The organism is Collinsella sp. CLA-AA-H302, from assembly GCF_040093305.1.
GTDB lineage: Bacteria > Actinomycetota > Coriobacteriia > Coriobacteriales > Coriobacteriaceae > Collinsella.
The window spans coordinates 115,343-164,528 of record NZ_JBBNJW010000007.1 but is presented as its reverse complement, the minus strand read 5'-3'; the positions used below and the strand labels follow the sequence as shown (position 1 = coordinate 164,528).

General features: G+C 61.2%; 41 protein-coding genes, 6 tRNA genes and 1 pseudogene (1 of these 48 only partly in view). 5 read left to right on the top strand and 43 right to left on the bottom strand.

Going from position 1 to position 49,186, the window contains the following annotated elements; translation table 11 throughout:
• Positions 1-616 (top strand): annotated as a pseudogene (locus AAAV21_RS07015) (D-alanyl-D-alanine carboxypeptidase); the annotation flags it as partial.
• A gap of 127 nt (positions 617-743) precedes the next feature.
• Here AAAV21_RS07015 and AAAV21_RS07010 read toward each other — a convergent pair.
• The 7 genes from AAAV21_RS07010 to serS all read right to left on the bottom strand — a co-directional run bounded on the left by AAAV21_RS07010 (position 744) and on the right by serS (position 6,601).
• A tRNA-Ser gene (locus AAAV21_RS07010) sits at positions 744-834 on the bottom strand.
• Positions 835-928: 94 nt separating this feature from the next.
• The gene (locus AAAV21_RS07005) at positions 929-3,370 is read right to left on the bottom strand and encodes a hypothetical protein (protein ID WP_349108373.1); all 2,442 of its coding nucleotides are present in this window, start codon (positions 3,368-3,370) and stop codon (positions 929-931) included.
• Positions 3,371-3,914: 544 nt separating this feature from the next.
• Positions 3,915-3,991, bottom strand: a tRNA-Arg gene (locus tag AAAV21_RS07000).
• Between the two features lie 189 nt (positions 3,992-4,180).
• A tRNA-Arg gene (locus AAAV21_RS06995) sits at positions 4,181-4,257 on the bottom strand.
• 356 nt (positions 4,258-4,613) lie between these two features.
• Positions 4,614-4,690: transfer RNA gene (locus AAAV21_RS06990), tRNA-Arg, on the bottom strand.
• 77 nt (positions 4,691-4,767) lie between these two features.
• Positions 4,768-5,145 carry a hypothetical protein gene (locus tag AAAV21_RS06985; RefSeq protein ID WP_117778819.1) on the bottom strand — a complete coding sequence of 126 codons (378 nt, stop codon included), beginning with the start codon at positions 5,143-5,145 and terminating at the stop codon, positions 4,768-4,770.
• Between the two features lie 172 nt (positions 5,146-5,317).
• Positions 5,318-6,601 (bottom strand): serine--tRNA ligase, encoded by a 1,284-nt coding sequence (serS, locus tag AAAV21_RS06980; protein WP_349108371.1) that lies wholly within the window; start codon positions 6,599-6,601, stop codon positions 5,318-5,320.
• Positions 6,602-6,712: 111 nt separating this feature from the next.
• On the opposite strand from serS, the gene AAAV21_RS06975 reads away from it, so the two are divergent.
• Positions 6,713-6,886 (top strand): DUF6724 family protein, encoded by a 174-nt coding sequence (locus tag AAAV21_RS06975; RefSeq protein WP_172674585.1) that lies wholly within the window; start codon positions 6,713-6,715, stop codon positions 6,884-6,886.
• 157 nt (positions 6,887-7,043) lie between these two features.
• Here the strand turns inward: AAAV21_RS06975 and proC are convergent, their stop codons facing one another.
• The 26 genes from proC to AAAV21_RS06845 form a co-directional block, all read right to left on the bottom strand.
• A complete protein-coding gene (gene proC / locus AAAV21_RS06970; RefSeq protein WP_349108368.1) occupies positions 7,044-7,814 on the bottom strand; it encodes a pyrroline-5-carboxylate reductase in 771 nt (256 codons plus the stop codon).
• A 73-nt stretch (positions 7,815-7,887) separates the two neighbouring features.
• Entirely contained in the window at positions 7,888-8,358 is a 471-nt protein-coding gene (rlmH, locus tag AAAV21_RS06965; RefSeq protein WP_118384985.1) for a 23S rRNA (pseudouridine(1915)-N(3))-methyltransferase RlmH, read from the bottom strand.
• Between the two features lie 6 nt (positions 8,359-8,364).
• On the bottom strand, positions 8,365-9,303 hold the full coding sequence (locus tag AAAV21_RS06960) for an SPFH domain-containing protein (protein WP_118384984.1): 939 nt from the start codon (positions 9,301-9,303) through the stop codon (positions 8,365-8,367).
• Between the two features lie 288 nt (positions 9,304-9,591).
• Positions 9,592-9,678: transfer RNA gene (locus AAAV21_RS06955), tRNA-Leu, on the bottom strand.
• A 43-nt stretch (positions 9,679-9,721) separates the two neighbouring features.
• Positions 9,722-10,639, bottom strand: a complete 918-nt coding sequence (locus AAAV21_RS06950) for a TatD family hydrolase (protein WP_349108365.1) — start codon at positions 10,637-10,639, stop codon at positions 9,722-9,724.
• Positions 10,629-11,489: a 16S rRNA (adenine(1518)-N(6)/adenine(1519)-N(6))-dimethyltransferase RsmA gene (gene rsmA / locus AAAV21_RS06945; RefSeq protein WP_117583810.1), complete on the bottom strand. Its 861-nt coding sequence runs from the start codon at positions 11,487-11,489 to the stop codon at positions 10,629-10,631. Before rsmA ends, AAAV21_RS06950 begins: the two co-directional genes overlap by 11 nt.
• A gap of 107 nt (positions 11,490-11,596) precedes the next feature.
• Positions 11,597-13,198 (bottom strand): methionine--tRNA ligase, encoded by a 1,602-nt coding sequence (metG, locus tag AAAV21_RS06940; protein ID WP_117790198.1) that lies wholly within the window; start codon positions 13,196-13,198, stop codon positions 11,597-11,599.
• Positions 13,199-13,267: 69 nt separating this feature from the next.
• Positions 13,268-14,146, bottom strand: a complete 879-nt coding sequence (gene rsmI, locus AAAV21_RS06935; protein ID WP_349108363.1) for a 16S rRNA (cytidine(1402)-2'-O)-methyltransferase — start codon at positions 14,144-14,146, stop codon at positions 13,268-13,270.
• Between the two features lie 6 nt (positions 14,147-14,152).
• Positions 14,153-15,214, bottom strand: coding sequence for a cellulase family glycosylhydrolase (locus AAAV21_RS06930; protein ID WP_055309641.1), 1,062 nt, complete (start codon positions 15,212-15,214; stop codon positions 14,153-14,155).
• A gap of 482 nt (positions 15,215-15,696) precedes the next feature.
• Positions 15,697-15,769, bottom strand: a tRNA-Phe gene (locus tag AAAV21_RS06925).
• A 123-nt stretch (positions 15,770-15,892) separates the two neighbouring features.
• Positions 15,893-16,177 carry a hypothetical protein gene (locus AAAV21_RS06920; protein ID WP_349102573.1) on the bottom strand — a complete coding sequence of 95 codons (285 nt, stop codon included), beginning with the start codon at positions 16,175-16,177 and terminating at the stop codon, positions 15,893-15,895.
• Positions 16,152-16,442, bottom strand: coding sequence for a hypothetical protein (locus tag AAAV21_RS06915; protein WP_117773219.1), 291 nt, complete (start codon positions 16,440-16,442; stop codon positions 16,152-16,154). The genes AAAV21_RS06920 and AAAV21_RS06915 overlap by 26 nt, the downstream gene beginning before the upstream one ends.
• Positions 16,443-16,500: 58 nt before the next feature.
• Complete coding sequence (locus AAAV21_RS06910) at positions 16,501-16,860, bottom strand: DUF192 domain-containing protein (RefSeq protein ID WP_231500755.1); 360 nt, start codon at positions 16,858-16,860, stop codon at positions 16,501-16,503.
• The gene (locus AAAV21_RS06905; RefSeq protein WP_117773223.1) at positions 16,857-17,333 is read right to left on the bottom strand and encodes a hypothetical protein; all 477 of its coding nucleotides are present in this window, start codon (positions 17,331-17,333) and stop codon (positions 16,857-16,859) included. The genes AAAV21_RS06910 and AAAV21_RS06905 overlap by 4 nt, the downstream gene beginning before the upstream one ends.
• The gene (locus AAAV21_RS06900) at positions 17,333-19,393 is read right to left on the bottom strand and encodes a hypothetical protein (RefSeq protein WP_349102574.1); all 2,061 of its coding nucleotides are present in this window, start codon (positions 19,391-19,393) and stop codon (positions 17,333-17,335) included. The genes AAAV21_RS06905 and AAAV21_RS06900 overlap by 1 nt, the downstream gene beginning before the upstream one ends.
• Before the next feature lie 64 nt (positions 19,394-19,457).
• Entirely contained in the window at positions 19,458-19,994 is a 537-nt protein-coding gene (locus AAAV21_RS06895) for a TadE family protein (protein WP_117839813.1), read from the bottom strand.
• Entirely contained in the window at positions 19,930-20,148 is a 219-nt protein-coding gene (locus tag AAAV21_RS06890; RefSeq protein ID WP_117563704.1) for a hypothetical protein, read from the bottom strand. Before AAAV21_RS06890 ends, AAAV21_RS06895 begins: the two co-directional genes overlap by 65 nt.
• Before the next feature lies 1 nt (position 20,149).
• Positions 20,150-20,713: a hypothetical protein gene (locus tag AAAV21_RS06885; protein WP_349108360.1), complete on the bottom strand. Its 564-nt coding sequence runs from the start codon at positions 20,711-20,713 to the stop codon at positions 20,150-20,152.
• Positions 20,677-20,910, bottom strand: a complete 234-nt coding sequence (locus AAAV21_RS06880) for a hypothetical protein (RefSeq protein WP_117583818.1) — start codon at positions 20,908-20,910, stop codon at positions 20,677-20,679. The genes AAAV21_RS06885 and AAAV21_RS06880 overlap by 37 nt, the downstream gene beginning before the upstream one ends.
• 10 nt (positions 20,911-20,920) lie before the next feature.
• Positions 20,921-21,562 carry a type II secretion system F family protein gene (locus AAAV21_RS06875; protein ID WP_117759583.1) on the bottom strand — a complete coding sequence of 214 codons (642 nt, stop codon included), beginning with the start codon at positions 21,560-21,562 and terminating at the stop codon, positions 20,921-20,923.
• The gene (locus AAAV21_RS06870; RefSeq protein WP_117563706.1) at positions 21,559-22,485 is read right to left on the bottom strand and encodes a type II secretion system F family protein; all 927 of its coding nucleotides are present in this window, start codon (positions 22,483-22,485) and stop codon (positions 21,559-21,561) included. Before AAAV21_RS06870 ends, AAAV21_RS06875 begins: the two co-directional genes overlap by 4 nt.
• Positions 22,458-23,786 carry a CpaF family protein gene (locus AAAV21_RS06865; RefSeq protein WP_117839815.1) on the bottom strand — a complete coding sequence of 443 codons (1,329 nt, stop codon included), beginning with the start codon at positions 23,784-23,786 and terminating at the stop codon, positions 22,458-22,460. The genes AAAV21_RS06870 and AAAV21_RS06865 overlap by 28 nt, the downstream gene beginning before the upstream one ends.
• Positions 23,783-25,432 carry a P-loop NTPase gene (locus tag AAAV21_RS06860; protein ID WP_117839816.1) on the bottom strand — a complete coding sequence of 550 codons (1,650 nt, stop codon included), beginning with the start codon at positions 25,430-25,432 and terminating at the stop codon, positions 23,783-23,785. The genes AAAV21_RS06865 and AAAV21_RS06860 overlap by 4 nt, the downstream gene beginning before the upstream one ends.
• A complete protein-coding gene (gene cpaB, locus AAAV21_RS06855; RefSeq protein WP_231500753.1) occupies positions 25,432-26,091 on the bottom strand; it encodes a Flp pilus assembly protein CpaB in 660 nt (219 codons plus the stop codon). Before cpaB ends, AAAV21_RS06860 begins: the two co-directional genes overlap by 1 nt.
• Before the next feature lie 252 nt (positions 26,092-26,343).
• Positions 26,344-27,423: a ribosome small subunit-dependent GTPase A gene (gene rsgA, locus AAAV21_RS06850; RefSeq protein ID WP_117817014.1), complete on the bottom strand. Its 1,080-nt coding sequence runs from the start codon at positions 27,421-27,423 to the stop codon at positions 26,344-26,346.
• A 347-nt stretch (positions 27,424-27,770) separates the two neighbouring features.
• Entirely contained in the window at positions 27,771-30,452 is a 2,682-nt protein-coding gene (locus tag AAAV21_RS06845; protein ID WP_349108359.1) for a cation-translocating P-type ATPase, read from the bottom strand.
• A 441-nt stretch (positions 30,453-30,893) separates the two neighbouring features.
• On the opposite strand from AAAV21_RS06845, the gene pyk reads away from it, so the two are divergent.
• Positions 30,894-32,354, top strand: coding sequence for a pyruvate kinase (gene pyk, locus AAAV21_RS06840; RefSeq protein WP_349108356.1), 1,461 nt, complete (start codon positions 30,894-30,896; stop codon positions 32,352-32,354).
• A gap of 424 nt (positions 32,355-32,778) precedes the next feature.
• Positions 32,779-33,852: a hypothetical protein gene (locus AAAV21_RS06835; protein ID WP_349108355.1), complete on the top strand. Its 1,074-nt coding sequence runs from the start codon at positions 32,779-32,781 to the stop codon at positions 33,850-33,852.
• Here AAAV21_RS06835 and AAAV21_RS06830 read toward each other — a convergent pair.
• From AAAV21_RS06830 to pheS, 6 genes are all read right to left on the bottom strand, one after another.
• Positions 33,849-34,697, bottom strand: a complete 849-nt coding sequence (locus AAAV21_RS06830; protein WP_349108353.1) for a hypothetical protein — start codon at positions 34,695-34,697, stop codon at positions 33,849-33,851. The two genes, AAAV21_RS06835 and AAAV21_RS06830, sit on opposite strands and share 4 nt — an antisense overlap.
• A 79-nt stretch (positions 34,698-34,776) precedes the next feature.
• Complete coding sequence (locus tag AAAV21_RS06825) at positions 34,777-35,547, bottom strand: ABC transporter ATP-binding protein (RefSeq protein ID WP_349108350.1); 771 nt, start codon at positions 35,545-35,547, stop codon at positions 34,777-34,779.
• A 44-nt stretch (positions 35,548-35,591) separates the two neighbouring features.
• Positions 35,592-36,428 (bottom strand): energy-coupling factor transporter transmembrane component T, encoded by an 837-nt coding sequence (locus AAAV21_RS06820; RefSeq protein ID WP_349108348.1) that lies wholly within the window; start codon positions 36,426-36,428, stop codon positions 35,592-35,594.
• Positions 36,406-37,491: a cobalt transporter CbiM gene (gene cbiM / locus AAAV21_RS06815; protein WP_349108346.1), complete on the bottom strand. Its 1,086-nt coding sequence runs from the start codon at positions 37,489-37,491 to the stop codon at positions 36,406-36,408. The genes AAAV21_RS06820 and cbiM overlap by 23 nt, the downstream gene beginning before the upstream one ends.
• A gap of 246 nt (positions 37,492-37,737) precedes the next feature.
• Positions 37,738-40,191 (bottom strand): phenylalanine--tRNA ligase subunit beta, encoded by a 2,454-nt coding sequence (pheT, locus tag AAAV21_RS06810; protein ID WP_349108345.1) that lies wholly within the window; start codon positions 40,189-40,191, stop codon positions 37,738-37,740.
• Between the two features lie 170 nt (positions 40,192-40,361).
• On the bottom strand, positions 40,362-41,438 hold the full coding sequence (gene pheS / locus AAAV21_RS06805) for a phenylalanine--tRNA ligase subunit alpha (protein WP_040359117.1): 1,077 nt from the start codon (positions 41,436-41,438) through the stop codon (positions 40,362-40,364).
• Positions 41,439-41,943: 505 nt separating this feature from the next.
• Here pheS and AAAV21_RS06800 point away from each other — a divergent pair.
• On the top strand, positions 41,944-43,518 hold the full coding sequence (locus tag AAAV21_RS06800; RefSeq protein ID WP_349108344.1) for a carboxypeptidase M32: 1,575 nt from the start codon (positions 41,944-41,946) through the stop codon (positions 43,516-43,518).
• A 213-nt stretch (positions 43,519-43,731) separates the two neighbouring features.
• On the opposite strand, the gene glmM is transcribed toward AAAV21_RS06800, so the two are convergent.
• From glmM to AAAV21_RS06780, 4 genes are all read right to left on the bottom strand, one after another.
• Positions 43,732-45,063 carry a phosphoglucosamine mutase gene (gene glmM / locus AAAV21_RS06795; RefSeq protein ID WP_349108342.1) on the bottom strand — a complete coding sequence of 444 codons (1,332 nt, stop codon included), beginning with the start codon at positions 45,061-45,063 and terminating at the stop codon, positions 43,732-43,734.
• Positions 45,064-45,146: 83 nt separating this feature from the next.
• Complete coding sequence (locus tag AAAV21_RS06790) at positions 45,147-47,459, bottom strand: DUF4012 domain-containing protein (RefSeq protein ID WP_349108341.1); 2,313 nt, start codon at positions 47,457-47,459, stop codon at positions 45,147-45,149.
• A gap of 143 nt (positions 47,460-47,602) precedes the next feature.
• Positions 47,603-48,625, bottom strand: a complete 1,023-nt coding sequence (locus AAAV21_RS06785; protein ID WP_349108339.1) for an EamA family transporter — start codon at positions 48,623-48,625, stop codon at positions 47,603-47,605.
• A gap of 125 nt (positions 48,626-48,750) precedes the next feature.
• On the bottom strand, positions 48,751-49,186 hold the 3' portion of the coding sequence (locus AAAV21_RS06780; RefSeq protein ID WP_349108338.1) for a signal peptidase I. It continues 269 nt past the right edge of the window; 436 of the gene's 705 nt are visible here — the last part of the coding sequence; the start codon falls outside the window, past its right edge; the stop codon is at positions 48,751-48,753.

Genomic DNA, 49,186 nt, shown 5'->3' with positions numbered 1-49,186 from the left:
TCTTGTCAATTCTGGTCTAACAGAGCCTAACTATTTGCTGGGCCAAGATGGCAACATCGGTGGCAAGACCGGCACCACCGACGACGCGGGCTATTGCTTTACGAGCGCCTACAACCGCGACGGCGACGAGATCTACACCGTCGTTTTGAACTCCACCACCACCGACCAGCGCTTTACCGATACCGCAACCCTTGCCAATTGGTACTACGGTCACAAGGTGACGGTCGCAATCGCCAACACGCAGGAAAAGACCGCCAACGGCAACCCGCTTATGGCGCGCATTGGCCAAACCGACTGGACGGACAAGACGATCGACGCCACACTCGCCGATCCTACGGCGCAAGCGACCGTGTTTTCCCTTGCCGGCGAGGTGACCGAAAAGGTTAGCTACGACGATCTTTCGGGCACGGTGCATGTGGGCGACAAGGTGGGCAGCGTTACGCTCAAGCAGGACGGCACCAAGATCGCCGTCATGGACCTGGTTGCCGACGAGGAAGGCGCAGGGCCGAATCCCATTGAATGGCTACTCGTAAAGCTCGATCGCTTGGGCCGTCGCATCGACAACCGCCCGCTCACGGCAGAAAGCGAGACCGTCGCCAAGGCGCCCGAGGTGTAGTGCGCAAGAATAATAAGCCCATTAAAAGGAGGCGTCCGAAAGGATGCCTCTTTTTTTGAGGGTTCGAATCCCCACGTTCTCCAAACTAAAAAAGGGCCCCAAATGGGACCCTTCTTTCAAGTCATACTGGCGGAGAGCTGGGGATTCGAACCCCAGATGCCCTTTTGGGGCATACTCGCTTAGCAGGCGAGCACCTTCGGCCTCTCGGTCAGCTCTCCGTAACAGCCGTTCTATAGTAACCAAACAGTCGAAGTTGGGCAAGAGGGAATTTTCTAATTGTCCAGTGGCCTTTCCTCCTTGCAGTTTTCGCTACTACCCCAGCGAGCGATTGAGGGAGCCGAGCTCATCGTTGCCCATGGTGCGCCACATTTGGAAGATGCAGCCACGCGCCAGGAAAAAGAAGCCGTTGTCGACCAGCTGCACGACAGCATCCGCCAGCTGGTTGGTCACAGCGGGCACCGGCGGTAGCTCGAGCCCGGCCTTGCGGATGGTCTCGACCGCTTCCTCGAACGTCGGAGGCTCGCTGACACCCATCTCGTTCATAAGGCCCTGCATTTCTTCCAGCGCGCTGCTGCCCGACTCCTCGCCGCGCGGCACCAGACGGTAACAAGCCAGCGCCATGTCGAGCTGATCGCAATTCCAATAGGCAAACGCCAAGCGATAGAACAGGTAGCCGATTGCAGAACGATCGCTGGCAATACGTAGGCCGTGGCGCGCCACCTCGATAATCTCGTCAAAGCGCTCCAGACGCGCAAGCACGTTGATGAGCGCAAAGTGCGACTGCATGGACGAGCGCGCCAGATCGTAAAGATGGCGCACCTCGGGCAGTGCTCGTTCAAAGTCCTCTTGCTCGGCGTAAAAGCTGCAGATCTCGTGCTGGGCAAAGTACAGCGCATCGGGCGCACGAAGGATTCGCACAGAGCGGTCTTCTTCCAACACCGGTAGCACCATGCGCACCAGCTGGTTATCGCAAAACTGCGTTTGAACCGGACCTGTCGCCAAAAGCTCGGCGACGGCGCACTTGGCCTCCAACTCCTCGACAAGACGGGAAAAGCCTTCAAAAGCACCTGTACGGTCGACTTTTGCCTGCTCGCGCAATTCAACAACACGGGCCACGTATGGGTCGTCGTCCTCTTCCATGACCTCCAGCTCGTCAGCCGTATCGGCAAGCAGCAGATCGCGCAGCGCCGGCGGCAGCATGCGATGGTCATCACGCGGACGAGCATGAACCTCCGCCGGCTCAATCGTCTCCGGAGCGGTTGACTCATACGCCTCAAGCACACGCTTGCACGGCATATCGTCCATGTCCATGCTCTCAAGATCCTTGGCGACAGGCACGCAATCGGCCAGATAGGCCGCGCGCCCAAAGAAATACGTTGCGACAACGCACTCGCCCTGCTCACTGTCGGGAGCAGCAATCTGCACATAGCAGCGCGTGATGCAGGTGCCCGCGGCAAAACACGCTGCCGCAAGCGTGAGCGCCACGCGCGCATCGTGCTCCGCGGCCCAGATCGTGCGCGTGTCCTCGTCCAGCTCGTGCCAGGCGTCATCTTGAGCGTCGTATTCACGTTGCGGCATGGCATCAACGACAGACTGCCCAAACCGAACGAGCATAATCCCCTCGGCAACGTTTGCCCGATAGGTATAGTCGAGCCGCGTGACCACGTTGAGCGCCTCGACAATACGCGCGAAGCGGGTGCGCACGTCCCACTCTCCGCCCGGCTGGCACGAAACCGTTCCCGGCTTTGCCCACGGGTTATCGCTCGAGGCCGTATCGAGCAGTCGGGGAACATCGTTGGTCGTCTTAGCGATATGCCACGAATCAAAGAGCGCGCAGCCCTCAAGGCTCGGCGACGAGGCCGCGGGGACCAATCCAGCCCCGATGTGCTCAAGGATGCCGGAGAGGCGGTTGAGACGGCACTCGATGGCGAGCAGCGTGTCAATCTCGTCCTGGTCCAGCAGACTGCGATCAAAATTGAGATAGAAAAGCTTTGAGCGATCGATGCGAGCCAGGCTCATCTCGGACTTGGCGGCGATGGTGCGCAGGCGGGGCAAGTCAATTTCGCTCATAAGGGCGGCGGCATAGCGCTCGATACCGCTCGGATTCTCGGCATGGTCAACGCGGTAAAGCAGCGTCTCGATAGCATCGGGGAGCGGCGCCGTGTTAAAGCCCAAAAACACCTCGACCGGCTCGGGCAACTTTACGAGCTTGATCTTGTCGACAACGTTTTGCATACCCTCGTCGAGTCCGTCGGCGTCCACCGTGCTCGCAATGGTATTTTCGGAGTCAGCGAATATCACGTAGCGCAGGAACATCGATGCCATGAACTCGCCGTAAGGAAGGGAGCGGGCCGAATTCCATGTCTCGTGATCGGACTGTTCGCGCATGGGACCTTCGGGAGAGCCGACGGTTCGCGCGCACGCGCGCATTGTGCCGTTGGCTCCCCGAACCACAATCTCACCAATACCGGAGTCCGACTCGTCAAGGACGAGTTCCATGTCGGGATCGTTGGGCAGCGGAGCCTCGCTAACGGGGCGGTCCACCTTGTACACCTCACCCGAAACGCTTACGTAGCCCAAAAGCGACACATGACTTTTGCCAACGAATTCGACGACATAACAAGATTCATGCTGATCCTCGCCAAAGAGCTTCCAGACCACGCCATACGAGCGTCCCGCTGGCTGCTCGGGCATCGCCGGAAAGCGCTTCTTGGGATCGAGAAACCTGAGCTTGTATGTCGGACGCTCTGCCACGAAATATCACCCTGATCAGTCGTTGAGAGAAGGAGTGGTCGCGAATAAGTCGCGACATCTACTCGGAATCTTACACGAGTCGACAGGAAATCGTCCCTTTGGACGAAAGCACTCAAGCTGGCGCAAAAGAAAAGCCCCCGTTGCCGGAGGCTTTCAATTTCAATTGGTGCGGCGTATAGGATTCCGCGCATCCGCTGCGCGGATCCGCACCGGCTTCGCCCGCCTGCCGGCGGACTCGCCCGCTCGCTAAAAACGCTCCGCGTTTTCTTGACGCTCGCGCCTCGACCGAGGTTCGAATCCATGCCAGGTTTCCATAAAAGAAAAGCCTCCGTTACCGGAGGCTTTAAGCTCAAATGGTGCGGCGTATAGGATTCCGCGCATCCGCTGCGCGGATCCGCACCGGCTTCGCCCGCCTGCCGGCGGACTCGCCCGCTCGCTAAAAACGCTCCGCGTTTTCTTGACGCTCGCGCCTCGACCGAGGTTCGAATCCATGCGGTGTTTACGTAAAAGAAAAGCCCCCGTTGCCGGGAGCTTTAATCTCAAATGGTGCGGCGTATAGGATTCGAACCTATGACGTTCTGATTCGTAGTCAGACCCTCTATCCAGCTGAGGTAACGCCGCGACTTGTTGATTATTATGCACATAGACTGAATAATTGTCAAGCGTTTTTCAAAAAAAAGTTATTGAATTTGATTTTTACTCATTTGACGCAGTCGATCGACTCGATACTTTCAAACACGGCAAAAGCAACTTTTCAAGTATGTCGACATATAAGAAAAGCCTCCGTTACCGGAGGCTTTAAAATTCAGTTGGTGCGGCGTATAGGATTCGAACCTATGACGTTCTGATTCGTAGTCAGACCCTCTATCCAGCTGAGGTAACGCCGCAACGCACGGATTATTATGCACGCGAGCCCCCGATGGGTCAAGCGACAATTAGAAAAAATTTTATGAAGTGATAATTAAGCTGTTCGCGCCTCGACCGAGGTTCGAATCCATGCGGTGTTGCCATAAAAGAAAAGCCCCCGTTGCCGGAGGCTTTCAATTTCAATTGGTGCGGCGTATAGGATTCCGCGCATCCGCTTCGCGGATCCGCACCGGCTTCGCCCGCCTGCCGGCGGACTCGCCCGCTCGCTACCGGACGCTCCGCGTCCGCTTCACGCTCGCGCCTCGACCGAGGTTCGAATCCATGCGGCGACTGCCTAAAAGAAAAGCCCCCGTTGCCGGAGGCTTTCAATTTCAATTGGTGCGGCGTATAGGATTCGAACCTATGACGTTCTGATTCGTAGTCAGACCCTCTATCCAGCTGAGGTAACGCCGCAGCGCAAAACATATAAAACCACTTTAGCTTATTGGAGTCAAGCACAATCTCAAACTTTTTTGTGAAACGCAGTTTTGTCATGCTGCTCCGCATATACCGCCGTTCCCCGTACGATCGATTGGCTTTTCGATCACGTCAAACTTAGCATCAAGTTCCCTCAGGAGCGATCTCACCCGCTGGGCACAATCATAATCGGCAAACGAGATGCTCAACATGCGAGCAACCTGGTTAGATGTCCGGACCCCATAGAAATGCTCCAGGGCCACAAGCCCCTCGTGCGCCACAAACGTCTCAACCACATGAGGCGACTCCTCATAGCACCATTGCGTCAACGGCCCCTCGCTCGTCTGTCGAACCACCAGGCCACCCATGCCAGACGGCTCACACGTTACAAGCAGGTACTCCCCGCCCTCATCGCTCTCAAACAAAACCACCCGATCATCAAACAGCTCCATCGCATCCCCTTTCTCTCGCCTTATCTAGTAAAAGCATAGCAGGTAGATGGCTGTATACAGAACAGTTGTTCGTGTGTTTTCTATTGAGCTGTCCGCACGGCATGGTATGGACCTGCGCACGAAATAGGGCGCCCCCGAAGGAGCGCCCTTGCATATCGCCTATGCAGCTAATTTACGCGACCGGCTCGATCTTCTCGAGGCCGCCCATGTAGGGACGCAGAACCTCGGGGATCGTGATGGTGCCGTCGGCGTTCTGGTAGTTCTCCAGAATGGCGGCCATGGTGCGGCCAGCCGGCAGACCGGAACCATTGAGGGTGTGCAGGTAGCGCGTGCCCTTGAAGTTCTCGGGGTCGCGATACTTGATGTTGGCGCGACGGGCCTGGAAGTCGCCACAGTTGGAGCAGGAGCTGATCTCCTTGTAGGCGTTGTAGCTCGGCAGCCAGACCTCGACGTCGTAGGTCTGACGGGCGGAGAAGCCCAAGTCGCCGGTGCACAGGCTAATCACGCGATACGGAAGGCCCAGCTGCTGCAGCAGGTACTCGGCCTCGGCGGTCATGCTCTCGAGCTCCTCGTCGGACTCCTCCGGCTTGGCAAACTTGACCATCTCGACCTTGTCGAACTCGTGCTGACGGATGATGCCGCGGGTGTCGCGACCGGCGGAACCGGCCTCCTCGCGGAAGCAGGGGGTGAAGGCGGTGTAGCGGCGCGGCAGAGTGTCGGCGTCGAGGGCCTCACCGGCGTGCAGGTTGGTGAGCACGACCTCGGCGGTAGGGATCAGGAAGTTGTCGCCCGAGACGTGATAGGCGTCGTCCTCGAACTTGGGCAGCTGGCCCGTGCCGAACATGGTCTGACGCTTGACGACGATGGGCGGCCACCACTCCTTGAAGCCACGGCTCGTGTGCGTGTCCAGGAAGAAGTTGATAAGAGCGCGCTCCAGGCGGGCGCCGGCGCCACCGAGAACGGTGAAGCGGCTGCCGGAGAGCTTGTTGCCACGCTCGAAGTCAAGGATGTCCAAATCGGTGCCCAGATCCCAGTGCGGCTTAAAGTCGAAGTCGAACTCGCGCGGGGTGCCCCAGCGGCGGCGCTCGATGTTCTCGTCCTCGTCCTTGCCGTACGGCGTGGCCTCGCAAGGGATGTTGGGCAGGTGAGCCATAAAGTCGTACTGCTCCTGCTCAAGAGCGGTACGGCGCTCGGCAAGACCGTCAATCTTTTCGTTGACGGCGCGCACGGCCTCCTTGGCAGCCTCGGCCTCGTCCTTCTTGCCCTCCTTCATCAGGGCGCCGATCTTCTTGGACTCGGCGTTGCGCGTGGCTTGAAGCTCCTCGACCTCGGTGATGACGGCACGGCGCTCGTCATCGAGCTCAAAGAACTTCTCGCGATCCCAAGACGTCTGGCGGTTAGCCATGGCGACATCGATGGCATCGGGGTTCTCGCGAACAAACTTGATATCAAGCATTAGATCCTCCGGCGATATACATTCCATTTAGGTTGCAACCTTGTACATGTATGGGCAAGTATATACTTATGAGCGTTTACGACCCAACTCAACTACGCAAGAAGGCACCCAATGGACGCAGTTTTTTCCTTTTTGTTTGGCACCCGCACCGGTTTTGCCATCCTTTTCGCCGGCGGCATCCTGCTGTTTGCGATTCTTGCCTTTGTAATGGAGAAGCGCACCCATAAGATGTATGTCGACCGCGGCCCCAAGTCCGAGGACGATGAAGACAGCTTCTGGGACTAACCCGCCAAAAAGGGACAGGTTTATTTTGGTCGGTTTTATCATGGCAAACGCAAGTGCCCCGCAACTGGAATTGAGCCAGTTGCGGGGCACTTTTCGCTAAAAGGACAAAACCGCAGGAAAAACCTGCCAACATAAACCTGTCCCTTTTTGGTCGGTTTTACTGGAGGGTTGCGTCGATTGCCTTGACTAGGGCGCTGCGCATGCCGGCGTCCTCGAGCGCAACGACGCCCTTGATGGTGGCACCGCCGGGCGAGCACACGGCATCCTTCATCGCCGCAGGATGCTGGCCAGTTGCAAGCTGCAGCTTTGCCGTACCCAGCACCATCTGGCTCACAATGCGATAGGCATCGGCACGCGGGATACCGTGCTTGACCGCCGCATCGCCCAGGGCCTCGATCGCCATGGCGACGAATGCCGGAGCGCAACCGCCCACGGTGCCGCCCACAAACAGCAGGCTCGTATCGAGCTCGACGACAGCGCCAAGCTTACCGAGCAGGTCGAGCACAACAGCACGCTGCTCGCCGTTGAGCGTAGAGGACTTCTCGCAGGCGATGACACCCTCGCCCACCGAAACCGGCGTGTTGGGCACCGTCGAGATATGCGCGACGCCCGGCAGGACCTGCTCCCACTTGGCACTGTCCCAGGTCCAGGCAACCGACAGAACGACCTTTTTGGCAAGAGCATCCTTGAGCGGGGCGAATACCTTCTCGATCATGTACGGTTTGACCGCAGCGACCACGATATCGGATGCAGCGACAACCTCGGCGGCATCGTGGCAGGCGACCATGCCGCGCGCCTCGCAGCGCTCAACCAGTGCGTCGTAGCGACCCGCGCAGGCGCACATGTCGCTCGCAGCTACACCGGCAGCGATCCAGCCATCGGCCATAGCGCTCGCCATATTGCCAAAACCGACAAATCCAATCTTCATATCGCATAGTCCTTTCAGACACATTCCTCAAAACGAAAGGTATTGTCCCACGCCATTGTTTCGTATTGCCGACCTATTTGTGATACGGCTCGCCGCGGCTGATCTTGCAGGCGCGGTAAATCTGCTCTAGCAGCACCACACGCGCCAGGTTATGCGGCAAGGTAATGCGTCCAAAGCTGAGCATCTCGTCGGCGCGGGCGCGCACCTCATCACTCACGCCGTCCGAACCGCCGATTACAAAGGCAATGTCGCTGCTGCCTCGCAGCATAAGATCGTCGAGCCTCGCCGAGAGCTCCTCACTCGAACGCTCCTTGCCCTCGATAGCCAGCAGGATCACATGCGCTCGAGACGGCAAGGCCGCAAGAATCGCCGCCCCCTCCTTGTCACGCGCGGCATCCACACCGCCCGCCTTGGCCGGGTCGATATCGGCCACCTCGCGCATATCCACCTTGGCATAGGCGCCCAGACGCTTGGTGTACTCAGCGCAGGCATCCTTCCAAAAGCGCTCTTTGAGCTTGCCAACACAAACGACGGTGTATTTCACTCGTGCCTACTCCTTTGACTCGTTCTGAACCTTACCGGCAGCCAGCATCTGCTCGAACATAGAGGCCGACTGCGAGAAGTCGCTCGGCAACACGACCGTCGAGTTTTTGCCCGTACGTGCGAACTCCGTCATCATCTCGGTCCACTGCGTAAACATGAACAGCTGGTTGGCCTCATCGTTGCCAACACCTGTCTCCTGGATAATCTCGAGCGAATCCTTGATGCCCAGCGCGATGGCCTTGCGCTGGTTGGCGATGCCTTCGCCCGCCTTTTCCATTGCCTCGGCCTCGGCGGTCGCCTCGGTGACGCGCTTGATGCGGTCTGCCTCGGCGAGCTCCTGTGCCGCAGCGCGCTTGCGCTGGGCGGCGTTGATGTCGTTCATGGAATTCTCCACCTCGGTCGGCAGTGCGATTTTGGTGATGAGCGTCGACACGAGGGTGAAGCCGTAGGCGGCCATCTGCTCGGAAACGGTAGCGTTGACATCCTTGGCGATGTCATCCTTCTTGGCAAAGACCTCATCGAGCGTGTAGACGGGGATGGAGGAGCGCAGGGCATCGGTGATGAAGTCGCGCATCTGGTCGACGGGCTCCTGCAGCATGTAGTAGCTCTTGTAGATGCCCGAATCTGCCGGGCCGGCGCCCATGTCATAGCTCACGTGGTACTGAGCGGAGACCTCAAGGCCGATGGTCACGTTGTCCTGGGTCTTAACGTCGATGCCAAAACCGTTTTTCATGGTGCGCAGGCTCACCGTGGCGGCCTTGCGGTCGATCACGGGCACCTTCACGTGGAAGCCCGCGTTGACGATACGATTGAACTTACCCAAGCGCTCGATGATCACAGCGTGCTGCTGCTCAACGACGTAGCAGGCGTTGGGGAGCAGCAGCAACAGGATGATGATGGGAATCAAAAGGCTGGTAAGGGCGGCGATGATACCGGAAAACAGCATGGTCTCTCCTCTGATAGGCACACGTTGGCATTAGGATACCCGTCCAAGGAGATCGTGCATAACAAAAAAGCTCCCATTGCTGGGAGCTCTTTCAATCAATGGTGCGGGCGAAAGGACGTCCGCGTATCCGCTTCGCGGATCCGCACCGGCTTCGGCCGCCTGCCGGCGTCCTCGCCAGCTCGCTAAAAACGCTCCGCGTTTTCTTGACGCTCGCTCCTTCACAGGTTCAAGTCCCTGCGGTGGGCCCATAACAAAAAAGCTCCCATTGCTGGGAGCTCTTTCAATCAATGGTGCGGGCGAAAGGACTTGAACCTTCATGGGGTTGCCCCCATACGGACCTGAACCGTACGCGTCTGCCAATTCCGCCACGCCCGCGTGCAGGAATTAGAATAACGGAGTGCTATCGCGAACGCAAGAACTATTTTTGAAAAAGTTTGCGGGCATTTTGCCAAGCGGCATGCGCGATTGTTTCGGCGTCCTCACCAGTGCGATCGACACGGTCGTTAACCAGCGCGTTTGCCGTAATGGAGATCATTGCGGGCTCGCATTCAAGACCGCGGATGGGCTCCGGAGCCATATACGGGCAATCCGTCTCGAACAAAATTCGATCGAGTGGGGTTGCCGCAAATGCCTCGCGCACGTCGTCGTTGCGCTTAAAAGTGGCCGCACCACCATAGGCGATATAGCAGCCCAAACCCACGAAGCGCTCCATCGTGGCGCGATCCTCGCCAAAGCAATGCAGCACGCAACCGGCCTGGGGCACGCCCACCTCACGAAGCACGTTGTACGCATCCATATGCGAGGTGCGCTCCCCATCCGAGTCCTCGTGCCGCAGGTGCAGCTCCACCGGCACATTGCGGCGCACGGCAACTTCGAGCTGACGCGCCATGCAATCAATCTGCACACTGTGGGGCGCCGGCGCGATGTCGTCGTCGTAATCCATGTGGTAGTCCAGACCGATCTCGCCGATACCGGCGCACAAAGGGTCATCGAGCGCAGCAACAACCTGCGCGTGAATGTCATCGGTATAATCCGGCGCGCCATAGGGGTGAACGCCAGCGAGATACTTGATCTGCGGAATATCCCGCATCGGCAGAATTTCGCGCACGAGCCAGTCGCTATAGTCCGTCACGCTGCGCTTGTCGGCGATGGGGTCGAGCATCGTCACCAACAGGTCGACGCCCGCGGCTTTGGCGCGCACGAGCGTCTCGGGCACTTCTTTCCCCCAAAACGAAAGCAGATGCGCATGCGTGTCAGCAAGCGGTGCCAAGGGCACGGGACAAGCAACCGTCTTCTTTTTCTTGGTAAACGTCACGCGTTCGGCATTAGGCATCATGGATGAGCTCCTGAGCCAGGCGGATAAAGTCGGCAACATCAAGCGTTTCTGCGCGCGTGGTGGGTGCGATACCGCAAGCCTCAAAGGCGGCGTCGAGCACGTCCTTGGCAAAGCCGTTGGCGCTCATGGAATTGCGGATGGTCTTGCGGCGCTGAGCAAATGCAGCATCAATCACGCGGGCCACAAACTCGCGATCGAGTCCTTCGGGCGCCACGCCGTCAACACGGTCGATACGCACGACGGCCGAGTCCACGTGCGGTGCCGGCATAAAGCAACGTGGCGGCACCTCAAAGCGACCCGTAACCTGCGCATACAGGCCGAGCTTTGCCGTGTAGCCGCCATAGGTCTTGTTACCCGGCACCGCGGCAATGCGATCGGCAACCTCCTTTTGAACCATGACCACGGCACGCTTGAGCGCGGGCATCGTCTGGAAGAACTGCAGGATGATCGTCGCCGCCACGTTATAGGGCAGGTTCGCGACAAATACCGTCGGCTCACCGCCTGCAGCCTGCTCAATCTGCCCCGTCGTCACCTTGAGCGCGTCGCCCATGATAAAGCGGAAGTTGGCATAGTCGGCGGCATGGGCATCGAGCACCGGTTCGAGTTCGGGATCGGCCTCGATCGACGTGACGCACGCCGCCTCCTGCAGCAGCGCGAGCGTGAGCGTACCAACGCCCGGGCCAACCTCGAGCACGCGCTCATCGCCCGTGAGCTCGGAAAGCTCGCAAATGCGCTCAATTACATGGTTGTCGATCAGGAAGTTCTGGCCCAGGCGATGCTTGGTCGCAAGGCCAAACTCCTCCAGCAGCTCCCTTGTTGCCGTGGGGTTTGCCAAAGGCGAAGTTGTCATAGTTGCCTCCTTAGCATGATGGCGGCGTCTTGAAACAAAAGGGCATGGACCGTTGCGGCCATGCCCTTACATCTAAACAGCAAATTGCCGATATGGCGCGCGGCGTCTTAGCCCAGACGCGGGAACAGCGGCTCACCCTTCTCGACGGGCTGACCACCGGCAAGCAGGCCCCAAGCGCAAATGCCCTTGAGGTCGTCGCTCGCGGCCTCGTCCTCGCAGGACAGGCGGCGCAGGGCTTCGGCAGAGGTCTGAGGCATGAGCGGCATCAGCAGGTGAGCGGCAATGCGGATGGCCTCGAGCAGGTTGTAGATCACAAATGCCAGCTCGTCAGCCTTAGCCTCATCCTTGGCAAGCGCCCAAGGCTCGGAGTCCTCGATGTAGTGGTTGGCGGCGTGGATGAGCTCCATAACCTCGTCCTTGGCTCCGCCGTAATCGAGCACGTCCATCTTGGCCATGTAGCGCTCGACCAGGCCATCGGCAATCTTTGCCAGCGGGTTGTCGAACGCATCGAACGATGCGGGCTTGGCGGGCGCGCAGCCGTCAAAGTACTTGCCGCTCATGTTGAGCGAACGCGAGATAAGGTTACCCCAGCTGTTGGCCAGATCGGCGTTGTAGACCTGCTCCATGCGATCGAAGCTGATGGCACCATCGGTGCCGGGAACAACGTCGGTCATGAAGTAATAGCGATAACCCTCGACACCCAGCATGTCGATAACATCCTGCGGGGCGATGGCGTTGCCGCGGCTCTTGGACATCTTCTCGGCCTTGCCGGTCTCGGCATTGCGCACGGTCAAAAAGCCGTGGGCAAAGACGTGCTCGGGCAGGGCCTCGCCGATGGCCATGAGCATGGCGGGCCAAATGACGCAGTGGAAGCGGATGATGTCCTTACCCACGATGTGGAACTGCGCGGGCCAGCGATAGGCCAGCTCGGCACGCGCCTCGTCGGTGTCGACACCGTAGCCGACGGCAGTCATATAGTTGAGCAGCGCGTCGAACCACACGTAGGTCACGTGACCCTCGTCAAACGGAACCTGAATACCCCAGTCAAAGCTCGTGCGGCTTACGGAAAGATCGTTGAGACCGCCCTCGACAAAGCTGCGCACCTCGTTCATGCGGAACGCGGGCTCGACAAAGTCGGGGTGCTCGTCATAGAGCTTGAGCAGCTTGTCCTGGAAGGCGGAAAGCTTAAAGAAGTAGGACTCCTCCTGCACGCGCTCGAGCGGACGGTGGCAGTCGGGGCACAGGTGCTGACCGACGCTGCCGTACTCCTCGTCGCCCTTCTGGACCTGCGTATCGGTGAAGTAGGTCTCGTCGGGCACGCAATACCAGCCGTCGTAGCTGCCCTTATACAGGTAGCCAGACTCCTTCATGCGCTCCCACAGGTACTGCACGGCATGATGCTGGCGCGGCTCGGTGGTGCGGATGAAGTCGTCGTTGGAAATCTCGAGCTTGCTCCAAAGCTCCTTGAAGTGCGGGGCCTGGCTGTCGGTCCACTCCTGCGGCGTCATGCCATGCTTGGCTGCGGCCTCGGCGACCTTCTCGCCGTGCTCGTCCATGCCGGTCAGGAACTTGACGTTATAGCCGGCGGAGCGGCGATAGCGAGCCTGAACGTCGGCGATGATGGTGGAATAAGCCGTGCCCAGGTGCGGATCGGCGTTGACGTAGTAGATGGGCGTCGTGATAAAGAACGAAGGCTTGCTTTGATCCATGGGGTTTGTCCTCCAGAAAAACGTTGCATACAGGGGATGATTCTAGCGCAAGGGCTGGATATCCTCCATCTATTGCATATCGAGCACCATGGCATAGACATCGCGCTTGCGGCGCGAATACTTCTGAGACAGGCGCTTGGCCACCGCAGAGGCGGGCTCCCCCTCCTCGAGCGCGGTGCGGATATCCTCGCGCAGGGCCTCGTCGGGATCCGCTACCGCAGCGCCAACCGGCGTGATGCCGGCCTCCTCGTCCTCGCTCGGCGGCGCGATGACCAGCGCAATCTCGCCCTTTACCTCGCCGCGAGCACGCAGCTCCTCGGCAAGCTGGTCAGCGGGCCCGCGCAAGACCTCCTCGTGCAGCTTGGTGAGTTCGCGGCAGACGGCGACCTCACGCTGGGGAAAGACCTCCGCCACGGCCTCGAGCGTCGCCACGATACGATGTGGAGACTCGTAGAAGATGAGTGCGCCAGGCACCACGGCAAGGCGCTGCAAACGGCGCACACGGTCGCCGTGCTTTCGGCCCAAAAAGCCCTCGAAGAAAAAATGCTCGCAGGGAATGCCGGACGAAACGAGCGCCGTGACGCAAGCAGAGGGCCCGGGAATAACTTCGACGGGCACATCGGCCTCACGCGCCGCCTCGACCAGCGCCTGGCCGGGATCGGACACGCTCGGCATGCCGGCGTCCGAGGCAAAGGCGAGGGTCTCCCCCGCCAGCAGACGGTCGACCAGGCCGGCAGCGCGGCTAGCGATCACATTCTCGTCGCAACGGACAAGCGGCTTGGAAATGCCCAGGTGCATCAGCAGCTTTGACGTCACACGCGTGTCTTCGCAGCAAATGGCATCGGCGGCGGCAAAAGCCTCGCCAACGCGCGGGGACAGGTCGCCTAGGTTGCCGATGGGCGTGCCGACCACATAGAGTTTGCCCGTATGGGCGCTGTTTTGCGTCATATCAACCTATTCAATCATGCCGCGCTCAAGCGTACCAAGCGCCGCGCGGGCGTCCCATGCTGCAATGCGCTTCTCGGTCTTCCACGTTTGGAAGAACCAACCGGCAGCCGGCGCAAACGAAGCCAGCTGGTTGGCGATAAACACGCGCTCGTAGGCATTGCGGCCCTCGGGCGTAACCGACGAGTTGGCAAAGATCGCCGCACCCGACCATTCGCCCACCAGCACGGGGAACCCAGTCGAAATCGCTTCTTTAAGCTCGCGCTTGTTACGCGAAATCGCCGTCGTCAGCCCGCGGGGGCTCGTGATGTCGAGCGCATACTCGTCGCGGTAATGGTACAGGTGAAGGTCCATGTAGACGTTCTTGTACTTGGCGCCGCGCATAAAATGCTTCCACTCGCTGGGATGCCCCGACGACGAGAAGACGACGATCTTATCCTCGGGCATATACGAACGGACGAGCTCGTAGGCATCGCGATAGAAATTGCGCAGGTAGTGGGCCGGAATGCCATCCGTCATGGTGAAGAGGCTCTTGCGAACGCTCATCTGCGGCGTGTCCAGCAGCTCAATGCCCAGCAGGCTCTCGGCCTCGCCATAGCGATCGGCCAAGCGCTCGAGCACGTCGAGTGCGACATGACGGCCGTTGGTGGACGAATGCCACTCGGCAACAGCCTCCGGCGTGGTGGGCGAATCGTTGGAATCGCCCTGGCCACCGGGCACGGTTGCCAGATCGAGCAGCACGCGGATGTCGTATTTGGCAGCCCACTCAATTGCGCGGTCGATGTAATCGACAACCGATATGTAGGAGGCATCGGACTCCTGTGAGCCAAAGGCATACCAGGGCACCGGCAGACGCACGGCATTGAGACCGATCTGCGCCATGCGACGAAAATCGTCCTCGCTCACAAACGTCTCGTAATGGCGGCGCATGCGCTCGTTATAGGCGGCGGTACCCATGGCCTCCTGTAGCTCGGCCGCGTTGGATGCACCGGTCGCCGCGTACAGCGACGGGGTCACCCAAGGCTCGGGAATAAACCAGCCAGAGAGATTAACGCCGAGTATCCTCTCCATCACTGCCCCCTTCGGATCATGCAGGTCGAACCCGCATCGTATTGCATAGGATAAGTATCGTTTTGAGTATACCCGCGTGTGCGGACAGGCGACCGAACGGTCTGTAAAGTGACGCGAAAGTGGGAGGAATGTCTGGGGCGGGCGGGCTCGGAATGGTGCGACGAGGTGTGTACGCGCGCCGGAGGCAGGCACCGGAAAGTGTGTCCCGTTCTGAGCCCTTATTCTGGGACGCAGTTTCCGCAGAACCCTACATAAAAGAAAAGGACCCCTTTGCAGAGGTCCTAGTCAATTCAAGGTGGCGGGGAAGGGAATCGCGTCCGCGCGCTGCGCGGACGGACCGCTGCGGCGCTTACGCGCCTTGCGAGCTGCGCTGGCAAACGCTTACGCGTTTACTCAGCTCCGCGCCCTCACGGGGTTCGATTCCATGTGGGAGCTGCATAAAAGAAAAGGACCCCTTTGCAGAGGTCCTAGTCAATTCAAGGTGGCGGGGAAGGGAATCGAACCCCTGACACGAGGATTTTCAGTCCTCTGCTCTACCAACTGAGCTACCCAGCCATTTGAGGTGTGCCTTGTTTCAAGGCTTGATTAGTATAACCAAGGACGCGTTCCGGTCAACCGAGAATTTTAAAAAAGTTTTTGAGCACAGCCTCGGTTCTTTAAATCGGCACGTCAGAGGCATCAGCCGGCAGCAAGAAGTTTTTCGCTCAGAGCCGCACGGGCAAACTCACTTGGAGTCATCCCCTCGGCAGCCGCCCGTCGACGAATGGCCTCCTTCATTCCCAGAGGAATCTTGACCGACAGCGTTGCCGTCCCCTCACCTGAGAGTGGGGGCCGTCCATGCACGATCTCACCAACGGTGTGTTCGCCATCCGGAAACTCTCCGCGCTCGTACGACTCGCACCACGCGTCAATCATTTCATCCGTTACAACCTGACCATTAGCGGCCGTATACGTCTTGCCCATCATCGACCCCTTTGCCGAGCCCGTTCAATCTCCTGCCAAAATTTCTTCTGGACTGGAGACAAGGCATGAATGATAAGCCCCCACGGACAAGCTCGACCGCGACAAGCTCCACGCTTCGTCCGTCTGGGAGCCATCCAATCGCAAGCCATCTCAGCGGCTCGCCCTTCGGCTCGCGACGAATGCACTCAGTAACCGCAAGCCAAGCGCTAAGCACCTGCTTTTCCGTCAGGTGCTTTTTAGCGTTGGGATGGATCTCAACATCCATGCATCTTCTCCTCCATCTTACCCAATTTCGTATGACGAAAGTCCGCTGTCGCCAATTCTTAAGCCGGCACGCGTTGGAGAGCAGGGGTCGAAACAATGATTGAAGGACGCTCTAGTACGGCCCAGGCGCCGGGGCAGGAGCACATACGCCAGGGACGTACGTTTTCGTAGCATACGAGGACATAGCCACGTGCATCGATAAAGGCGATATCGATGGGATAGGCCATAAAACACGTATGGACCGAAGAGCAGCGTGGAAACGCCATGACGAGCGGCAAGCCGTTGGCGGCAACCGGATGCCGTCCCAGCATGCCGCGCAGGCGCACGACAAACGACTCCGCCACCACAAACTCCGCCGGCGTCCAACCCAGCCTATTGAGTGCCCGCGCGTAGGCGATGTAGGACGAGACCGCGGTCACATGACCACCCCCGGGCGCCATGGATCGACCGTCACCGCGCGCTCGTGCGACAACGTTGTCGGCGCCCCCAGCGGAACGCCAGCGATGCTGAGAGAAGTCGGCCACGGCTCATAGTGCATGGTGCAGGTGTAGGTCCTAAACGTGCCGGAAAGCGAAAGCAAACCGCCATCCGATGTCGTCGCACCCTGTTCGCTCGAGACCTCGATCAGCAAGTCATAGCCTTCCATGGCATGTTGGATCTGAGCCTGAACGGTCGCGGAAGCATCGATGGAGCTGCCATCGCCCTCCCCGCTCGGCGCCACGGCATGTGCTAGCACGATATCGGGCACCACGCGATCGAAGCGTGCGACCGCACCGGCAAAGACCATGACGTTGTACACGATAAGCGCCAGAACCAGCAGGACGGGCGTGACCACGGCCATCTCGACCGTCGCCTGGGCGCACTCCTCGCACAGGCGCGTGCGGATGCCCATTACGACCCACCGCCCAGGGCACCCGCCAGTGTGGTGACATCGACGGTAAGTGGGATGGAACCGCCGCCGGGCAGCGGAATCTCCGCAAGCGTGAACGTCGTGCCGCTGATGGTGCGCTCGACTTGATATTCCAGCGCTTCGCAAAGCGCCTTGGGATCGGTCACGCCCAACGGAATACTTCGCAGCTTGTCTTGCGCTTGAGAGAGACCGGCAATGTCAGACCCCGGGCTCTTAATGACGTTGGCGGAATCAGTCAGCACCGGCTTTCGCAGGCGCAAGTCGCACGGCTCCAGATCCAACGCCGCCACGGACGCCGAAACGATATCGCCGAGCCACGATGCGATGGAGCCCAACGCGCCGCTGCCCCCTCCTAGGCCTTTAATCATCTCGTCCATAAGTTCGTCGGCCGAACCTTGGATGTCTCCGTATCCCACAAGCAGCCGTCCCCAGACATCCATGACGCCATCGAGTACGCCGGCAACGCCACCCGAGCGTTCCTTCAATGTCGAGAAAAATCGCGAAAGCACGTTGTTTTGCGCCGTCGCCTCATCGGGCGCCAGCACCGCGGCAGAGATGGCACCGCGATCGCCAAGCCTGACTGCCGTGTTAAACGAAGAGTTGAGCTCATCGGGGCTCGAGATGGCACCCGAAACCGCAAAGGCAACCACGCCGTTGCGACCGGGAGGAGCGATACGCGGACGCTCGCCCGAAAGCGCTTTGATGGCCTGGTCAAACGCATTGCTCGCACGGTCGGTCTCGTCTTCGGTCTGACGTTCGAGCTCGAGCTCTTTGTTGCGGCATTCGACGTAGCCTTCCAGGGCGTCTTTAAACTTGTCAAAGTGATACTCGAAGCCGTTTTCGATAGAGGTTGAAGGCGCCGCAACAGCACCAAGCGACGAAACGCCAAAATGGCATTTGCTGCATTTATCCTGTCCATCGTAATCGGCAACCGAAGCAAATCCGCTCGGCGTCCCTTTCTTATAGTTAGGGCAGGTCGTCCCGTAATGCAGATACGCCTTGTCATCGTTCACGCTCGTCGGCCACACCGCATCGGTATAGAGCTCCGTCGCCCGAACCTCATCAGAGTTGCGCGGCAGCAGCGGAATATAGGAGGAAACCCTGTCTCCGTTCTCGGTTATATGTGCCCGATCGACCTCCGCGCTCGCATAGGTATAAAACGCCTTACGCGCCGCAGACTCTGCCTTCATCTCGACACTCGAGCCGTGGGGCTTCTCATTTGTCAGACGCCAATGGTAGTAGTCCTTCGCGCGATCAAGGGCAACTTGGGGCTCCCACGTAACGCTCGATGAGTAATGCGGATTTTGAACACCGGAGAGATCCGTTAGGCTTTTCGCACGCTCCCACATGCAAGAACAGCTGCCGACCGAGCCCTTGTCAGACCCACCACAATCCGCCAGCCAAGCACGCTCTTTAGCCTTCGCCGTGTCCTCAGAAGCCTTCCGCAGCTCCTCGGCCGCACCCTCTAAATCATCTGATGTGTCTTTAATGGTATCGGTCGAGATCTCTGACCCTTTGAGCGCAGCGAAGTCAGACTCGGATGTCCTGGGCACGGCAAGCGCCGTACCGGTATAGGTCACACTATCGGTATCCTGCGCCGACACCGCCTGCGTGGCACGCGCGGCGATCAGATACGGCAGGGCCGTCTCGATTTTCTGTAAGCCTTCCGATGCGCTTTTGGCAAACTTGTTGCGCGTTTTAATGATCTCGATCCCGGTGTCGACCATATTGCCGGCAACCGGCTCGGCACCCGGGATGAGGATGGCGACCAGGCCCGTCCCGATCGTGGCAAACCCCGCCAGCCCCAGACTCAAGATGCTCGCATCAACCACCGTGGCAGCCGTGTGATAGGACGACACTACGTTGGCACCCGCCAGCGCGCCACTATCAGCCGCCACCTGGGTATCCCCGGCACGCGACATGCTCCATATCGCCGCGGTCGACGAAAACAACAATGTGAGCACCACTAGGATGACCACGGCAGAAGAAAGCGTGGTATAGGCGCCGTCTTCGATAAACAGATCGACACCGGCTCGACCCATAAAGCCGCCTCGCTTGCGATGGCAGCTCGGACGGTGCGTCAAAACGCGTCTAGACCAGAAACGCTTAATCCCATGCAGCAATCCACGAATCATAATCTCCCTCCAGCCATTCGGGACGCGATTGATACGAGACATCGACCTTGAGCTCAACGTAGCCGCCCTCGGCGGTACCACCCATAGCCTGCGCAAACGCACCGATCACAGGCAACGGCTTGACCTCGCCGGAAACGGACACGGACGAGACGCCACCCGCACCGGCCCGGCCAAGCTCGATATCCCACGACAACGGCCCGCCGGCATGAAAGATCGAAACGTTGGGCACTGCGGCAAGTCGGCGGCGGGCGAACTCCTTAAGATCGTCGTCCTCCGCCGTCGTCGTGGTCATGAGCCGCGCGGTCTCGGCGGCGGCAGACTCCATGACCGCGCGCGTATAGAGCAGGCACACCGGTTGCAGCGCGAGAAGGATGAGTGTCAGAAACGTCGGCAGCAAAAAAGCGGCCTCGACCGTAGACTGCGCCCGGTCCTCGCGCGCGGCATCAATACAACGCGATGTCCTTAGCGGCCGCAGCGGCGTCGATAACCGACGTCGAGGCAACGCCATGAGATGCCGCCCGCTCAACCAGCGCCGCCAAGCGCCCATCGGTGCCGGCACGCCAAAGTCCCGCGATCGCCAGCACGATCGATAACAGCGCCACCGTGACGATGGCGTATTCGACCGTCGCCTGGGCAGATTCCTCACGCAGGACATCATGCATTTCACGATCCCTCCTTTGAGTCCGTTGCCTGCGGGCTCAGGCGCACGGCGCGCAGACGACACGAAGCATCGCCAGCATCCGCGGCAATTGTCACCATATCGACCCAGCCGCGTCCGTCGCGCACGATGGCGCCCCACACGTTTCCCTTGATGTCGAGATAGCCGCTCAGAGCAAGTTGCGCCGTGGGTACCTCGCGATAGGCACGCAGCATATCCGCCGCCGCTTCGGTCATCGGTCGGTCCTCGGACCATGCAAGCCGGACCGCAATCGCGTTGCCCTCAGGCGAATCCGTCGCAGCGCCAGACCGCTTGTCGAGCGTCCGCAGAAAGGTTTGCGCCGTGACAGCGACATCCGAATCGTCCGCATCTCGCATCTCATCTTTTTGAGACGCCACCGCCGAATCTGAGCCCAAATCGGAGGCGGTCCCAGGACGCTGCTGCCGCGCGGCGTTAAGCCCCCAAAGCACCGCCGCTATCGCCACGGTCAGGCAAGCAAACACCAGCAGCACCCCGATGGGGCGCTCGCCCTCTACAGGCTGTTGATGCCCTCGCTGATCGCATCCCATAGCTCTTTAACCTTGCCTTTAAATGCAACGATGGCAATAATCGCGATCACCACAAGTACGCCCACTAAAATGGCGTACTCGGTGGTACCCTGCGCGCTCTCCTCCTGCAACAGCTCCTTGGCATGCTGGCGAGTGTGAATCGCCCGGCAAAAAGCCCAGCTCCAAGCCTTGTCAGCAACTTCGACCATCGTGTTCATGTATTCCTCCCTACATCATCCCGCCTGCTCCCAGCAGCGGGCCCAATATGGACAGAAGCAACGCCGGCAAGATGAGCGTGCCGGTGGGAATCAACAGCTTGACGGGCGCACGCTCGATCTCGCGCTCGACCGCGGCGCGATGAGCCGCACGGATCTCGCGACTTTGAGCGGCCAGCGTCTCGGCAAGTGGGGCACCCAGGGCGAGCGCCTGCCCCACCGTGATGGCAAAGGTCTCGAGCGCTCGCACGTCCAGGTCGCGCGCGGCGGCCAACAACTCGTCCTCACGCGTGCCCACGCCCACCTGCCACGCCATGCAGGCGCGCTCAAGGCGAAGAGCCAGCACTGACCGGCGGTTGGCGCAGAAAATCTCAAGCGCCGCATCAAACGAAAGACCGGCCGAAAGACCCAAGCGCACAACATCGATCATCTCGGACACTTCGCCGAGCGACACTCGCGCCGGGCCGCCCGCTCCAACCGCGCCCTTCACTCGCGCGGTCAGAGCATCGACCACCGAGCGACCCGCGGCAGCGACCAGCACCGCCTCGCGCTTGCAGGCCCCTGCGATCTTGCGTGCATCCGCCCGATCAAAACCCGTCGCGACAAATACACTCAGGGCGCACAGGCAAGCCGCAACTGCAACCGAGGCGCTCATAGCTCCACCCGCATAATGCGCCGGATAACCACCAGGGCAACGGCGTTGAGGGCAAGACCCAGCACCACAGCGCCCGCGCCGGCAGGCGTCGCAAGACCGCGACGAAAATCTGCCGAAAGCAGCGCCAACACCGCGCACATGCCCGCCGGCATCGCCGCGACCATATGCGCAGACATGCGAGCCTGCGACGTCTTAACATCCAGGCGGCGCTTGAGCTCAATGCGCTCCCCCACCATGCTCGACGCCTCGGACAGTAAGTCGGCAAGCGGAGCGCCGGTGCGCTGAGACACCTTAAGCGCCAAGGTCACAAGCGAAAGACCGGGGGCGTCGATACGTACGAGCAAGTCATCGAGCGCGTCGGTCGCCGAGATGCCGCAATCGATCGCCGCCGCCACCCGCAAAAACTCGGTATGCACTGGCTCTTGCGCATGAGCGCCCACAAAGCGCATGCCCTGGGCCAGCGAATGTCCCGAGGCAAGCGACATGGAAAGTGCGGTAAACGCCTCGGGCATCGCCTCTTCTGCATCGTGTTGCTCGCGCCGGCTCTCAAAGCCATCCCGGGCGGCACCAACGGCAAACGGAGCAACAAGTCCCAAGGCAAATCCGAGGGGCGATAACGACACCATCGTTAGTAAAACGCAGCAGACACCGCTCGATAGCAGCAGAAACGCCAAACGTCCCGAAGCATCTTCGATCACGAGGCCAAGGCGATGCGCCGGAGCCAGCGATGCCCACGAACGGGCGATCTTTTTCAGCAGATCGTTTTCCACCAGCTCACGCGGCAGCTTCTCTGCCACCGTCTCGAGCGCCTGACGTGCCAGCTCCGCCGGCGGTACCTGCGGCACACGAGGTTCCGCCCCGCACGCCGTCGCGACAGAAAGCCCTGCCAAGCCCCCTACGACGAGGGGCACAGTGATCTCCATTCGTCCACCTCCTCTTGTGTGAGCGTCCCCGACCGCAGGCCTTCTGCGATAAACGGCGGCTCGCGGTCAAGCGTCCAGGTGCGCTCGGCGGCATCGAACGTCACATAGCGCTCGAGCTCTACGCCGCCCGATGCGGCGCGTCGCACCCCCGAATACGAGGAGACGAAGCGCCTGCCATCGGCGTGGCGCTCGGACATCACGATACCGTCGAGTGCCATGGCAATCTGCTCCTCGATGAGCTCGCTCGGCAGATCGATGCCATAACGTGCAAGCAACGTCAGACGCACCACGGTCTCCTGTTCTGAACCCGCATGAAGCGTGGTGAGCGACCCGTCGTGGCCCGTGTTCATGGCCTGCAACATGTCGCAGCACTCGGCACCGCGCACCTCGCCCACCACGATGCGGTCGGGGCGCATGCGCAGGGCATTAGTCACCAGGTCGCGGATCGTCACCGCGCCCTCGCCCTCAATTGAAGCCTCGCGCGCCTCTAGGCGCACCACGTGCGGATGATGCGCAAACTTGAGCTCGGCAGAGTCCTCGATCGTCACGATGCGCTCGCCGGTGGAAATCTCACATGACAACGCGTTGAGCAGGGTGGTCTTACCAGATCCCGTGCCTCCCGCAACCGCCAAGTCCTGTCGCAGCGACACCGCACACGACAGCAGCTGCGCATACCAAAGCGGCAGCGATCCCAACCCCACGAGCTCGTCCAGCGAGCAGATACGGTCCGAGAACTTTCGGATGGTGAGAATCGGTCCGTCAATCGCCACAGGCGGAATCACCGCGTTGACGCGATAGCCCGTTTTAAGGCGGGCGTTGACGATGGGGCTGCGCTCGTCGATACGGCGGCCAAGTGGCGAGATAATGCGGTCGATAAGCACACGGATCTGCTCATCATCCTCAAACGCATGCTCGATGGGGTACAAGACGCCGCCGCGTTCAAAGAAAGCCGAGCGGCAGCCGTTGATCATGATCTCGGTAACGGTGTCGTCCTCGATGAGCGGCTGCAACGGCCCCAAGCCCACCACGTCATCCAAAATCTCGTCGATGATGGCCTCGCGCTCGGGCGTCGCGAGATCGGTCGGCTCCTCAACATTGAGCGCCGCCTCCACCGCAGGACGCAATTCCGAGCGGGCAAGTGCCGGGTCGATATAGGCGCTGATACGCGCCACTTCGTCGTAACCCATGCGGTCCATCACGGCGCGCTTGGTGCGTCGTTTCACGGCGCGGCGACGCCCCGCATCTACAGGCGCTGCCGCCGCCGCAGCGCCGGCAGCCTTAATCCTCGTTTGCAGGCTCATCGCTGATCACCCTCGTGCGACCAGGGAAGGCGGATACGCGGGCGTTCGGTGCGCATTGCACGGTCGGCGACCATATCGCTCCAAGGGCCGACGGCGCACCCCAGTTCCACGAGCATCTCGCGCGTGGCCTCGCGCACGCTGGTCGCAAAAGCGCTGGTCTGCCCCACTGCCTCGTCAGCACGCCCAAACGCCATGAGCGCGGCGAGATCCTGCCCGCCATCGGCGATACGAATCTTGGAGCTCAACGCACAGGCAATCTCAAAGCGCATAGCGACGTCCTCGTCTGCCCCGCGCGCACCGAACCGGTTGAACACGGCGCTCATACGCGTGCGCGGCACACCTACTCGACTTGCCAGTTCAATGACGCGCGACGCCGATGCCGCGGACGACACCGCCGCATCGCCAACGACCAGGCAACGGTCGCTCGCCGCCACCGCAGCCGCCACGGCGTCGCCCCAAAAGACCGAGGTATCGATAAAGACCACGTCGGATTCGCGACGCAGGACATCAAGCAGTAGCTCCACCGGACGTGCCATGAGCTCGGCTTGCTCGGGCGCCGCGACGGGACCCCAGAGCGTAACGCCCGGCGCCACGCGCATCGATGTGGCTACGATATCCGGCTCGGTGAGCGCGCCCGCCGCCGATGGCTCGATAAGTGCCGCCATATCGCGCGGAGCATCGACGCCTAACAAGTCGTAAAGGTTTCCAAACATCAGGTCCAGGTCGAGCACGGCGGCACGCAAGCCCAACAGCGACGATGTGTGTGCCATGGCGGCAACGATCGTCGACTTGCCGCAACCGCCCGAACCCGAAATAGCGCAGATGACTGGAGCTCGATGCGGCGGAGCGGTAGCGTCTGCCGGCGGCATCGGAGGCGGCGGGGCGGGCGTCGGTGACAGCGTCCCCGTCTCCCCCGCCGCAACCACGTGCTGCGTCCAAGCCGGCATGGCTGCTTGTTCGGTCTGCGAGGCAGGCTCGTTCTGCGCAATCTGCTCATGCTGCATCAGCGACAACTCGCCGCACCCGGCAAGGCCCTCAACTTCGTCGAGTTCATCCGCCAGATTCACGCCGTGCACGTATCCCATATCTACTGCCGGGGAGTCGCCAGCATGCTGCGCCGGCCCTCCAGCGTCATCGTATACAAGGGGGTTCCGGGGGCGCCGACCATGCTCGGCTTCCGCTTTTCCATAATCATCAACACGCGGGCCTCTTGTAGCGCGAGGCGCCCCGGGTTCCCTATCAACAAAAGCATCGGGCTCAATCGTCATGCGCCGATCGGAATCAACCGCTCCCTCGCCCGCGCGCCCGTTGCCGCATATACTGTGTGCAGCGATGACCTCGGTCGCCCCCGCGCGAAACAGCCCCTCGATATCCGACGGATCGAGCGCTTCTATCAACACGACCACGCGACTCACGCGGCCTTCGGCCGTCAGGCGCGCAACAGTCTTGCGCACATCTTCGGTATCAAACAGAGACGCCGCGATGATGGCAGCCCCGCGGCGCGACGGAAACGCCCGCGCCATGGAAACCAGCCCGTCCAGGTCACCCACGCGAAGCACCTGTGCACCCGCATCACGGCCCTCGACTTCCCGCTGCAACAGCCCGTAATCGCCGCACGCGCAGCACGCAAGCCAGATCGCCTTCATCACTCGTCGCCTCCGCTCTTTTTGCCGCGCGCCGTGGCGGGAATCGTCAAGCTGACCGTTCCCTTGCCCGAGGCTCCCAGCAGTTCCTTGACGTCTTCGGGGTCAGCCGCCAGCGTCACCCATTCGATCTTGCCCTCGCGCGTGGCACCGGAATCCTCACTGGTATCGATCACGTACGCGCCGCACAGCCGATCGGTCACGCCGTCTTTTTGCACATACACATCCACGTAGCTGCCCACGCCCGTAGCACCGCCGACCGAGTGCTCGGCATCGACCGCCACCGAAACGGCGACCTTGCCCTTAGGCACCTCGAGCTTGCGGCTCTCGGCCTTGGTGTAGACATTGCAGATCACGGCGTTTTTGGGAATACGCGAAGTCGTCACGTCGCCGCGCACCTGGCGCAGCTCGGTCGCTGCGTCACGCGGCAGCAGGCTCGTCAGCCATTCCTGGGTTATGACATTGGTCTCATCGAGGGTCTCGCCCACATCGATATCGCGCGCCGCGACGCAAACTTCGACGCGATCGCCACCGTACTTGGCCAAGGTCTCAGCCTGGACCTGTTCGGCTTGCGAGCGGATCGACGAGCCGTAAACCATGCAGAGCAGAGCAGCGAGCACGCCCGCGACCAGACTGATGGCGATGCGCTTGCTCTTGTTCACGGCCGCTCCTCTCATGGCAGTGCCGGGCGAATGCCCGTACCACCATTGTCTGGGCGGTCAGAGTGCAAAGCGGCGCAATCGCAATCTTGGTTTTCGATGTCAAACCAATCGCTGACCAAAAGCTGACCAGCCCGTCAAGCTCGTGGCAAGGTTTTGGTCAGCACGTCAGCAAACTGCATGTTTCGAGGCTTTTCCACAGCAAAAAAGCCGTCTCCCGAACAGTTGGGAGACGGCTGTCATAGGAAAAATCAATTACAGATGGACATCGGGATCGAGCATTTGAGCACTCACGCGCATGGATGACGCCAGGTTTTGGAACGTTTCCAGACGCAGGCTATCGATCTGCCCGGCGTCCTCGGCCTCGCGAACGGCGCAGCCCGGCTCATGGACATGCGTGCAATCGCCAAACCGGCACGCGCGCGATGCCTCGACAATCTCGGGGAAAGCGCGCGCCAGACCCCGCTCGTGACCCACGAGCGGCAGGCTACGCAGGCCCGGGGCATCGGCGATCACGCCGGCGTCGCCCGGCAGTGCCACCATCACGCGCGCGACGGTAGTGTGACGGCCCTGATCGTCGCGTTCGCGCACACCGCCGGTCGCCAACGTATCGTGGCCCAGCAGCGCATTGAGCAGCGTCGACTTGCCGGCACCCGACTCGCCCAGAATCATGGCGCAGCTCCCGGCGGGCACGCAGGCACGGACCTCGTCCAGGCCGCGGCCCTCGGCAGAGGACGTCACGATCACGCGCACGTCCGGACCCACCAGGCGGCGCACGCGGTCCAGATCGCGCTCGAGTTCCTCGGCATCGCAGCGGTCAGCTTTGGTGAGTACCACCACCGGTTCGGCATCGCAGTCGAGCGCCAACACCAGCGAGCGCGCCACGCGGTCGAGCAGCACCTCGCCGGCACCGAGCGCCTGCACGATTAGCACGCTATCCACGTTGGAGCAGAGCACCTGACGCTCCCCGCGGGCACGGCCGCGCCAACGCTCAAAGCTCGTACGGCGCGGCAGCACGCACTCAATCACGCCCATATCGTGCCCGGGAGCGCGGCGCACCGCCACACGATCGCCCACGGCAGGCAGCAGGACCTCGTCCTCGCCGCGTGACTTGGCAAACCCCACAGCATGCTCGGCACGAAACGTGTCATCGGCAGTCGCCACCAGTGGAAACCCGCGATCCAAGCGCACCACGGCGCCAAGCTGCATCTGCTCGGGCTCCTCGGCATGTGCGCAGAAATCATCAAAGGCAGCCTGCTGGGCTTCATCGACCGGCAGGTCATCAAACGCCGGAACATCCTGCAGCGCGTCGAGCCCCGGCACGCTTGCCAGCAGCTCCTCAGCAGGTGCGGGAGCCTCGGTCGCGAGCTTCCGACGACGATCGCGCTTAGCCCGCGCCCCCGTCGTCTTTTTCTTCGCCTTAGCCTTAGCCTTGCCCACAGATGCCTCCCAGCACAAAACCACACAACTGAGCAGGTATTTTACCCACAAAAAAAGAGTCGGTCGAGCAAACGCTCGACCGACTCACATACTTTCCCTCAGCCAATGGTCCCGCGAGGTTATCCGAAGGCCCGCCCGCCGGGAGGGGTTTCTTCCGAGCGATCCCGCAGCGCGAAGCGCGAGGACCAGCGAGGAAGAAACCCCGCAGGCGGTCGGGCCGGTGGGAAGGATGGCCTTTCGACCTACTCCTTCTCGACCGCGCGCATGATCGCCTTGTAGATCTCCATCAGCGGGATGATCAGGAAGGCCAGGCCCAGGGCAGCGACAACGCCCTTGAGTTCAAGCGTCACGGGGCCAAAGAACATCTCGGCAAGCGTCGGCTGCACGGTCACGATCACCGTCAGCACCAGTGCCAGCGCGGCGGAAGCCCACAGCCACTTGTTCTGCTTCTTCATGGTGAACAGCGACGCACGACGGCTGCGCATATTGAAGCAGTGGAAAATCTCGACCATGTTGAGCGTGATGAACGCCATCATCACGCCTTCCTCGTCGGCATTGCCGGCGATCATATCGGCGATGTGGATGTAGCCCATGTCAAAGTACACGCCCACAAAGAAGCTCGCCAGCACCAGCGCGGTGATGATTAGGCCCTGGACCACGCAGTCCAGACCCATATGTCCGGCAAAGACACCGTCCTTGGCGTTGCGCGGCTTGCGCTTCATGATGTCGCCCTCGGCATCCTCCATGCCCAGCGCAAGCGCGGGGAAGCAGTCGGTGACCAGGTTCACCCACAGCAGCTGCACCGGCTGGAAGATGGTAAAGCCGATGAGCGTGGCGATAAACACCGAGAACACCTCGGCAAGGTTGGCCGAAAGCAGGAACTGGATGACCTTGCGGATGTTGTCGTAGATGCGACGACCCTCTTCGCAGGCGCCGATGATGGTAGCGAAGTTGTCATCGGCAAGTACCATGTCGGCGACGTTCTTGGTGACGTCGGTACCGGTGATGCCCATACCAACGCCAATGTCGGCGCGCTTGATGGACGGGGCGTCGTTGACGCCATCGCCCGTCATGGCCACGATCTGGTCGCGCGACTTCCAAGCCTCGACGATGCGTGTCTTGTGCTCGGGCTGGACGCGGGCGTACACGCCGTAGTCCTCGATGTGCGCGTCGAGTTCCTCGTCGCTCATGCGATCGAGGTCGGCACCGGTGATGGCCTGGCTGCGATCGGCGACGATGCCCAGCTGCTTGGCGATGGCCACGGCGGTGTCGATGTGGTCGCCCGTGATCATGACGGTGCGGATACCGGCGTCGTGCGCCTCGTGGATAGCGTCGGCCACCTCGGGACGGACCGGGTCGATCATGCCGGACAGGCCACAGAAGACCAGGTCATGCTCGAGCGCAGCGGGGCTGCAGTCGTCGGGAACCTCGGTGTAGGTGCGGCTTGCCAGCGCCAGTACGCGCAGGGCCTCGTCGGCCATGGCCTTGTTGGCCGCCACGAGCTCGGCGCGGCGCTCCTCGGTCAGGGGGACGACCTTATCGCCCTCGTAGATATGGGTGCACAGGCCGATCACCACGTCGGGCGCACCCTTGGTGTACTGCTCGTACTCGCCATCCAGGGTCTCGACGACCACGGACATCATCTTGCGGCCCGAGTCAAACGGGGCCTCGCCCACGCGCGGATGCTCGGCAGTCAGGCCAGTGAGGCCCGCCTTGCCGGCGTCGTTGACGAGCGCGCACTCAGTCGGCTCGCCCACGGCCTCGCCCAGCTCCTCGTCCCACTGAGCATCGGAGCACAGCGCCATGCCGGCCAGGAACTTCTCCTTGGGCGCAGCGAGCTCGTGCTTGACGACGGTCATCTTGTTTTGGGTAAGGGTACCGGTCTTGTCGGAGCAGATGGTCTGCGTGCAGCCGAGAGTCTCGACGGCAGAGAGCTTGCGGATGATTGCCTGGCGCTTAGCCATCTTGGTCACGCCAAGCGATAGCACGATGGTCACGACGGCGACCAGGCCCTCGGGGATGGCAGCGACGGCGAGCGAGACGGCGACCATAAAGGTATCGAGCAGGGCGGTCGGGTCGGTAAGAACGTTGCCCACGCCGTGGCGGATGATATCAACGCCAAAGATGACGACGCAGATGACGATAACCATAATGGTAAGGATGCGGCTGAGCTCGGCGAGCTTCACTTGCAACGGCGTGAGCTCTTCCTTGGCCTCGGCCAGGGCGCCGGCGATCTTGCCCATCTCGGTGTTCATGCCGGTGCCGACCACGACGGCGCGACCACGGCCGTACACGACGGTGGAGCCCATATAGCACATGTTCTTACGGTCGCCGAGCGGCACGTCATCGGTGCCCGCAGCGAGCTCGATCACGTTGGCGTGCTTCTCTACGGGCACGGACTCGCCGGTGAGCGCGGCCTCTTCGATCTTCATCGTGGCGCTCTCGAGCACGCGGCAGTCGGCCGGGACGGAGTCGCCCGCCTCGAGCATGATCACGTCGCCGGGCACGAGCTCGGCGCTCGGCAGGTGCACGAGTTTGCCGTCGCGCAGCACCTTGGACTGCGCCGCGCTCATCTCCTGCAGGGCCTCGAGGGCCTCCTCGCTCTTGGCTTCCTGGACCACGCCCAGCACCGAGTTGATGATAACGACGAACATGATAATGGCGACGTCGGCAAAGTCGGGCTCGCCCTTGACCATGCCCGTGAGCGCGCTGATAACGGCGGCAACGATCAGCATGATGACCATGGGGTCGGCCATCTGCTCAAAGAAACGCTTCCACAGCGGCGTCTTCTCGGCTTCCTCGAGCTTGTTAGGGCCTGTCTTGGCGAGGCGCGATGACGCCTCGTCGCTGCTCAGGCCGAGGTTCTCATCGACACCTTGGTCGCTGAGCACCTCCGCCGCGGCGGACAGGTATTCCTTTTGCATATAGAGTCCCCTCCTGGGATTCGGGCCACTCAGCAGATTGATGCCCGATCATAATTCCCAGGAGAAGGGCAAGGGCTCATCAAGGCTGCCGTGCTGAGCGGCAGTTGATAGTGGAGCTATGGTACCCCAAAGCGGCGCGTCTAGCCAAAACATTCCAATTGGAAACACGGCTCGAGTGCAACGGTGCAGACCGTGTGATGCTCAATGTTGGTAAAACGTTTTTTCTTCGGCACTTCGTCAAACTGAAATATCGCCCAGATAACAGCGGTTAGAGCGGTTGGTAAAGATTTTTCATATACCGTTTTCCCGCAAAAAATGAACTTCTTAATCGGCATACGGTCGTTTTTTTGGGGTATTCGGTCGGTATTTCGTTATAATCAACTCGATTTTATTTCTTATGGTTTATCTATCAGCGCAAGACGATGTCAGATGGAGGTCTGAATGTACAAGCGCACTAAGATTGTATGCACCATGGGTCCCGCCTGCGATAGCGACGAGACCATCCGCGAGATGATCAAGGCGGGCATGAACGTCGCCCGTTTTAACTTCTCGCACGGCTCCTACGACGAGCACCACGGTCGCATCGAGCGCGTCCGTCGTATTTCCAAGGAGCTCGGTCTGCCCGTCGGCATCCTGCTCGACACCAAGGGCCCCGAGGTCCGCACCGGCCTTCTGGTCGACGGCAAGAAGGTTGCCGTCAAGACCGGCGACAAGATCGTCGTCACCGCTCAGCCCACGTCCGAGGATTTCCACGGCACCGCTGAGCACATCTCCCTCGACTACCTGGCTCTGCCCTCCGAGGTCGAGAAGGGCTCCCTCATCCTGATCGATGACGGCCTGGTTGCCCTCGAGGTCGAGTCCGTCAGTGGCCAGGACATGACCTGCGTCGTTAAGAACGACGGCCTGATCGGCGAGCGCAAGGGCGTCAACATGCCCAACGTCAACATCTCGCTGCCCGCTATCACCGAGCGCGATCGTCAGGACATCCTCTTTGGCCTGACCGAGAACATCGACTACATCGCCGCTTCCTTCATCCGTGATGGCGAGTCCGTCCGCGGCATCCGCAAGCTTTGCCGCGAGAACGGTGGCGAGCACGTGACGATCTTCCCGAAGATTGAGTGTGCCCTGGGCGTCGAGAACTTCGATGAGATCCTCGAGGCTTCCGACGGCATCATGGTCGCCCGTGGCGACCTGGGCATCGAGATCAAGCCCGAGCTTGTTCCGCACATCCAGAAGGAGATCATCGCCAAGTGCAACGCGGCCTACAAGCCCGTTATCACCGCTACGCAGATGCTCGACTCCATGCAGCAGAACCCGCGCCCGACGCGCGCCGAGGTTGCCGACGTTGCTAACGCCATCTACGACGGCACCGACGCCGTTATGCTCTCTGGCGAGTCCGCTGCCGGTAAGTACCCGGTCGAGGCCGTTAAGATGCAGGCCAGCATTGCTCTCGAGACCGAGAAGTACCTCCCGGCCCACGCTCCGCTCGAGGTTCCGGCCGATGCTCACGGCACCCGCGTTGTCAACAACGTTGTGGGTATGTCCGCTGTGAACATGGCCACCACCGTTGGCGCCAAGTGCATCACCGTGCCGACGACCACCGGTCGTACCGCTCGCCTGATCTCGCACTTCCGCCCCAACATGCCGATCTGCGCGTTCTCCCGCCACGAGTGGGCCGTCCAGCAGATGATCATGTACTGGGGCGTTATCCCGCACCAGGCCGAGATTACCCAGGGCACCGTCAACGGCACGATCGTCAAGGCGATCGAGACCGCTAAGGAGCTCGGCTACGTCGAGACTGGCGATCTGACCGTCGCCACCGCCGGCGATCCCCGCATGAGCGTCCAGCTTGAGGACAAGGTCTCCTCGACCAACGTCGCTTACGTCGCTCAGGTGCGCTAAGTCGTACTTGCAAGCAGATTTGCGTTGCAAAGGGCCCGGAAGGCTTCGCCTTCCGGGCCCTTTTTCTGTGTGCCAATACCTGCACACGGCAAAACACACACTCATTTCTTTACCAAAAGCGCGAAATCCACCCTTCAAGCCCCAAAAAATAAAGTCCCAAGCCCTAAAAGTGTTCGCCCGATGGCGAAACCACACCTTACCCGACGCTGCTAAATCGTTTTAGCAAGAGCCAGATCGACCGCGTTTTCGGAAGTATGCGGCAAATTCTGAGACCTCCGAGCACACCCCGTTTTTTCGCAACAAAATGCCTGATAAACTGGCCTCAAAAGCCAGGTCTGCTCACAGGGTTCAGATTTTGCCGCATACTTCCGAATTGACGCTGGCATCGCACGGTCCAAAAGCACATTTCGACCAGGAGGATATCATGGACCTGACGCTATGCGGTCAATCCGCTTTTTACTATCACCGTATCCCGCCGCAGGTATTAGGGCTTTACCCCGCCATTAGCCTTGGCAATATGGATCGCAGATGTTGCGGCCTCGGAAGTCATGCAGTTGTAAAAGACCTGCTTCACGCACCGCTTCACAGGCTTGTATTCACTCGAGTACAATCCGGGTCGCGAAGCCTGTTTAAATCGCACCTCCTGACCCAAGAGCCGCCTCCCGGTTCGTTTAGGCAGACTGAACATGGATTTGATGTCACGTCGCCCGAGTTTACGCTGCTCAGCCTTGCTACGCAGGTCTCACGCAACCAGTTACTCATGGCTTGCTACGAGATGTGCGGCTCCTTTGCAGTGTTTAAGCCCTGCGAGCGAACGCAACAGCAACTTGATGAGGCAATGTCACTTAAGCTCATTCCGCCCGACTGTGGTTGGAAACGCGTTGTCGACACCAAGGGCAATGACACCAATTTGTGGAAGCGCCCACCGCTCCTCAGCGCGGCGGATATCGCCGCGTTCGCCAAGCAGGCCGCAGGCCTGCGCGGCGTTAAACAACTGCGCTGGGCGGCCGAGCACATGACGGGGCAGACCGCCTCGCCCTTCGAAGTACAGACCTCCATGCTTGTCTCGCTCCCCCGCGACGAGGGCGGCCTGGGCATCGTGATCACCAATAACGCGCGTATCCCACTCAATGAAGCCGCGCGCTCACTGTATGACAAAACCTGCTGTTACGCCGATATCCTCATCGAAAGTTTCACCGACAGCATGGGTGTCATTCTGGAATGCCAAGGCCGCTCCGCTCATGACGGCGAAGCCGCAAACCTCTCCGATGCCGAGCGCGCCACCGCGCTCACAAGCATGGGCTACGACGTCATCCAAATTACCTATGAGCAGATCAAGGACAAAAGGAGCTTTGGCAACCTTGCCGAACTCATTCATAAAAAGGCCGGGCTTCCCTACACCCCAAAGACCAAACAGGAGTGCGACGCCGAAGACGCTCTGCGGCTAGAACTGCTTGTCGATTGGGATGACCTATTCGTCATCGGGCCAGCCGGCTAGCAGCTAGCAATCAGAGGCAGCGCGGGCGCACCGGGTGATGCGACGCGGGCGGCAAAACCTGCCTCGGTCATCTCGACGACCTCGGTAAACGTTGCATCAAAGAACGCTTCGGTCAGCAGGCGGTACGGCGGATGATCCGGCTCGCCGGGGTTTTCGCGCACGATCTCGTGCATGACCCCGATAGTCTTAAGCACATACTCCTGCGGAATCGAATACTGGCCAAACTGGGCCGCCGCTGTATAGAGGCGATCGGTCGCACGCGGGATGGAGACGATGCCGAGCGTTTTGCCAAACCAGTCAAAGTCGCCCTGCTTCTTAATGCGGAACTCCTCACACGGCTTGCCACCATGCGCCTCGAGGTATTGGTTTACGCGGGTGTTCCACACGGTATCGGCCACCAGGTGAGACCAAACGCCCAGCGTCAGATCGAGCAACGACTGCGCCACGTCCTCGGGTGCGAGCGAAAGCTCGTCGGCACTGGGGCCGACGACCGGCTCGGCATCCCTATAGCGCTGCGGATAATGCACGCGATTAAGCCGCTCGCGTTCTTCGACAATCGAGGTTGCCGCAGTCGGCGTACCAATTGGCATGCCTTTGAGCAGCGGCTCCACATAGGTATCCCAAAACTCATCCTCGCGCGGCTTGGGGATAGGCTCGGGCTTGGCAAAATGCGTGATGCGGTACGGGATGGGATCGGCAATGCCGGGAACCATATAGCCCACGAAGATATCCGGAACCACGCAACCAAACAAAAAGGCGTTGCGGTCGCGCACGTTATCGGCAAGCTTGCCGGCACGCGCCAATAGTCGTTCCGTCTGAGCGATATGAATGTTCCAGCTTGGCATAGCCACCCCCATAAAAACCTGGATAACTATACCATCACGGCAAAGCCGCGCGGGCGGCTACGCACGCTCTACGCAGCAACTATTCCGCAGCGCCGATCTCGGTTCCATATGACGACACAGGTGCCTCGACCACGTGATGATATCGGTCGATATAGATGGCGCGGGCACCTAGGCGGCGCACCAAATCTTGATGGTGCGTACTCATCAAAACCGTCTTACCGGCAGCAACGTAGGCCAGCAAAAAGCTGACCACGATGTCGCACGAATCCTCATCGAGTCCGTTGGTAGGCTCGTCGAGCACCAGGATATCGGGGTTCATCGATACGACTGCCGCCAGCGCCACACGCTTCTTCTGCCCGCCCGAAAGCTGATAGGGCGAGGCATCGACCAGGTCTGCAACCTGGAACAGCTCCATGGCATCGCGAACGCGACGCTCGAGCTCGTCTGCCGGTAACCCCATTTGAGCCGGGCCAAACGCGACCTCCTCGCCCACCGTGGCGCAAAACAGCTGGGTATCGGCATTTTGAAACACGAAGCCCACGCGCTGATGAAAACGCTGAGCGGCTGCAGAATCCTTTAGAAACGCCGCATCGATCGCCTGCCCGTCGAACAGGTACGCGCCCGCGTCCGCAAGCTCAAGGCCGTTGATTAGACGCATGATCGTCGTCTTGCCGCAGCCATTGGGACCAAGCAGGGCGACGAGCTCTCCGCGGTCCACCTGCAGCGAAACACCGTCGACCACCGTATGGCCCGCGTAGGAAAACACCACGTCGCGAAGCTCGATGAGAGGCGTGGTCTCGGCGCCGACGGCACCGCTCGCGCCCATCACGCCATTCGTATCGTTTGCCAAAACGTCGCCCTTCCCTATTCACATCGACAGCTAAAACATCCGCGCTACAGCACCGCGCACAACGCAGCAAGAAGCACCACAACGGCCGCGTAAACCACATCGCGCCAGCTAAAGCCACTCCGCGCGGGCGCCGGGTACACGCCGGCAAAGCCGCGGCAGAGCATGGCCTCGTCCATTGCACGGCTGCATTCCATCGCCTTGATAAATGTCATGCCCATGATACCCGCCAGCGAGTCGGTGCGCGAAAACCCCGCAGACGCGCGGCCCACGCTGCGCAGCATGACCGATTCGGTGAGGTCGTGTGCCGTGCGCCCCAACACCTCGATATGCTTGAGTGCCATATCAAAGGTAAAGATGACCTCATCGGGCAGATGCAGCAGTTTGAGCGCCGCGGACATGCGGCTCCAGGTGAGTGTCCACGAAACACCCAGCACCAACGACACGTTAATGAATGTCTTGAGCGCGATCTTGAGCATGGTGCCCGCGGCAGAAGCGCCCAGCAGCAGGGCAGGCAGTGCCAAAACCACGGCAAACCCCGCGGCGCCAAGCGCCGGCACAAAAGTCGCGCGCAGCCCACGTGCGGGGCGCACGGCGACCAACACCAACGCAATCGACGCCATCAGCATCAGGTACAGCGGGCTCTGCGCCAGGCACACGCACAGAACGCAGACGAACATCCCCACCAGACGCACCGGTGCCGAAACGCAAGAAAGGGCGCGGTCAATCATCGACCCGCCCTTGTGTGCGCCACCACCCAGGCGAACCCGCTCAAGCAGGCTCGCCAGGTGTAGGACGTTCTTTTGCATCACGCGATGCCGAGCCCCCGCGGGCTCATAGTTCTCGGATGTCGCCAGCCAGCTAGGCAGCTCGACCGTTGCCATGGGGCAGGCTTTCCTTTGCCGTCAGCGAAATCAAACGGAAGACGATGGTGAGCACCGCCACGCCGATCACACCCGAGAGGATATACATCGCAGCCTGACCGGCAAAGTCAAGGTTGTTCTCCTCGGAATACGCCTGCAGGTAATCACCCGTGGGCAGCGTATCGGCAAAGGTCGGGGCGTCGAGACCGACCGAAGCCTGCAGGCTGTCATCGCCAGCCTCCTGAACTGCCGTCGCTGCGCCCTCGGCATCCCACTCACCCCAGGCGTCACCGGTTGCAAGCAGGCCGAGCGGCGTAGCGACCACCAGGGCCACGACGAGGATAATCGTCGGGATCAGCGAAGTCTTCTTGGCAGTCACGGCCTTGGCAGAAAGCAGGCCGTCAGTCGCCTCGGGTCCAACGATGATGCCGGGGGCCGTCTTCTTGATAAAGCCGTAGATAGCGGCAGACGCGACGCCCTCGACCACGCCGGCAACCAGCATATGCGGAATCAGCATGGCGGGAATGGAGACCGACAGCGGGAAGGGGCAGTACAGCGGAGCGCCCGAGGCGTCGGTAAAGAGCATCGGCTGGATACCGAACTCGATCGCCGCGCATAGGGCCGCCACGCACAGACCGACCCAGCCGGCAACTACGGCCGAGACCGCGGTGCCCCAGCTCTTGTCGTGCAGGCGGCTATTGAGCGCGCGGAACACGATAGCTGCGACAAACGGCAGCACAAAGGCCATGTTAAAGCAGTTGGCGCCAAAGGACAGGATGCCGCCGTCGCCAAACAGCAGCGCCTGCAGCGCCAGCGCGACCGAAACCGCGATGCATGCAGGCTCCGGCCCCAGCAACAGTGCGATGAGCGCGCCGCCGACGGCGTGACCCGTGGTACCACCGGGCAGAGGCACGTTGAACATCATGAGCAGGAAGGAGAATGCGGCGCAAATGCCCAGGAAAGCCATGTGCTCGCGATCGAGCGTGGCGCGCACCTTCTTGATGCAGTGGACCCACACGGGCACCATCGCGACCGCCATGACGGCATCGGTCTGCGGGGACAGGTAATTATCTGGAATGTGCATATACGCCTCCCGGTTGTCGGCGCACGAAATTGCAGCGCCGGTTGAACCACTTTGCCGGTGTTACGCTTCAACCGATTCGTAACACGCCGCGGGCCATGATAGCAAAACGGCACACTGCCGACAAAGCAGTGCGCCGTTTTGTAATACTTCCGTCACATATGATTGGTCAGCGATGCCTAATTCCGAACACAGCGGTCTCGTAGGGCTCGGCGGCAACCGCCGCTGACCCATACCCCCGTGCAGGTCCTAGCCGCGGACCTCGCCGTTTACGCCCTTGCACACCTTGGTGACGATCTTCTGGTGCGCCTTCTCGACCTCTTCGCTGGTGAGCGTGTGGTCGTCCGAGCGATACGTAAGCGCAAAGGCCATGGACTTCTTGCCCGCTCCGATGCGGACCGGATCGCGGTAGACGTCGAACAGGCGCACGCCCTCGAGCAGCTTGCCGCCGGCGCTGGTAATGCGGCGCTCAAGATCCTCGCAGGTCACGGAGTTGTCGACCACGATAGCAAGGTCGTGCTCAACGGCCGGGTACTGCGAGAACTCGCGGTAGTTCTCCTGATTGCGAGCGCCCTTGATCAGCTTGTCCAGATCGAGCTCAAAGGCAACGACGACCTCATCGATGCCCATCGCCTCGCGCGCCTCGGGGTGGATCTCGCCGACCCAGCCCAGCACGGTACCGCCGGACAGAACCTCGGCGGCGCGGCCCGGCTGCAAGAAGGCGTAGCCCTCGCCCTCGGCAGGACGGAAGCGAACCTTCTCGATGCGCAGCTGGGCGAGCAGCTCCTCGACGATGCCCTTGCCAAAGAAGAAACGCAGCTTGCGGTACTTCATGTTCCAGGACTGCTCGCTCCACTGGCCCGAGAGCACGCCCGCCACGGACTTGGTCTCCTTGGGCAGGCTGGCGTTCTCGCGACCGTGGAACAGGCTGCCGACCTCGTACAGGTGCACGTTGGGCGTGCCGTGGGCCTCGTTGTAGGCAACGGACTGCAGCAGGCCCGGCAGCAGCGAGCGGCGCATCTCGGTCTGCTCGGCCAACAGCGGATTCATGAGCACCACGGGGCAGCCGCGGCCCTCGGTGGACATGCCGATCTTCTCCAGGTCGCCCGGGGCGGCAAAGCCAAAGGTCGTGGTCTCGTTGAGGCCGCAGGCGCGCAGGATCTCGCCGACCTTACGGGTGAGCTTCTGCTCGCGGGTCAGACCGCCGATGTGGTTCTTGGCAGCCGGGATGGTCGCCGTCACGCGACCCATGCCCCACAGGCGCAGGACCTCCTCGATCAGGTCGATCTCGCGCGGCAGGTCGGGACGGAAGCTCGGCGGGGTGACCATAAAGTCCTCGCCGTCGCGCTCGACGGTGCAGCCCAGACGGGTGAGCGAGCGCTCGATAAAGTCGGGCTCGATGTCGGCACCGCAGATGGCATGCACGCGGGCCAGGCGCAGCTTAATGCTGTCGATGGTCTTGGGCGCGGGGAACACGTCGACATAGCCGGGAGCAACCTCGCCGCCGGCGATCTCCTCGATGAGCGCGCAGGTAACGTTGGCGACATCCACACAGCCGGTCTCGTCGACCTGGCGCTCAAAGCGGATGGAAGCATCGGAGATCAGCGACAGGTCGCGGCTGGTGTGCGAGGTGCGACCGGCGTTGAAGCAGGCGCTCTCGACCATCACGTCGACGGTGTCGTCCTCGATCTCGGAATCCATGCCGCCCATAACGCCGGCCAACGCCACGGGGCGCTCACCGTCGGTGATGAGACCCATGCCGGCGTCGAGCGTGCGCTCCTCGCCATCGAGGGTGGTGAACTTCTCATCCTGCTGGGCGGCGCGAACCACCACGCGGCGGTGGCCGTCGCGCTCGGCAAAGGTAGACAGGTCAAAGGCATGCAGCGGCTGACCGGTGAGCATCATCACGTAGTTGGTGATGTCGACGATGTTGTTGTGCGGGCGCACGCCCAGGGCGTTGAGGCGCTTGACCATCCAGTCTGGCGACGGGCCGACCTTCACGTTGCGCACGATGCGGGCGACATAGCGGTCGCACAGGCCCTCGTCGGCAATCTCGACCGAAAGCTCGTCGTCGGTCGCGCGGCCGGTCTCGGCCTTGATGGCGGGCAGCTCAACGTGGAAATCGCGATCGAAGATGGCGCCGGTCTCGCGGGCCATGCCGATCATGGACAGGCAGTCGGGGCGGTTGGGCGTGATCTCGCAGTCGAGCACGGTATCGCTCGAGCCCACGTACTCGGCAAACGGCATGCCGCAGGGCGTATCCTCGGGCAGGATCATGATGCCGGAGTGGTCGCCGCCCAGGCCGAGCTCGCGCGCGGAGCAGTTCATGCCCATGGACACGACGCCGCGAAGCTTGCTCTTCTTGATCTTGACGTCGCCGGGAAGCACAGCGCCAATCATGGCCGTGACGATGTGGTCGCCGGCCTCAAAGTTCTGCGCGCCGCAGACGATCTGCAGCGGGGCGGGGTTGCCGTCGGCGTCGAGGTTCTTATCACCCACGTCGACCGAGCACACATACATATGGTCGCTATCGGGGTGCGGGGTCTTGGTGAGCACCTTGGCGGTCACCACGTGGTCGAAGGACTCGCCCACGGTGTCGATCGCCTCGACCTCGGTGCCGGTGCGGATATATTCGTCCGAAAGGGTCTTGGGATCCTCCGGAATATCGATCATGGTCTTGAGCCAGTCGTAAGAAACACGCATCTAACTGGTCTCCTTTCATCTGTAACGCCTGCAATAAGCAGGCGGAAAACTCCAGCTACGGAGACGGGTTTCCAAGTGCCGCAGATTGCCTTGAAAGAGGAGGGCCGCGTACTTAGGTACGCAACCGACGATTGAAAGGCAAGGTGCGGTGCTTGGGAAAGCCGCCGGGCCTAGAACTGATTTAAGAAGCGCATATCGCCCGTCATGAGCGTTCTGAGGTCGGGCAGGTCGTAGCGCAGGGCCGCGACGCGCTCGGCGCCAATGCCAAAGGCGAAGCCGGTATACTTCTCGGGGTCGATGCCACAGTTGATAAGAACGTTGGGGTCGACCATGCCGCAGCCCAGGATCTCGATCCAGCCGCTGTGCTTGCAGAAGTTGCAGCCCTTGCCGCCGCAGACGTGGCAGCTCACGTCCACCTCGCAGCTGGGCTCGGTGAAGGGGAAGAAGTGCGGGCGGTAACGCGTCTTGCGATCCTCGCCAAACATGCACTTAACAAAGTAGTCGAGCGTGCCCTTAAGATCGCCAAAGGTGATGCCCTCGTCGACGACCAGGCCCTCGATCTGGTTGAACTGCGGCAGGTGGCAAGCGTCGGCTGTATCGGGACGGTAGACGGTGCCCGGGCAGATCATGTAGATGGGCGGCTTCTGCGACTCCATGGTGTGGATCTGCACGCCCGAGGTCTGGGTGCGCAGGAGCACGTCGGACTCGCCATGGGCGTGGGCCTCGGGGTGCGCGACGCTGCCGGGGTTGTTGTCGACCACGTAGAAGGTATCGCGGGCCGAGCGGCTCGGGTGATCCATGGGGGCGTTGAGCGCGGTAAAGTTGTAGTAGGAGGTGTCGACCATGGGGCCGGACTCGACGGTGTAGCCGATGCCGCAGAAGATGTCCTCGGCCTCCTCGATGATCTGCTTGATCAGGTGCTGGTGACCAATCTGCGGACGGATGCCCGGCAGCGTGATGTCGACGGCCTCGTGCTCGAGTGCGTGCTTGAGGGCGGCGGCCTTCATCTCGGTGGTGCGCTCATCGAGCATGCCCTCGATCAGCTGGCGCATCTCGTTGGCGCGCTTGCCCATGACGGGGCGATCCTCGGGAGCAAGCTTGCCCATCATGCGCATCAGGCCGGTGATGCGGCCCTTGCGGCCGAGCAGCTCAACGCGCGCAGCCTCGAGCTTGGCGGCGTCGTCGGCGCCTGCGACGAGCTCCTTGGCCTCTTCCTCGAGTTTGACCAGATCATCAATCAGACTCATGTCTTCCCTTTCGTCTCTCGCGCATCCGCCTGCCGGGGTGGCTGGCGCCGCCCGACGCTTACGGATGTGCGGCCCGGTTCGGTAACAAAAAACCGTCCTCGGGCATGTACATTGCCCAAGGACGGTTGAATTCCGCGGTACCACCTTGTTTGACCCAGCGGATGTCTGGCCCGCCGCGCCCACTCTGCGCCCCTTATCGCGAGGCTCACGGCTTCCCTACTGGGGACATCGCCGCCGCTAGCCGCGCGCCCGTTGAGGTCGCTGCTCGGGAGTGAACGCTTGGTCCTTGCCACCGCAGGAAGGCTTGCAGCCCATGACCCTCCCTCTCTTGCCGGCGACGCGGCGGGCAAAACCCTCTCCGTCAACGCATTGGGCTATAGGATAACACATTCTGCGTGTGCATCGCCGCGTTCCGTTTTGTTCGCGCTGGGTACAAAGTAGGTAGCTGTGCAAACTGACCGCACGCCCACCCGTGGCGTCCGGTCTGCGAGATTAAGGATATGGTATGGGAAAGAAACTCGATAAGAAGGCCAAGGCCGCGGAGGGCAAGGCGCCCAAGGGCATGAAGGTCGATAAGGCCGTCAAGAAGTTCCGCAAGCTCGAGGGCAAGCTGTGGACCCGCGAGTACCTGCTCAAGATTGCCGAGTTTGACGGCGCGACCATTGCTCCCGCCAACGGCGCCGCAGCGCGCGCCGACGCCATGGGTACCCTCGCCGGCGAGCATCATAAGCTCCTGACCAGCGAAAAGTCTATCGAGCTCGTGCGTTCGCTGGCGCGCGAGACCGTCGCGGGCGGACATGTAGACGACCCGCAGCTGCTCGACGAGATCCGCGTGCTCGGCCGCGACCAGCGCGAGGCGTGCGTTATCCCCACCGAGGAGGCCGAGGCCTGGACCAGGCTCACCTGCGAGGCCGACGCCGTGTGGCACAAGGCCAAGGCAGCCAACGACTGGGCGAGCTTTGAGCCCTATGTGGATAGAATCGTCACCCAGCTTAAACATCAGGCCGAGCTCATGGACCCCAAGCGCGACCCGTACGATGTCTGGCTCGACCAGTACGAGCGCGGCCTTTCCGCACAGAGCTTCGACGCGTTTTGCGACGAGGTCAAGGCCACCGTCGTGCCGCTCGTGCACGCCATCGGCGAGCGCGGCCAGCAGCCTACTGCCGACTTTTTGCACGCGCATGTGCCCGAGGCCGCCCAGCGAGCCATAAGCTTCGACCTGATGAAGCTCGTCGGCCTGGACCTGAACGACACCACGCTCGCCTTTACCGAGCACCCGTTTAGCGAGGGCTTCTCGGTGGGCGACGCGCGCATCGCCACGCACATCTATGAGAACGACTGCATCTCCAACGTCTACAGCATCATCCACGAGGCGGGACACGCCATGTACGAGCTGGGCGTCAATCCTGCCTATGCGCGCACTTGTCTTGAGGGTGGCACCTCCATGGGCATCCACGAGAGCCAGAGCCGCTTCTTCGAGAACACCGTGGGTCGCAGCCGCGCCTTTATGGGACCGCTGCTCGAGGTGCTGCGCCGCCACGCACCCGAGGTCTACGGCGACGTCGACGAGGACACGCTCTACCGCGCCGTGAACATCGCGCAGCCGTCGTTGATCCGCACCGAGGCCGACGAGCTCACCTATCCGCTGCATATTATGGTGCGCTACGAGATTGAACGCATGCTGTTTGCCGGCGAAGCCACGGCCAAGGACATCCCCGCGCTTTGGAACCGCTTTATGAACGAGTACCTGGGCATTCCCGTTCCCGACGACACGCACGGCTGCCTGCAGGATACGCACTGGAGCGGCGGCTCGTTTGGCTACTTCCCCACGTATGCGCTGGGTAGCGCCTACGACGCCATGTTTGTGCCGGCCATGTGCCGCGACGGTGTCGACCTCAATGGCGCCTGTGCGAGCGGCGACCTGGCACCCGTCCGCGCGTGGCTGGGCGAGCACATTTGGCAGTGGGGCCGCGCCAAGGACGCGCCGGAGCTCATCAAGGGCGCTTGCGGCATGGCGTTCGATGCCCGCTACTACTGCAGCTACCTGCAGGACAAGTTCACCACGCTGTACGAGCTTTAAAGCTTAGGCGACACGCCAACGCAAAGGGGGCGCCGCGGGTTGGTTCCGCGGCGCCCCTTTTTCATCTAAGCCAGAGACCCGGTACTTGGGGACGTTCCTTTCATGCCGGCACAATAGGAACGTCCCCAAGTGCCGGGTGAAATTGAACGTCAGATTGCCGCTTGGGGTCGTTTGTAGCGTCGAGCCGTTACGCGGTTTGGTAAAACCGCGTAACTAAAGGGCCTCCAGGGCAGCGGCGATGCGCTTCATGGCGGCATCGGCGGATGCTTGGTCGGGCGCCTCGGCCAAAACGCGAATCACCGACTCGGTTCCACTTTTGCGCACGAGCACGCGGCCCTCGCCTGCCAGCGCAGTCTCGGCCTCGGCGATGGCGTTCTGCACGCCCATGTTCTCGAGCGCGGCGTCCTTATCCGCTACGCGCACGGCAACCTGCGCCTGCGGCAGCAGCTTGCACGGAGCCGTGAGCTGCGAGAGCGTCTCGCGCTCGGCACGAATCACTTCCATCACGCGCAGCGAGGTCATAATGCCGTCGCCCGTGCGCTCGATATCGCCAAAGATCGTATGGCCCGTCTGCTCGCCGCCCAGGCTGTAGCCGCCCTCGCGCATCTTGGCATACACGTGACGGTCGCCCACGCCGCTGGTCACGGCGCTCAGTCCGGCAAGCTCCAGCGACTTGACCAGACCAAAGTTGCTGGCGATCGTCGGCACCACGGTACCGCCCGAAAGGCGACCGTGCTTGTTCAGATACACGCCGCACACGTACAGGATCTGGTCGCCGTCTACCACGCGACCGCGCTCATCCACGGCCAGGCAGCGGTCGGCATCGCCGTCATAGGCAAAACCCACGTCCAGGCCTTGCTCCACCACGTGGCGCTGTAGGCGCTCCATATGCGTGGAGCCGCAGTCGACGTTGATGTTAAAGCCATCGGGCGCGGCGTTGATCACGCGCACGTCGGCACCGAGCGCGTCAAACACCGGCTTGGCCACCGAGGAAGCCGAGCCGTTGGCGCAGTCGATACCGATCTTGACGCCCTGCAGCGAAAAGTTCGCGCTGGCGATGAGCGAGGCAATGTAGCGGTTGCGGCCCTGCATGTAGTCCACCGTGGCGCCGATGTAGTTGCCCGTGGCCAGCGGCACCTCGCTCTTGCCATCGATGTAGTCCTCGATGAGCTCCAGTACGTCCTCGTCCATCTTAAAACCGTCGCTATTGACGAGCTTAATGCCGTTATCGCAAAACGGGTTGTGGCTCGCGCTGATCATGATGCCGCAATCGAAGCAGCCTTCCACGGTCTGATGCGCTACGCCCGGCGTGGGGATCACGTGCAGCATATAGGCGTCCGCACCGCTCGCGACCAGGCCACTCACCAGCGCCGCCTCGAACATATAACTCGAGCGACGTGTGTCCTTGCCCACGATGACACGCGCCTTGCGCTCGCGGTTGGCGCCGTAATACCAGCCCACAAAACGGCCAATCTTATAAGCGTGCTCTACCGTCAGCCCAACGTTGGCCTCACCGCGAAAGCCGTCGGTGCCAAAGTACTTCATGCGCTCTCCTTACAAAATAGGGGCGAACAGATTGCCTGTCCGCCCCAAAATGGTACTCGATTATCTGCGCTATCAGAAAAACCCTACGCCGACGCGCTGTCGCGAGCCGCCTGGCATGTAGGAGTCTGACGCAGCGTAAGCGGCTTGTCCCCCGCCTCGGCCGACGTGGTCAGCGTATACGTGATCGTCGTCGTCTCGCCAGCATGCAGGTCAACGGTGCCCGAATAGAAGGGGATTCCATGCCACGTAGCGGCGCCAAGACCAAACTGGGTGCCCTCAACCGTAAGGTCACTGATGTTGCCGCCCGTCGGGGCAAACAGTGAGACATTCAGGCGTTCGTCGTCACGCGCGGCATCGGGTGCGCTCGCCGCAACGTAGTTGGGCAGCTTGCCAGCCTCCTCCTGCGTCATGATGTTCGTCAGGGTAACGGTGATGCGATACGAGCACGTGCCGTCGCCGTTCTTGACGCCCTGGCCAATCTGCGTATCAGCGTTCAGGTACCAGTCGAGCTTGGAGAAGCTCAGGTTGTTAAAGTAAACGCCGGCAACGGGATCGGCGCTCGGATCATCCGGATCGGGCAGCGAAGCGTCAATGCCCGTCTCTTTGATGGCATTCTGCTCATCATCGTTTCTCATCCAAGCAATCAGACGGCCCTCTTCGGCACCGCGCTCGAATGCACCGACAAGCTTTGTAACGTCGACGTCACCGATGCCACCGAGAATCTTGTCGAAGGCGGCGCTGGCAACAGCCGCAAAGATGCCGTCCGATTCCTCGACCGGATAGTTCCAGTACACATCGTGCATGAGGACCTTTGCGGCGTTGGTGCCGTCGACAACCGTTCCGTCGGGCAGCGAGACATTACCGACGAGGCCCAGCAGATACTGCAGGAACACCGGGTCGATACCCACGACGCCGTCAACGTCCTGGCCATATTGAGATTTCCACAGGGCTGCGACACGCTGCGAGTTGCGGGGCCAATCGGGCGAATACGCGTTACCAGAGTTGTACAGGTTACTGTGGTCACCAAACAGTGCCTCGTCCTCTTCGTCGACGCTCTCAACCGCCTCGTCTTTGCCAAGCGCAATACATGGGACAAAGTCGCCAATCGACATCTGGCCGTCGGTAACCGAAATCAGGCCCTGCGAACCGCCAAAGCCACCGCAGGCACGAATCTCGACGTTGTTCATGGCATACACAAGGTAGTTGCGCGTCTGGCCGTTGGCGCCGAGCATCTGGGGAAGGACGGGGGCGACCTTCTCCGCCGCGCCAACCGCGCCGTTGAGGGTGGCAAAGCCGTCCTTGGCCTTATCGACCAGCTCGGTCACCTGGGAAATATGAGTATCGCCAATACCCTGGATCTTCTCGTTGGCGCTCTTGAACACCTTCGAGCTGCTGGAAAGCGAATCGGCGACCGCCTGCAGCGCGGACACGTTAATCATGCCATCCTGGAACAGCTTGCCGGGCGTGGCCTGCGAAAGGTTATCGGCCATGGGAACCAGCGCATTGCTCGAGACATCGGACAGGGCGTCGATCATGGTGCGGGCAGCATTGATGTCGCTGCCATACACCGGGATAAACGAAGCCGCCGTCCACAGCGGGCTCGAGGTCTCCGCCTTCATGCTGTCGCAGAGCTCATCAATCTTCTTCGCGTCGTCAGGCAGCGTCGAAAAATCGCCCGACGTGACCTTGTCCTTAAGGCCACCGACGATCTCGACAGCCTCCTTCGCTTCGCTCTTTACGGTCTTTGCCGAGTTAAGCAGCATAAAGCCGCTTGCGCCAAGCGCAACGAGAAGCACCGCGACTACAGCGGCAATAATGGCGCCAGTGTGACGCTTTTTGCGCTCACCCTTGCGATGGCGATGACGGACCAGACCGTCAGAGGTCGAACTCGACGAAGCGTCGCTACCGTAGTTCAAGCCAAAATCGTAATAATCTTCCTTGGAACCCGAGCCCGCAAACTGGGCACCGCCATCATCCAGGCGGGCGAACGTGCCAGTCTCGGAGGCGCCGGTGTAAATCGTGCCAAGGTTACCCGTAAGCCCCGCGCCACCGGCAGAGGGGGTATTGTTGGCTGCCTTGCCGGCATTAACGTTGCCGGCGGCATTCACGGCGTTGGCAGCGCTTGCGTTGTTCGCAGGTACCGAAGGAGCCCCGCTCGGCTGCGACGTGGAGGTCGCACCGCCCGCAAAGACATTCCCTCTTGCACGGCCGGTCTTTTTTGCCTTTTGAGACTGCTCGTACAGAGCGGTAAACATCGCCGTCTCGCCCGGGGATACGCGCCTACCGGAACCGCCCTGCCCAGCGCCGCCCGGCGTGCCGGCCTTACCAGCCCCGTTCGGACGCGGCGGAACTGCAGGACGGCCGCTATCGCTGCCCTTAAAGTGATTACCAGCCATAAAGAAATCCTCGCAATTGAGTCGCAATGAAAAAGTCCATAACATTACTAGTTTATGGCATTTTGAGCATCGACAGCTAAACTCCAGACACGGACATCAATTGGCGAAAATGTGGCACAACACCTTTTCCGTCTTGGCGCCAGCTACACCGTGAGGAACACCATCGCGATAATCATGGCAAAACCCGCCAGGTCGGTGGGCAAAAACACCGTTCCCAGCATAAGGGCGCTGGTGATGGTGGCCGAAACCGGCTCCATGGTTCCAAGGAGGCTCGCGCGCACCGAGCCAATCTCCTTAACGCCCTGCATGTAGAACATATAGGCGAAGAACGACCCCACCACAATAAATATCGCGAGTGCACCGACACCCGAGGGCCCGAGCGCCGGCATATGCGCCCACGGCTGGGTAAAGATGCTCATCACGATTCCCGCCGAAAGCATGGCCGAGCCCGTGACGACCGGGCTTCCGTATTTGTTGAGGATTCCGGCAGGGATGATTGCTATGCAGGCACCGCCCACGGCGCACAAAAGGCCCGCAAGCAGACCCATCGGCGAGATGCTGAGCGTACTGGGGTCGCCGCCCGTGGCGATCAAAAACGTTCCGCCCAAAGCGAGCAAAATGCCAAGCGCCTCGCGCGTGCGCGGCAGTCGATGCGCGGTGACGCAGGCATACCCCATGACGACCACCAGCTGCAGGCACTGGAAGACGGTCGCGGTGCCCGCGTTGGTCAGGCGCACGGCTGACAGATAGCAAAGCTGGTTGAACAGCAGACCAAAGATCGTAAACAGAATGAGCTGCTTGCGATCGGCGGGGGTAGTCCACAGCTCGATCAAGCGGTCGCGGTCTTTTCTGAGCACAACGAACATAAAGAGCAGGCCAGCGATAACTTGGCGCACGCTCATCAGCCAAAACGTCTCGATATGGCACACGTCAAAGAGGTAGCTGGCGCTGGTGCCGGAAAAACCCCAAAACGTACCGCCGGCAAACGCGGCGAGCGTACCCAGGGCCATTTTGCGCGCCTGGGCGTCGTTGAGGCGGTCGCGCCATGCGCGGCGGGTGCTGCGGCTCAGCTCGTCAGTTCCCTCGGGCACGACAAAATCGGACGCCGCCGTCATCGGTACCGAAGCCTTTTCGCGTGCGTGCTGCGCTGCGCGCTCCTGTTCCATTCCACTCCCCCGAAATCAATTGGCAACAAAGCGCTCAAACTGTAGCACGAATATTGATATGGAAATGCGGACGATTCAGAACATATACGAGCGTCCAAACTGTAGGGACGAAAGGCGCGGATAAGCTATGCCGAGTGGTTGGAATCGTCTGGGGCACCGGGGCCGGCCTCCGCACATTCCTCGGCGCTCTCGCCATCGCCCTGGTCCTTGGCGCTGTCCTGGCCCTCCTGCTCGCGACGGCGTTTTTCGCGAATCTGCTCCACGGCCGCGCGCAGGGCGGCCTCGTCCTCGGCGCGCGCCACCTCTTGGGTGGTCTTGACCATATGGCGAATCTCGAGCACCAGCAGCACGATCAGCGGCACCACGATAAACGGAAAGAACAGCAGCGGATTGGTGAGCAGCGAGACCACCACGCCCAGCCCCGCCGAGATAAAGACCACGCGGCCCACCACGTCGGCAGCGGGCACGGGCGCGGCGTCCTCGACCGAATTGGCATCGCCCTTGGTGCGGTAGACCGGCGTGCCGTCGGACGCGGCCTCCACGGATACGATGCGGTGCGTG

What these genes read in the sequence shown, in the direction of transcription:
- AAAV21_RS06835 (WP_349108355.1), top strand. Translation starts at nt 32,779, where the DNA reads ATGGACCTGACGCTATGCGGTCAATCCGCTTTTTACTATCACCGTATC.
- AAAV21_RS06800 (WP_349108344.1), top strand. Translation starts at nt 41,944, where the DNA reads ATGGGAAAGAAACTCGATAAGAAGGCCAAGGCCGCGGAGGGCAAGGCG.
- AAAV21_RS06960 (WP_118384984.1), bottom strand. Translation starts at nt 9,303, where the DNA reads ATGCTGTTTTCCGGTATCATCGCCGCCCTTACCAGCCTTTTGATTCCC.
- AAAV21_RS06975 (WP_172674585.1), top strand. Translation starts at nt 6,713, where the DNA reads ATGGACGCAGTTTTTTCCTTTTTGTTTGGCACCCGCACCGGTTTTGCC.
- metG (WP_117790198.1), bottom strand. Translation starts at nt 13,198, where the DNA reads ATGGATCAAAGCAAGCCTTCGTTCTTTATCACGACGCCCATCTACTAC.
- AAAV21_RS06915 (WP_117773219.1), bottom strand. Translation starts at nt 16,442, where the DNA reads ATGGATGTTGAGATCCATCCCAACGCTAAAAAGCACCTGACGGAAAAG.
- glmM (WP_349108342.1), bottom strand. Translation starts at nt 45,063, where the DNA reads ATGAAGTACTTTGGCACCGACGGCTTTCGCGGTGAGGCCAACGTTGGG.
- AAAV21_RS06845 (WP_349108359.1), bottom strand. Translation starts at nt 30,452, where the DNA reads ATGCAAAAGGAATACCTGTCCGCCGCGGCGGAGGTGCTCAGCGACCAA.
- AAAV21_RS06880 (WP_117583818.1), bottom strand. Translation starts at nt 20,910, where the DNA reads ATGAACACGATGGTCGAAGTTGCTGACAAGGCTTGGAGCTGGGCTTTT.
- AAAV21_RS06830 (WP_349108353.1), bottom strand. Translation starts at nt 34,697, where the DNA reads ATGCCAAGCTGGAACATTCATATCGCTCAGACGGAACGACTATTGGCG.
- AAAV21_RS06900 (WP_349102574.1), bottom strand. Translation starts at nt 19,393, where the DNA reads ATGGGTCGAGCCGGTGTCGATCTGTTTATCGAAGACGGCGCCTATACC.
- AAAV21_RS06930 (WP_055309641.1), bottom strand. Translation starts at nt 15,214, where the DNA reads ATGGAGAGGATACTCGGCGTTAATCTCTCTGGCTGGTTTATTCCCGAG.
- AAAV21_RS06895 (WP_117839813.1), bottom strand. Translation starts at nt 19,994, where the DNA reads ATGGCGTTGCCTCGACGTCGGTTATCGACGCCGCTGCGGCCGCTAAGG.
- AAAV21_RS06985 (WP_117778819.1), bottom strand. Translation starts at nt 5,145, where the DNA reads ATGGAGCTGTTTGATGATCGGGTGGTTTTGTTTGAGAGCGATGAGGGC.
- cbiM (WP_349108346.1), bottom strand. Translation starts at nt 37,491, where the DNA reads ATGCACATTCCAGATAATTACCTGTCCCCGCAGACCGATGCCGTCATG.
- AAAV21_RS06890 (WP_117563704.1), bottom strand. Translation starts at nt 20,148, where the DNA reads ATGCATGATGTCCTGCGTGAGGAATCTGCCCAGGCGACGGTCGAATAC.
- rsmI (WP_349108363.1), bottom strand. Translation starts at nt 14,146, where the DNA reads ATGACGCAAAACAGCGCCCATACGGGCAAACTCTATGTGGTCGGCACG.
- proC (WP_349108368.1), bottom strand. Translation starts at nt 7,814, where the DNA reads ATGAAGATTGGATTTGTCGGTTTTGGCAATATGGCGAGCGCTATGGCC.
- AAAV21_RS06905 (WP_117773223.1), bottom strand. Translation starts at nt 17,333, where the DNA reads ATGGGCATCCGCACGCGCCTGTGCGAGGAGTGCGCCCAGGCGACGGTC.
- AAAV21_RS06860 (WP_117839816.1), bottom strand. Translation starts at nt 25,432, where the DNA reads ATGAAGGCGATCTGGCTTGCGTGCTGCGCGTGCGGCGATTACGGGCTG.
- pheT (WP_349108345.1), bottom strand. Translation starts at nt 40,191, where the DNA reads ATGCGTGTTTCTTACGACTGGCTCAAGACCATGATCGATATTCCGGAG.
- AAAV21_RS06790 (WP_349108341.1), bottom strand. Translation starts at nt 47,459, where the DNA reads ATGGCTGGTAATCACTTTAAGGGCAGCGATAGCGGCCGTCCTGCAGTT.
- rsmA (WP_117583810.1), bottom strand. Translation starts at nt 11,489, where the DNA reads ATGACAACTTCGCCTTTGGCAAACCCCACGGCAACAAGGGAGCTGCTG.
- AAAV21_RS06870 (WP_117563706.1), bottom strand. Translation starts at nt 22,485, where the DNA reads ATGGAGATCACTGTGCCCCTCGTCGTAGGGGGCTTGGCAGGGCTTTCT.
- AAAV21_RS06785 (WP_349108339.1), bottom strand. Translation starts at nt 48,625, where the DNA reads ATGGAACAGGAGCGCGCAGCGCAGCACGCACGCGAAAAGGCTTCGGTA.
- AAAV21_RS06875 (WP_117759583.1), bottom strand. Translation starts at nt 21,562, where the DNA reads ATGAGCGCCTCGGTTGCAGTTGCGGCTTGCCTGTGCGCCCTGAGTGTA.
- AAAV21_RS06820 (WP_349108348.1), bottom strand. Translation starts at nt 36,428, where the DNA reads ATGGCAACGGTCGAGCTGCCTAGCTGGCTGGCGACATCCGAGAACTAT.
- serS (WP_349108371.1), bottom strand. Translation starts at nt 6,601, where the DNA reads ATGCTTGATATCAAGTTTGTTCGCGAGAACCCCGATGCCATCGATGTC.
- AAAV21_RS06885 (WP_349108360.1), bottom strand. Translation starts at nt 20,713, where the DNA reads ATGGGATGCGATCAGCGAGGGCATCAACAGCCTGTAGAGGGCGAGCGC.
- pheS (WP_040359117.1), bottom strand. Translation starts at nt 41,438, where the DNA reads ATGAGTCTGATTGATGATCTGGTCAAACTCGAGGAAGAGGCCAAGGAG.
- AAAV21_RS06920 (WP_349102573.1), bottom strand. Translation starts at nt 16,177, where the DNA reads ATGGGCAAGACGTATACGGCCGCTAATGGTCAGGTTGTAACGGATGAA.
- AAAV21_RS06865 (WP_117839815.1), bottom strand. Translation starts at nt 23,786, where the DNA reads ATGAGCCTGCAAACGAGGATTAAGGCTGCCGGCGCTGCGGCGGCGGCA.
- pyk (WP_349108356.1), top strand. Translation starts at nt 30,894, where the DNA reads ATGTACAAGCGCACTAAGATTGTATGCACCATGGGTCCCGCCTGCGAT.
- AAAV21_RS06950 (WP_349108365.1), bottom strand. Translation starts at nt 10,639, where the DNA reads ATGATGCCTAATGCCGAACGCGTGACGTTTACCAAGAAAAAGAAGACG.